At 35.3% G+C, this 57,671-nt stretch carries 55 protein-coding genes and 1 tRNA gene (2 of these 56 cut by a window edge); 33 read left to right on the top strand and 23 right to left on the bottom strand.

Features of this window, described 5'->3' with window-relative positions; genetic code table 11:
- The 5 genes from dusB to OA86_RS08415 all read right to left on the bottom strand — a co-directional run.
- On the bottom strand, positions 1-172 hold the 5' portion of the coding sequence (gene dusB / locus OA86_RS08435) for a tRNA dihydrouridine synthase DusB (protein WP_039351650.1). 824 nt of this gene lie to the left of the window's left edge; 172 of the gene's 996 nt are visible here — the first part of the coding sequence; its start codon is at positions 170-172; its stop codon lies off the left edge, out of view.
- A 115-nt stretch (positions 173-287) separates the two neighbouring features.
- Positions 288-491: a hypothetical protein gene (locus OA86_RS08430; protein ID WP_039351648.1), complete on the bottom strand. Its 204-nt coding sequence runs from the start codon at positions 489-491 to the stop codon at positions 288-290.
- Entirely contained in the window at positions 491-1,123 is a 633-nt protein-coding gene (locus tag OA86_RS08425) for a DUF3575 domain-containing protein (RefSeq protein ID WP_039351646.1), read from the bottom strand. The genes OA86_RS08430 and OA86_RS08425 overlap by 1 nt, the downstream gene beginning before the upstream one ends.
- A 10-nt stretch (positions 1,124-1,133) precedes the next feature.
- A complete protein-coding gene (locus OA86_RS08420) occupies positions 1,134-2,306 on the bottom strand; it encodes a thioredoxin family protein (RefSeq protein WP_039351644.1) in 1,173 nt (390 codons plus the stop codon).
- Positions 2,307-2,534: 228 nt separating this feature from the next.
- The gene (locus OA86_RS08415) at positions 2,535-4,208 is read right to left on the bottom strand and encodes a glutamine--tRNA ligase/YqeY domain fusion protein (RefSeq protein WP_039351642.1); all 1,674 of its coding nucleotides are present in this window, start codon (positions 4,206-4,208) and stop codon (positions 2,535-2,537) included.
- A 305-nt stretch (positions 4,209-4,513) separates the two neighbouring features.
- Between OA86_RS08415 and OA86_RS15320 the strand changes: the two genes are divergently transcribed.
- The 3 genes from OA86_RS15320 to OA86_RS08400 all read left to right on the top strand — a co-directional run bounded on the left by OA86_RS15320 (position 4,514) and on the right by OA86_RS08400 (position 10,494).
- Positions 4,514-5,116, top strand: a complete 603-nt coding sequence (locus OA86_RS15320) for a hypothetical protein (protein ID WP_052257455.1) — start codon at positions 4,514-4,516, stop codon at positions 5,114-5,116.
- Between the two features lie 6 nt (positions 5,117-5,122).
- Positions 5,123-5,950: a sensor histidine kinase gene (locus OA86_RS08405; protein ID WP_052257454.1), complete on the top strand. Its 828-nt coding sequence runs from the start codon at positions 5,123-5,125 to the stop codon at positions 5,948-5,950.
- A 383-nt stretch (positions 5,951-6,333) separates the two neighbouring features.
- Positions 6,334-10,494: an FIDD domain-containing protein gene (locus OA86_RS08400; protein ID WP_169743948.1), complete on the top strand. Its 4,161-nt coding sequence runs from the start codon at positions 6,334-6,336 to the stop codon at positions 10,492-10,494.
- 30 nt (positions 10,495-10,524) lie between these two features.
- On the opposite strand, the gene menC is transcribed toward OA86_RS08400, so the two are convergent.
- The 3 genes from menC to fbp form a co-directional block, all read right to left on the bottom strand.
- The gene (menC, locus tag OA86_RS08395) at positions 10,525-11,532 is read right to left on the bottom strand and encodes an o-succinylbenzoate synthase (RefSeq protein WP_039351639.1); all 1,008 of its coding nucleotides are present in this window, start codon (positions 11,530-11,532) and stop codon (positions 10,525-10,527) included.
- 21 nt (positions 11,533-11,553) lie between these two features.
- Entirely contained in the window at positions 11,554-12,015 is a 462-nt protein-coding gene (locus OA86_RS08390; RefSeq protein WP_039351820.1) for a GNAT family N-acetyltransferase, read from the bottom strand.
- Positions 12,016-12,151: 136 nt separating this feature from the next.
- Entirely contained in the window at positions 12,152-13,162 is a 1,011-nt protein-coding gene (gene fbp, locus OA86_RS08385; protein WP_039351818.1) for a class 1 fructose-bisphosphatase, read from the bottom strand.
- Positions 13,163-13,425: 263 nt separating this feature from the next.
- Here fbp and OA86_RS08380 point away from each other — a divergent pair, with 263 nt between their 5' ends.
- From OA86_RS08380 to OA86_RS08370, 3 genes are all read left to right on the top strand, one after another.
- A complete protein-coding gene (locus OA86_RS08380) occupies positions 13,426-14,664 on the top strand; it encodes an aspartate kinase (RefSeq protein WP_039351637.1) in 1,239 nt (412 codons plus the stop codon).
- Positions 14,665-14,670: 6 nt separating this feature from the next.
- Positions 14,671-16,509: a bifunctional lysophospholipid acyltransferase family protein/GNAT family N-acetyltransferase gene (locus tag OA86_RS08375; RefSeq protein ID WP_039351635.1), complete on the top strand. Its 1,839-nt coding sequence runs from the start codon at positions 14,671-14,673 to the stop codon at positions 16,507-16,509.
- Positions 16,510-16,595: 86 nt separating this feature from the next.
- Positions 16,596-16,668, top strand: a tRNA-Phe gene (locus tag OA86_RS08370).
- 113 nt (positions 16,669-16,781) lie between these two features.
- On the opposite strand, the gene OA86_RS08365 is transcribed toward OA86_RS08370, so the two are convergent.
- Complete coding sequence (locus OA86_RS08365) at positions 16,782-18,932, bottom strand: endonuclease MutS2 (protein WP_039351816.1); 2,151 nt, start codon at positions 18,930-18,932, stop codon at positions 16,782-16,784.
- 173 nt (positions 18,933-19,105) lie between these two features.
- Here OA86_RS08365 and OA86_RS08360 point away from each other — a divergent pair, with 173 nt between their 5' ends.
- Together OA86_RS08360 and OA86_RS08355 are read left to right on the top strand one after the other, a co-directional pair.
- Positions 19,106-19,612, top strand: coding sequence for a GNAT family N-acetyltransferase (locus OA86_RS08360; protein ID WP_039351633.1), 507 nt, complete (start codon positions 19,106-19,108; stop codon positions 19,610-19,612).
- Between the two features lie 43 nt (positions 19,613-19,655).
- Complete coding sequence (locus tag OA86_RS08355) at positions 19,656-20,297, top strand: uracil-DNA glycosylase (RefSeq protein ID WP_039351631.1); 642 nt, start codon at positions 19,656-19,658, stop codon at positions 20,295-20,297.
- On the opposite strand, the gene OA86_RS15315 is transcribed toward OA86_RS08355, so the two are convergent.
- Together OA86_RS15315 and OA86_RS08345 are read right to left on the bottom strand one after the other, a co-directional pair.
- Positions 20,284-20,916 carry a hypothetical protein gene (locus OA86_RS15315; RefSeq protein WP_052257452.1) on the bottom strand — a complete coding sequence of 211 codons (633 nt, stop codon included), beginning with the start codon at positions 20,914-20,916 and terminating at the stop codon, positions 20,284-20,286. The two genes, OA86_RS08355 and OA86_RS15315, sit on opposite strands and share 14 nt — an antisense overlap.
- Positions 20,917-20,919: 3 nt before the next feature.
- The gene (locus OA86_RS08345; RefSeq protein ID WP_039351630.1) at positions 20,920-21,411 is read right to left on the bottom strand and encodes a DUF456 domain-containing protein; all 492 of its coding nucleotides are present in this window, start codon (positions 21,409-21,411) and stop codon (positions 20,920-20,922) included.
- A 69-nt stretch (positions 21,412-21,480) separates the two neighbouring features.
- On the opposite strand from OA86_RS08345, the gene OA86_RS08340 reads away from it, so the two are divergent.
- The 7 genes from OA86_RS08340 (at position 21,481) to OA86_RS08310 (ending at position 28,773) form a co-directional block, all read left to right on the top strand.
- Entirely contained in the window at positions 21,481-22,740 is a 1,260-nt protein-coding gene (locus OA86_RS08340; RefSeq protein ID WP_039351629.1) for a mechanosensitive ion channel family protein, read from the top strand.
- A gap of 3 nt (positions 22,741-22,743) precedes the next feature.
- Positions 22,744-23,463: a pyridoxine 5'-phosphate synthase gene (locus OA86_RS08335; RefSeq protein WP_039351628.1), complete on the top strand. Its 720-nt coding sequence runs from the start codon at positions 22,744-22,746 to the stop codon at positions 23,461-23,463.
- Positions 23,464-23,536: 73 nt separating this feature from the next.
- The gene (locus OA86_RS08330; RefSeq protein ID WP_039351627.1) at positions 23,537-24,325 is read left to right on the top strand and encodes an alpha/beta fold hydrolase; all 789 of its coding nucleotides are present in this window, start codon (positions 23,537-23,539) and stop codon (positions 24,323-24,325) included.
- A gap of 68 nt (positions 24,326-24,393) precedes the next feature.
- Positions 24,394-25,410, top strand: coding sequence for an NAD-dependent epimerase/dehydratase family protein (locus tag OA86_RS08325; protein WP_039351626.1), 1,017 nt, complete (start codon positions 24,394-24,396; stop codon positions 25,408-25,410).
- A gap of 1 nt (position 25,411) precedes the next feature.
- A complete protein-coding gene (locus OA86_RS08320; protein WP_039351624.1) occupies positions 25,412-27,175 on the top strand; it encodes an AMP-dependent synthetase/ligase in 1,764 nt (587 codons plus the stop codon).
- 67 nt (positions 27,176-27,242) lie between these two features.
- Positions 27,243-28,295, top strand: a complete 1,053-nt coding sequence (locus tag OA86_RS08315; RefSeq protein ID WP_039351812.1) for a diphosphomevalonate decarboxylase — start codon at positions 27,243-27,245, stop codon at positions 28,293-28,295.
- A 1-nt stretch (position 28,296) separates the two neighbouring features.
- Entirely contained in the window at positions 28,297-28,773 is a 477-nt protein-coding gene (locus tag OA86_RS08310; RefSeq protein WP_039351622.1) for a hypothetical protein, read from the top strand.
- 80 nt (positions 28,774-28,853) lie between these two features.
- On the opposite strand, the gene OA86_RS08305 is transcribed toward OA86_RS08310, so the two are convergent.
- The 9 genes from OA86_RS08305 to OA86_RS08265 all read right to left on the bottom strand — a co-directional run bounded on the left by OA86_RS08305 (position 28,854) and on the right by OA86_RS08265 (position 37,403).
- On the bottom strand, positions 28,854-29,051 hold the full coding sequence (locus OA86_RS08305) for a hypothetical protein (protein WP_039351619.1): 198 nt from the start codon (positions 29,049-29,051) through the stop codon (positions 28,854-28,856).
- A gap of 11 nt (positions 29,052-29,062) precedes the next feature.
- The gene (locus OA86_RS08300) at positions 29,063-29,659 is read right to left on the bottom strand and encodes a MarC family protein (RefSeq protein WP_039351617.1); all 597 of its coding nucleotides are present in this window, start codon (positions 29,657-29,659) and stop codon (positions 29,063-29,065) included.
- Positions 29,660-29,702: 43 nt separating this feature from the next.
- On the bottom strand, positions 29,703-31,442 hold the full coding sequence (locus OA86_RS08295) for a BatD family protein (RefSeq protein ID WP_039351615.1): 1,740 nt from the start codon (positions 31,440-31,442) through the stop codon (positions 29,703-29,705).
- Positions 31,442-32,185, bottom strand: a complete 744-nt coding sequence (locus tag OA86_RS08290) for a tetratricopeptide repeat protein (protein ID WP_082017308.1) — start codon at positions 32,183-32,185, stop codon at positions 31,442-31,444. Before OA86_RS08290 ends, OA86_RS08295 begins: the two co-directional genes overlap by 1 nt.
- A gap of 88 nt (positions 32,186-32,273) precedes the next feature.
- Positions 32,274-33,281 (bottom strand): vWA domain-containing protein, encoded by a 1,008-nt coding sequence (locus OA86_RS08285; RefSeq protein WP_039351613.1) that lies wholly within the window; start codon positions 33,279-33,281, stop codon positions 32,274-32,276.
- A gap of 194 nt (positions 33,282-33,475) precedes the next feature.
- Positions 33,476-34,483 carry a vWA domain-containing protein gene (locus OA86_RS08280; RefSeq protein WP_039351611.1) on the bottom strand — a complete coding sequence of 336 codons (1,008 nt, stop codon included), beginning with the start codon at positions 34,481-34,483 and terminating at the stop codon, positions 33,476-33,478.
- A gap of 6 nt (positions 34,484-34,489) precedes the next feature.
- Positions 34,490-35,386 (bottom strand): BatD family protein, encoded by an 897-nt coding sequence (locus OA86_RS08275; protein ID WP_246008041.1) that lies wholly within the window; start codon positions 35,384-35,386, stop codon positions 34,490-34,492.
- Between the two features lie 60 nt (positions 35,387-35,446).
- Positions 35,447-36,310: a DUF58 domain-containing protein gene (locus OA86_RS08270; RefSeq protein WP_039351607.1), complete on the bottom strand. Its 864-nt coding sequence runs from the start codon at positions 36,308-36,310 to the stop codon at positions 35,447-35,449.
- A gap of 88 nt (positions 36,311-36,398) precedes the next feature.
- Positions 36,399-37,403 (bottom strand): AAA family ATPase, encoded by a 1,005-nt coding sequence (locus tag OA86_RS08265; RefSeq protein ID WP_039351605.1) that lies wholly within the window; start codon positions 37,401-37,403, stop codon positions 36,399-36,401.
- Between the two features lie 389 nt (positions 37,404-37,792).
- On the opposite strand from OA86_RS08265, the gene OA86_RS08260 reads away from it, so the two are divergent.
- The 6 genes from OA86_RS08260 to OA86_RS08235 all read left to right on the top strand — a co-directional run bounded on the left by OA86_RS08260 (position 37,793) and on the right by OA86_RS08235 (position 41,247).
- A complete protein-coding gene (locus OA86_RS08260; RefSeq protein ID WP_039351603.1) occupies positions 37,793-38,263 on the top strand; it encodes a DinB family protein in 471 nt (156 codons plus the stop codon).
- A 94-nt stretch (positions 38,264-38,357) separates the two neighbouring features.
- Positions 38,358-39,107, top strand: a complete 750-nt coding sequence (gene rlmB / locus OA86_RS08255; RefSeq protein ID WP_246008042.1) for a 23S rRNA (guanosine(2251)-2'-O)-methyltransferase RlmB — start codon at positions 38,358-38,360, stop codon at positions 39,105-39,107.
- A gap of 83 nt (positions 39,108-39,190) precedes the next feature.
- Positions 39,191-39,640 (top strand): hypothetical protein, encoded by a 450-nt coding sequence (locus tag OA86_RS08250; RefSeq protein WP_177187114.1) that lies wholly within the window; start codon positions 39,191-39,193, stop codon positions 39,638-39,640.
- Between the two features lie 60 nt (positions 39,641-39,700).
- The gene (locus tag OA86_RS08245) at positions 39,701-40,327 is read left to right on the top strand and encodes a hypothetical protein (protein WP_039351599.1); all 627 of its coding nucleotides are present in this window, start codon (positions 39,701-39,703) and stop codon (positions 40,325-40,327) included.
- 52 nt (positions 40,328-40,379) lie between these two features.
- The gene (locus OA86_RS08240; RefSeq protein WP_039351597.1) at positions 40,380-40,898 is read left to right on the top strand and encodes a nitroreductase family protein; all 519 of its coding nucleotides are present in this window, start codon (positions 40,380-40,382) and stop codon (positions 40,896-40,898) included.
- A gap of 55 nt (positions 40,899-40,953) precedes the next feature.
- On the top strand, positions 40,954-41,247 hold the full coding sequence (locus OA86_RS08235) for a TM2 domain-containing protein (protein WP_039351595.1): 294 nt from the start codon (positions 40,954-40,956) through the stop codon (positions 41,245-41,247).
- Between the two features lie 52 nt (positions 41,248-41,299).
- Here the strand turns inward: OA86_RS08235 and hemB are convergent, their stop codons facing one another.
- Positions 41,300-42,292, bottom strand: a complete 993-nt coding sequence (gene hemB / locus OA86_RS08230) for a porphobilinogen synthase (RefSeq protein WP_039351593.1) — start codon at positions 42,290-42,292, stop codon at positions 41,300-41,302.
- 122 nt (positions 42,293-42,414) lie between these two features.
- On the opposite strand from hemB, the gene OA86_RS15835 reads away from it, so the two are divergent.
- From OA86_RS15835 to OA86_RS08185, 9 genes are all read left to right on the top strand, one after another.
- Positions 42,415-42,771: a T9SS type A sorting domain-containing protein gene (locus OA86_RS15835; protein WP_039351591.1), complete on the top strand. Its 357-nt coding sequence runs from the start codon at positions 42,415-42,417 to the stop codon at positions 42,769-42,771.
- An 82-nt stretch (positions 42,772-42,853) separates the two neighbouring features.
- Complete coding sequence (locus tag OA86_RS15860) at positions 42,854-43,288, top strand: transposase (protein WP_039351588.1); 435 nt, start codon at positions 42,854-42,856, stop codon at positions 43,286-43,288.
- 14 nt (positions 43,289-43,302) lie between these two features.
- Positions 43,303-44,157 carry an IS3 family transposase gene (locus OA86_RS08215; protein ID WP_039351586.1) on the top strand — a complete coding sequence of 285 codons (855 nt, stop codon included), beginning with the start codon at positions 43,303-43,305 and terminating at the stop codon, positions 44,155-44,157.
- 96 nt (positions 44,158-44,253) lie between these two features.
- Entirely contained in the window at positions 44,254-45,516 is a 1,263-nt protein-coding gene (locus OA86_RS08210) for an NAD(P)/FAD-dependent oxidoreductase (protein WP_039351584.1), read from the top strand.
- Positions 45,513-46,187 carry a tRNA (guanosine(37)-N1)-methyltransferase TrmD gene (gene trmD / locus OA86_RS08205; protein WP_039351582.1) on the top strand — a complete coding sequence of 225 codons (675 nt, stop codon included), beginning with the start codon at positions 45,513-45,515 and terminating at the stop codon, positions 46,185-46,187. The genes OA86_RS08210 and trmD overlap by 4 nt, the downstream gene beginning before the upstream one ends.
- Before the next feature lie 54 nt (positions 46,188-46,241).
- Entirely contained in the window at positions 46,242-47,189 is a 948-nt protein-coding gene (locus tag OA86_RS08200; RefSeq protein WP_039351580.1) for an endonuclease/exonuclease/phosphatase family protein, read from the top strand.
- 23 nt (positions 47,190-47,212) lie between these two features.
- Positions 47,213-47,683, top strand: coding sequence for an Lrp/AsnC ligand binding domain-containing protein (locus OA86_RS08195; RefSeq protein ID WP_039351578.1), 471 nt, complete (start codon positions 47,213-47,215; stop codon positions 47,681-47,683).
- Positions 47,684-47,835: 152 nt separating this feature from the next.
- Positions 47,836-48,834: a deoxyribose-phosphate aldolase gene (gene deoC, locus OA86_RS08190; RefSeq protein ID WP_052257451.1), complete on the top strand. Its 999-nt coding sequence runs from the start codon at positions 47,836-47,838 to the stop codon at positions 48,832-48,834.
- A gap of 249 nt (positions 48,835-49,083) precedes the next feature.
- A complete protein-coding gene (locus OA86_RS08185; RefSeq protein ID WP_039351804.1) occupies positions 49,084-51,477 on the top strand; it encodes an aldehyde dehydrogenase family protein in 2,394 nt (797 codons plus the stop codon).
- 70 nt (positions 51,478-51,547) lie between these two features.
- On the opposite strand, the gene OA86_RS08180 is transcribed toward OA86_RS08185, so the two are convergent.
- Complete coding sequence (locus OA86_RS08180; RefSeq protein WP_039351576.1) at positions 51,548-51,877, bottom strand: hypothetical protein; 330 nt, start codon at positions 51,875-51,877, stop codon at positions 51,548-51,550.
- 120 nt (positions 51,878-51,997) lie between these two features.
- On the opposite strand from OA86_RS08180, the gene OA86_RS08175 reads away from it, so the two are divergent.
- Positions 51,998-52,861, top strand: a complete 864-nt coding sequence (locus OA86_RS08175) for a glycoside hydrolase family 25 protein (RefSeq protein WP_039351574.1) — start codon at positions 51,998-52,000, stop codon at positions 52,859-52,861.
- A 52-nt stretch (positions 52,862-52,913) separates the two neighbouring features.
- Here the strand turns inward: OA86_RS08175 and OA86_RS08170 are convergent, their stop codons facing one another.
- On the bottom strand, positions 52,914-54,092 hold the full coding sequence (locus OA86_RS08170; protein ID WP_039351572.1) for a thioredoxin fold domain-containing protein: 1,179 nt from the start codon (positions 54,090-54,092) through the stop codon (positions 52,914-52,916).
- A gap of 288 nt (positions 54,093-54,380) precedes the next feature.
- Here OA86_RS08170 and OA86_RS08160 point away from each other — a divergent pair, with 288 nt between their 5' ends.
- Both OA86_RS08160 and OA86_RS08155 read left to right on the top strand, forming a co-directional pair.
- A complete protein-coding gene (locus OA86_RS08160; RefSeq protein WP_039351568.1) occupies positions 54,381-56,261 on the top strand; it encodes an ABC-F family ATP-binding cassette domain-containing protein in 1,881 nt (626 codons plus the stop codon).
- A 182-nt stretch (positions 56,262-56,443) separates the two neighbouring features.
- Positions 56,444-57,671, top strand: the 5' portion of a protein-coding gene (locus OA86_RS08155; RefSeq protein WP_039351567.1) for an APC family permease. 149 nt of this gene lie beyond the right edge of the window; 1,228 of the gene's 1,377 nt are visible here — the first part of the coding sequence; its start codon is at positions 56,444-56,446; its stop codon lies beyond the right edge, outside the window.

Raw genomic sequence — 57,671 nt, 5'->3', positions numbered from 1 at the left:
TCATGCTTTTCATCGCATCCCGAATAAGACCTTCTGAAGAAATAAACTCAGAATACATCATGTCTGCACCATGCATTTTGCACAATCTGCGAAATGGCGGATCTGAAACATCTTCCATGGGAGCGAGCAACAAAGGAAATTCTGGCAGTTCGATATTACCGATTTTTATCATGGTGCAAAGGTAATTTTTTTGTGCGAAATGACGAAAAGTGAATTTCAGATAAAATTTTCTATCAAAAAAACAGACTTCAATGAAATCTGTTTTAATATATTTTTAGAAAGAAAATTTAATCAAAATCGTGATGGGTATCATCTTTTGAATTCCGGTGAACAAACCACATTCCGATCGTTAAACCAACAACACCTGCAACAGCTGTCATCAAAGCAGTTTCTATTTTATCGGCATTATTGTTACCGATGTAATTCATTAAAAATAAAATGATGAAAGTGATCATTGCGATCACCAGAAATTTAGTGCTTTTAATATCCATTATCTTAATTTATAAGAAATCATGATTCCTCCTTTGTACGGAAGAAATTCTCCGCTTTTATTCCAGTCGCGTCCGTCGTCATCGTACCGAACATCCAGACCGTGAACATGACCTTTGTAAAAACTTTGTATTGTCCCCGCTCCAAAAAACAGATCCATATTCCATTTTTCGCTAAGTTGAAACTGATATCCGACAATTGCACCAAGCATTATTGCATATCCGTCCTGATAAACATCCGCTCTGTTGTAAATAGGAGATGTCGGTGTATACTGATAAATACCATCTCCCCAATAATTATATTTTTGAATTATAAATCGCGCTGCAGAAAGATTTGCGCCTACATACCAATGTTTGAATGCTTCCTTAAAATAATATCTGCCATCAACACCAATCATGTAAACCTGTGCATCTTTTCCAGCAAATGATTTCCAGGGAGAAATAAAAATTTCACCTTGAATCGTCATTTTTTTATTGAGTTGGTATTCAAGTCCGGCATTCAAAATTCCGACCGGAAGAAAAAGTGCGTTTGCTTTGATGTATAATTTTTTTGGAGCGACAGTAACAGTATCCTGAATTTGACCACTCACGAAAGATGCAAGGGAAATGGATAAGGCCAGAATTAATTTTTTCAAAATAGAATTGTTATTTTAAAGTTTCTAATAGTTTAGTGGCCAAAGTCGCATCTTTTCCCTGTGTTACAGCAAGATTTTTCGCAATTTCGGCATACATTTTTGCATTGTCTTTATTCCCGGTTTCGGCATATAATTTTGCAAGGATGTAGGTGTTTTCAGCAGTTTCACTTTTCATGACCGCTTTTTCTGCCCATTCTTCTGCTTTTTTAAGAGAAATGCGGTTCGAAACATGCTCACTGAAGATCCAGGCTGCTTTGATCAATTCTTCCGTATCAAAACTGTCGGAATTTTTGTAATACTCCAAAGCTGCTTTTTCGTAGCCGGTGTAATTTGAAACAGTGGGGTAGAATAATACTTTCATTCTGTTCAACGCAGTTTCCGCGTCGTCTTTGCCAATTAATGGGATTGCATTTTTGTAGAAATATGCATCATTAATGACACCTGTTTTCTGGTCTAAAGAAGTTTCCAGAATTTTAGAAATTTTAATATTCGCATCAAACTGTTTGTAAATATCTTCTGACATTAACGTAATGATCTCTGCTTTTTTACTTACAAAAACTTTATAATTAGGATCATTCGGAGATTTTAGAAAATAAAGCAACATGCCTAAATCATCTTTGGTTAGCGGATCATTTTTTTTAACTTCGAAATATCTCTCGGACACTTTTTTAGCCAGATCATAATCATTGTCAGCATATAAGCGCATCATGTTCAATAAAAACTCAGGATCCTTTTCTCCTTTTTCGAAAAGTTCTTTGTTAGAGGAAGTCGCATATTTAGGATTGTTGGCTTCTTTAGCAATGGTCAAAAAATCATCTTCGCCCATGTAACCCATATTTTTTAAGACCACTTCACCATCACCATTCAGAAAAAGAAAACTTGGATAGGATCGAATTCCATATTTCATGGCTAATTGTGGACCTTCGCCTTTTTCCATGTCAAATCTTGCATTGATAAAATTGGTATTGTAATAATCTGAAACTGATTTTAGAGGAAAAACATTTTTTTCCATCAGTTTACAAGGACCACACCACGACGCATAAGCATCTATGAAAACAATTTTTTTCTCTGCTTTTGCTTTGGCGAGAATTTCTTTGAAACTTGTTTGCTGAAAGTTGATCCCTTCCTGCGAAAAAATCAAAATAGAAATACATAATATAAGGAGTGAAAATATTTTTTTCATTTTGATTAAAAATTTGATGCGAAGATAAATATAAAAAAATAACAGAACTATTTTTTTGAAGTGGTTGTTTAAATCTTGTTTGAAGTTTAATGAAGTTTCAATACACTTTCGAAGATTAATATTTTCTCAAAACAGAATTTTAAAACTATTGTGATCATTTATTCCTTGCCTTTTAGAAAAGAAAAACTCCGGAAATAATCCGAAGTTTTCAATTATTAGTAAAGGTTTCTAATCAATTTTAAAAGAATCTTTCAATGTAACCGTTCTGTTAAAAACCAGATTTTCCGTGGTAGAATCTCTGTCTTTCGTAAAATAACCAATTCTTTGAAACTGATAAGGATGTCCTATTTCTGCGTTTTTAAGACTCGGTTCTGCAAATCCTTTTACGGTTTTTAAACTCTCTGGATTAATGAATTGCATGAAATCGTTTTCTTTTTCAGCATCTGGTTGTGGCGTGGTAAAAAGTCGGTCGTAAATTCTAATATCCACAGGAATCGCGTGTTTTGCAGAAACCCAGTGCAACGTTCCTTTTACTTTTCGCAAACTTTCTTCTGTTCCGCTTCCTGATTTGCTTTTCTCATCGTAAGTTGCGTAAATGGTTGTGATCTCCCCATTTTCGTCTTTGTCTACGCTTTCTGCTTTGATGATATAGGCTGATTTCAAACGAACTTCCCCACCTAGTTTTAAGCGGAAAAATTTTTTATTGGCTTCTTCCTGAAAGTCTTCTCTTTCGATATAAAGTTCTCTTGAAAAAGGAATTTCCCGAGTTCCGGCATTTTCCTCTTCCGGATTATTTTCGGTTTCTAACCATTCCTCTTCACTTTCCGGATAGTTCGTGATCACCAGTTTTACAGGATCTACAACCGTCATCACTCTTGTTGCAATTTTATTTAGATCTTCGCGCACGAAAAATTCAAGCAACTGAATATCTATTAAATTTTCTCTTTTCGCAACACCCACTCTTTCGATAAAGTTTTTAATTGAAGTTGGCGTAAAACCTAATCTTCGCATTCCGGAAATCGTCGGCATTCTCGGATCATCCCAACCTGTCACTGCATTTTCTGCAACCAGACGCTGTAATTTTCTTTTGGAAGTGATCATGTAAGAAACATTCATTCTTGCGAATTCGCGCTGTTTATTTCTTACCGAATTTTCTTTATAAACCTGATCTAAATACCAATCATAAAGTGGACGGTGATTTTCGAATTCCAGGGAACATAATGAGTGCGAAATTTGTTCAATGTAATCTGATTCTCCGTGTGCCCAATCGTACATTGGATAAATTTTCCACTGATCGCCGGTTCTGTGATGAGGTCTTTTCAAAATTCTGTACATCACCGGATCGCGCATATTCATATTCGGTGATTTCATATCGATTTTTGCACGAAGCGACATCGAACCTTCTTCAAACTCGCCGTTTTTCATTTTCTCAAAAAGTGCTAAACTTTCTACTACAGGGCGGTTTCTAAAAGGCGAATCAACACCTTCTTCGAACGGATTTTTTCTTTGTTCTGAAATTATTTCTGAAGATTGCTCATCTACGTAAGCTTTTCCATCATTGATCATTTGAACTGCCCAATCATATAATTGGTCGAAATAATCAGACGCATACAATTCTTGATCGTATTTGAAACCTAACCAGTCGATATCTGCTTTGATAGAATCTACAAATTCCTGTTCTTCTTTTTCAGGATTCGTATCATCAAAACGAAGATTTACGGGTGCTCCGTATTTTTCGCCCAACCCAAAATTAATGCAGATCGCTTTGGTGTGACCAATATGCAAATAACCATTCGGTTCTGGCGGAAAACGAAAACGCAATTTCTCTTTTGGGAAACCTGCCGAAATATCTTCTTCTATTATATGCTCAATAAAATTGAGGGATTTTTTGTCTTCTTCCATTGTTTTTCTTGTAGTGGGCAAATTTACAGATTATTGAGGAAATGAAAAACTTGCAATCCTAATTTTTTCAAAACGTGGAGATTCAATTACGTATAATTGATGAATTATGGATAATTTCGACTAATTCTTTTCAATTTTAAATGTGATTACTAAAAAATAGTATTAATTTTATCCGATAAGTAAAAATAGACTGGCCTTACTGAAAATATTTTTTTAAACAAATGACATTATTGGAAGTATAGAAACGCCTAATTGTAGTTAAAAATGTAATCTTTAAAAAAAAGAATTTATGAAATTGTAAATTTATGTTTGTTGCTGCCATACCAATTATTTATATTGTCCTTCTTTATCTGTGTTTACTGATTTCTTTTTTTCGCAGAAAAAGAGATGAGTCTTATATTTTTGTATATTTTGTCATTGTAGCAGTTATTGAAACGGTGACCCATTTTTTCACAGTAGAAATAAATCATATTTATACGGCCGGTTCTTTTTTCTACATTGGGTACTTTACTTATTATTATGCAAAACAAATTGAGCAGCGAAGGAAATTGATCTATAGTTTGGGAGTATTGGCTGCTGTTATTAGTGTCATATTTATACTTTTTTCTAAATATTCTTTTTCTGTTGCCCTTGGAGTAACTGTTGCAGTATTTTATATTACACTCGCGCTTTTTTGGCTTTTCGATCAAATACAGAATGTGCAGAAAGTTTACATTTTAAAGAAGCAGGCTTTTTGGGTAAGTACAGCACTGATTTTCTGGAGCATTATCTTTTTATTTAGAATTACGCTCATGCATTGGCTTGAAGCAAATGACTACGCTTTTTTAGTTGTTCTGGATCATATTTTTAAAGTATCAGTCGTCTTAACCTATGTTTTTTTTCTTATTGCAGTTACCCGTAAATATTAAAATCAAATGAGAGCTTTGCCGGTCGAAATTAAATTTTCCATAATTATTGCTATTCTTTTGATGGTAATAATAGTGGTGTTTTTAATTTTTATCATCGTTCTGTATTACCGCCGACAAATGATCTTCAGCAAAGAAGAAAGGTTGAAAGAAATGGAATATCGAACTCAGCTTTTACAGCAGGAAATAGATTACCGAAAAAAAATGCAAAGTGAGCATGACCGCGTTTCCCATGATTTACATGATGATCTTGGATCAGGAATCACAGCTCTAAAACTTCAAACCCAATTTATTAAACAGAAAACGACCGATTCAAAAATAGGCGAAAATATCGATGAGTTGCTACAAACTTGCGATGAATTAAATGTTTCTATGCGCCAGATTCTGTGGAATTTGAAAGTTGGAGATGATAATTTGGAAAATTTCACCCAGCGAATAAGCCATTACGCCCAAAACTTTTTTGCAAAAACAGATATTAAAGTACATATTTTTAAAGAGGAAGTCGGATATGACCAGATATCCGCAGATACGCGGAGAAACTTATATCTGTGCATAAAAGAAGCGCTCAATAATGTTTATAAGCATAGCAATTCCCAGAATGTAGAAGTTCATTTCACTAAAGATGGAAAGACTTTCACGGTTGATATAAAGGATGATGGAGTAGGAATTCTGCCAGATGTAGCTTACGGCGATGGCATTGAAAATATGAAATCCAGATTGGATGCGTTGTGTGGTGATTTCATTTTTGTTCCTTCAGAAAAAGGCCTACATGTAAGATTAAAATTAAATCTGCTACATAATCAAGATAATATCAAAATGACGAAGAGTTTTGATTAAAATATGAAGTTAAGCTCTTCGTACTCCTTCTTAAAATATTGCCATAAATACAGGTTTTTTTATTTGAAAATTTGATCTCTAAATCTTTAATCATAAAATCACCAGGATTATTTTATATTGTGAAAAATAATACTACTTTTGACTCGAATTAATATTATGTTAAATCGACGTTTCTATTTATAGAAATTATTGTACTGTTAAAAAGCTCAAATAGAATCTGATACTTTTATAAAGTAACTGGTTTTCTAAGAGTAATTTAGTTCATTATCTTCATTGATATCCCGCCCAAACACAAATTTTGAAAGGTAACAACAAAAAATAACTGTAATATGCAGACAAAACTATTTTTTTTTATTTGTACCTTTTTATTAAACTGCTGTCCTTTGCTAAGTCAGCAATTTTGTGCAGGTGCGAACATTACAGATGCTTTGGGAAATGAAAATCCTGTCATTAACTGTAGCTATCCTCTCAATGGAAAATGTTTACAATTGAAAACCGAGATCCCGGTATTTAATAAAACTGATTCTTACACCGTTTCCTCAGAAACCTTTACGCCTTACGGTGATTTTAACGCTGGAACGTCACTTCATGCTGAAGGAGATGATTTATTTTTTAGTAAAATAGAGATACCTTTTAATTTTTGTTTTTTTGGAAATAACTACAATTCAGTCATAATAGGAACCAATGGCGTTATATCATTTGACGTTTCTCAACTTGGAAACATTAATTATCCCAATGTACAGGATTCAAACCCGAATACCTCTCTCCATAAGAGCAGTATTTTTGGTGCTTTCAGTGATCTGGTGTTTTCTCCTAATGATGATTCCGAGATTTATTACAGTATTACTGGTATGGCGCCATGTCGTAAACTTATCATAAATTTTTATAAAGGTAGAATTGTTGGCTGCAATGAGACTTCTACCTCTCAAATTGTCTTATCTGAAGGATCTAATAGTATTGAAGTTTTTGTGAAAAGCAAACCGCTTCCATGTCCTTCTGCAAAATTTAAAAATTCTTTACTAGGAATTATCAGTGAAGACAGAACGGTTGGATATTCTCCGGCGGGAAGAAATACAGGTATTTGGAAAGCTGAGAATGAAGCATGGAAATTTACACCTTCAGGTTCTGCGATCACGCCGCAAATTTTGTGGTTTAATTCAAAAAATGAATCAATTGGTGCAGGTAATATGGTTAATGTATGTCCCGAAAAAAATGAAGTTTATACGGTAAAAGTCAAATATCCGATGTGCGGAGATTTTGATTATACTTTAGAAGCCAGCACAAATGTCACTTTCGCGCCAGATTACCCATTGACGAAGGATTTTACAGCTGTTCTGTGTGGTACTAATTCATTAAACATCAATTTAGAAGAATATAAGAGCGATCTCACTCCTCAAAATGCAAACAATTTTATTTTTACGTATCATAATTCTTTAGGAGAGGCGCAAAATGGAGATAATCCGCAACCTACAACTTTCGTGCTTTCCGGTAACAAAACTTTTTTTGTACGTGTTCAAAATCTTTCTGATCCTTCCTGTTTCCGGATTGCGGTCTTAAATTTAAAATTACTTTCAAACAGTTTGCTTACCAATACATTAGCGATTTGTGATATTAATAATGATGGCGTAGAGAACAGTTACCAGCTTTCGTCGCTAAATTCGAAATTATTTTCTGCTCCTATCACTGGTACGATCCATTATTTTTTATCTGCACAAGACGCTGCCAATAATGTTGATGAAGTAACAACGGCGAATATTGTGAATGATATCGAATTATATGTAAAATATGAAACGGCGACTTGTAGCCAGGTTTTCGGTCCTGTAAAAATCACTTTTATAGCCAGTCCGGTGGTAAATACTCCAATAACTTTTACTTATACTACTTGTGATTTTAAGTATGATTCTGTTGAACTTTTTGATTACCTGGATATCATAGGACCATTAGTTACCTCAGAACAAAATGTAATTTTAAGTTTTTACAGGTCGTATCAGGAAGCTTATTCCGGGACTGGTAGCAGTATAAAAGATATTATCAAAGGGAAATATTCCGTTTTTGTAAGAGTACAGTTTACCGGCGGATGTTTCAGTATTGCCACTGTAAATATGGATGTTACTTTTACCTATGTCGAGGCAAAAGACGATTCTGTTTACAGGTGTTTTGATGGTACTCAGGATATTACGGTTGATTTAAAGGATTATTCGCCCGAAATGCTTTTGCAATCACCGGTTGGTATAAGTGTTTCTTACTTCAAAACGTCTTTAGATGCAGAAAATGATCAGAATCCTATATCTAATTTACAGACTATAACTACAGACGGAAGTTTAGTGAGAACCAGTTTCTACGTGAGATTCGAAGATTCAACTGGCTGTTATGCGGTTAAGGAAATTGAGATTAATTTAGTTCATGTTATTATTCATCAAACCCAATTTGAAATATGTGATTTTGAAAATGATGGACAAGAAAATACTAGGCTCTCCAGTTTTAATAAAATGATTGTCGGATCGCAAAATGCTACCGTTTCTTATTTTATTAGTCAGACTGATGCGGACAATAACAACAATCCTTTAACGACCTATAATATTCAAAACGGAACCAAATTATTTGTAAAAATAGTATCTTACGTTTGCTCCAATGTTTTTGAAATTAATTTAATGTTGGTTCCAACACCGACTGTAAAAACGGTAGTTGAGGTGGTTAAAAATTCGGTTTGCGATAATAATAATGATGGTCAGGAACCTTTTGATCTCACGGGTTTGCAAAGTGAAATTTACGCAGATACTGCGCCGGTTTCGTTTCAATATTATCAAACTTACGATGCTGCGAGCAATTCTTTATCCGGATTAATAGCAAATCCCACCACATTCAGCTCCCAGCATAAAAGTACCGTTTACGCGAAAGTTTCTAATGGAAATGGCGGTTGTTATTCTGTCAGTACCATCAATATTACTTTAAATTTTTTGCCGGTCATTGTCATCAAACCTGCAGTGCTTCAGAAATGTGATTTTGATTTTAATCTGAATGAATCATTTACGCTCAGCGACGCGATCCCGGACTTGTTTTCTCAAGCTCAAAATTCAATCCTGCTTGGAAATATAAATATTACGTATTATAAAACGGAGCTGGAAGCAAACAATGGCATTCCTTCTACGCAGATCACTTCGCCCGTTATTACGGCTCATTCAAGATTTAAAGTTTGGGTAAGATTTACGTCAAAAACTACATTTTGTTTTTCTGTTACTTCGATCGAATTGCAAACTTATATTCCTCCCAAAGCTTTAAACTCTAAAATATCAGGGATTTGTGATGATAATTTAGATGGTTTATACGATGTTGATCTGACTAAATTTACATCAGGTATGATCTACACGCAAAGTGCTGATAATCATTTTACATTTTTTTATACTAAAGCAGAAGCTGATCAAAATGTTAATCCTATTTTAAATCCTGACAAATTTACTTTTAATGCTTCAGTGACGAGGATTTGGGTGCGTGTGCAAAATATTCCGGGGTGTTTTGATACTGCTTCGGTAGATTTAAATTTAGGCCAGAAAGTAAAATTGATTAATAATGGACCTTTCACTATTACCAATACTTGTGATGTAGGAAATGATGGGACAGAAAATATTGATTTAACACAATTTGAAAGTTCTTTGTATAGTCCTGCAACTTTCGAATATTACCCCAGTTTACTCGATCTCAATAATAATACTCATATAATAAACTCGCCTAAAGCTTTTCTTTACAATGAGAATTCTGGAACACAAAAGGTATTTGTTAAAATTAAGTCTCCCGGATTTTGTCCTGAGAAAGCCGAAATAAATTTAAGCTTGAAAAAGACGCCCATGTTCACTTTACCTGACTATAATTACTGTCCGGAAAGCTTCGTAGATATTAAACCCGATTTTTCAAATTTGAATATTGTGACGTTTGAATGGCTGGATCCTACCGGAAAAGTTATTTCTAAAACCAAAGAACTTTTAGGCGTAAAAACGGCGGGGCTTTATAAAATAAATGTGACCGCTGCAAATGGATGTACATTTTCGACCACGTTTAATGTTAAGGTATTTGAAATTCCTGTAATCACAGATTTGATCGCAAATGGAAACACAATTACCGTTATTGCAACTGGAAGTCGTAAAATTCTGTACTCAAAAGATGGGATCAATTTTGTGGAAAATAATGTTTTCACCAATCTTCCTTTTGGCATCACCACATTTTACGTGAAATTTGAGGGATCAGACTGTCTTCCAAATTCCAAGGAAGGCGTTATTTTGAATATCAGAAATGCTTTTACTCCAAATGCAGATGGTTACAATGATACCTGGATCATCGATGATTTAAATGTTTTTAACGGAAAATCTGCAAATTTGAAAGTGTTTAACCGATTCCTGGTCAAAGTTTTTGAACAGGACAGTTCAAGTCGTTTTGTGTGGAACGGAACATTTAATTCACGATTGGTGAATACCGGATCATATTGGTATCAGATCACTTTACCTGATGGCAGAACGTACACCGGCTGGGTTTTAGTGAAAAACAGGAACTAGAATTTTGTAGATTAAATGATAATAATTGTCTCAAACCTTTATTGAAAGTTGATCGCCATTCAAATATAGACGTGTTTCCAAATTATTCGTAAATAATCCACCGGTTCCTAAACCTTGCGGCATTGCAGGGTTTTTGGTAAAAGTATATTGTGCAATGGCATTTAAACCCATATTACTTTCCAGAGCGGAGGTGATCCACCAACCGATTCCCAGATTTTCTGCCAAAGAGATCCACTCATCACTGCCGGAGAATCCGCCAATGAGAGAAGGTTTGAGAATAGTATATTGAGGTCTGATCTCTTCTAACAACTTTTTCTTTTTTTCTAAATCAACAATTCCAATTAATTCTTCATCCAAGGCAATCGGTGTTGAAGTTTCTTTGCAGAGGATCTTCATCTCCATGAGATTTCCTGCTTTTATGGGTTGTTCGATGGAATGAATTCCTAAGTCTGAAAGTTCCTGTAAGACGATTTTAGCTTCTTCAAAACTAAATCCACCATTTGCGTCAACTCTTAATTCCAGTTGTTCTTTTGGAAATTTTTGTCGCAATTGTTTTATGATCTCTTTTTCAGAATTCCAGTTGACACCGATCTTTAATTTGATGCAGTCAAAGCCTTGGTCTAATTTTTCTTCGATCTGTTGCTGCATGAAATCTGCATTTCCCATCCAGATCAAACCGTTGATTTTTATGGAAGAATTTCCGGCTGTAAAATCACTCGGGAAATATAAATCGTCCCCATTTTCTAAATTTAAGATCGCCTGTTCGTAACCGAACCAAATGGAGGGAAAATGAAGCAATTCTTTTTGAAGAACTTCTTTATTTTCATTAATATTTTCACAAAGCCATTGTAATTTTTCCTCGTATTCAGGAACATCATCGCAACTTAAACCTCGGAAAAGTCCGCATTCGCCGATGCCTTTTTTACCATTTTCTGAAATTTCCAGAAAGAACGTTTCTTTGGTATTGAGAACTCCGCGGGAAGTTCCGCTGGGATTTTTGAAATTGAGAATGTAATTTTTAAAAGTTGCTTTTTTCATGGAGAAATATTTGAAAAAAATTCAGGTAAGATCTAATTTCATTTTCGGTAGAAAACGGCCTTTGATTACAGATTCGCGATGATCATAAGTGGAAAAGCCAAATTTCTTGTAGAAATTTTCTGCGTTGGGTTCAGCTTCCAGAATAATATTAGAAATATTTAAACTTTTCGCTCGTTTCAAAAAATTCTGCATTAATAATTTGCCGAAACCTTTTCCAATAACCTTTTGAAATAAAAATAAATTATCCAGCAGAAGCGTGTTTTCGTCTATTTTAAGAAAGGAATAATAACCAACTATTGACGAATCTAAGACTAAATTGTAGGTTTCGTTTTCTGCAATATATTCGGGCGTAATTGTTAATTCATTTTTCCATTTAGATAATTCTTCTTTTGAAAAACCCCAAAATGCTTTGCCGTCAACGGTTATTTCTGTCAACGTTAAATGATCTTTTTCGGTCGCTTTTTCAATCTTAAAATTTGGCACCAAGATTTGTTAATAAAATTTGCATTCTAAAGTAGCCCCGACTGCAACGGCATCCTTTTTCTTTTTTTTAGGAAAAAAGGAAAAGATATAGTGGAAAGCGGGTTAAAGCTCCTGAAAAAATGATTTAAAGAAAGAATTATTTATATTTCTGCATGAATTCCTCAACTTTTTCTACCATTTCTGTTGTTCCGCAGAAAAATGGAACTCTTTGGTGTAATTCTGTTGGTTCTATTTCGAGAATTCTTCTAAATCCGTCGGTACATTTTCCGCCGGCTTGTTCTGCCAGTAAAGCCATTGGATTACATTCGTACAATAATCTCAGTTTTCCGTTCGGTGACTGCGAAGTTGAAGGGTAAATATAAATTCCGCCTTTGATCATATTTCGGTGGAAATCGGAAACCAAACTACCGATGTAGCGGGACGTGTAAGGACGGTCGTTTTCTTCTTCCTGACAATATTTGATATAATCTTTTACGCCTTGTGGGAATTTGGCGTAGTTTCCCTCGTTAATAGAGTAAATTTTTCCTATTTCCGGGAATTTCATGGCTGGATGAGAAAGATAATAGGTGCCCAAACTTGGATCGAGGGTAAAACCATTCACGCCATTTCCAGTCGTATAAACGATCATTGTGGATGAACCATAAACCACGTAACCTGCAGCGGCCTGATTGACTCCTTTTTGTAAGAAATCTTCGATTCCAACGGGAGTTCCCGGTTCTGTAACTCTTCTGTAAATAGAGAAAATTGTTCCTACAGAAACGTTTACATCGATGTTTGAAGAACCATCTAAAGGATCGATCAAGACTACATATTTGCTTAAATGTGCGTTCGGACCGGTTTTAACTTCTATATAATCATCATTTTCTTCCGACGCGATCCCGCACACAACTTCTCTTTGTGACAAAGCTTCTATAAAAATTTCGTTTGCCAGAACATCTAATTTTTGCTGTTCTTCTCCTTGAATATTTTCACTGCCCACTTTTCCGATGATATTGGCGATTCCGGCTTTATTTACCTGGCGGTTAACCATTTTCGAAGCGAGTCGAATTGCACTTAAGAGGCGGGAAAGTTCACCTGTGGAATACAGAAAATCTTCCTGCTTATCAATAATAAATTCACCGAGCGTCTGAAAATTTTGTTCTGACATTTTTTTGCTTTTTGGATAATTACAAATTTCGGAAATATCTTTGAATCTTTCGGCTTTTCTTTTCAGAAAAATCAAGGAAAACAGGTTTATTTGGAGTCAATGCTTAAATAATTGTGCGTTTCTGGCGAACTTATTTGCAACCTTACTTTTTTTATTAATAATGTTCATTTTTTTATTTCGCCTTAAAATGATATTTTTGAATTTTATTACCATTCTTAAAAAGGAGGTTTTGGAATTGTAAACTATTAATAATTAAATGTTTAATGAAAGTTTTTAAGTTTGGTGGCGCATCGGTGAAAGATGCGGAAGGGGTGAAAAATGTATCCCTTGTTTTAGAATCGGAAGGTTTTGAAAATTGTGTCCTTGTTGTTTCGGCGATGGGAAAAACAACAAATGCTTTAGAAAAGGCGGTTCAAAATTATTTTGATAAAATCGACTATCAAACTGAAATTGAAAAAGTGAAGCAAAACCATCTAGAAATTTCGAAAGGTTTGTTTCAGGAACATCACCCGGTTTTCTCGGAGATTTCTTTATTTTTTGATGATATTGAATCTTTTTTGCGACGGAACAAATCACCCAACTATAATTTTGTTTACGATCAGGTCGTAAGTTGTGGGGAAATGATCTCCTCTAAAATCTTGAGTGAATATTTAAACGATATCCAGTTCAAAAATCACTGGCTCGATGCGCGTGATTACATTAAAACTGACAGCAATTACCGCGAAGGAAATATCAACTGGGAAGAAACGCAACGAAAAATTTCGGAATTAGATTGCGATTCGTGTTTTGTTACGCAGGGATTTATAGGTTCAGAAGCGAATAATTTCACAGTGACTTTGGGGCGGGAAGGTTCTGATTATTCGGCGGCGATTTTTGCCTATTGTTTAAATGCTGAAGCGATGACGATCTGGAAAGATGTTCCCGGCGTAATGACAGGCGATCCCAGAAAATTCGAAAATGTAAATCTTTTATCCAATATTTCTTACGAAGAAGCGATAGAAATGGCATATTACGGCGCGTCGGTAATTCATCCAAAAACTTTGCAACCTTTAAAACAGAAAAATATTCCTTTTTATGTGAAGTCTTTTCTGGAGCCCAAAAAACCTGGAACTAAGGTAGGATCTTCGGAGCAAACCGAAAATCAGGAAACCTATATTTTAAAAGAAAATCAAAATTTGATGCGTATTTCTACGCGGGATTTTGCTTTTATTGCAGAGGAACATTTGAGTCAGATCTTCGCACTTTTGGCAAAACATAAAATCACGATTTCCCTTATGCAGACGTCGGCGATCTCCTTCGTTTTGTGTGTGGAAGATAAATACGATCATATCGATGATCTCAATCAGGAGCTTCAGATCAACTTTAATTCAGAGGTCGTGAAAAACGTGTCGCTCTTTACCGTAAGAAATGCTAAATTAGAGGACTTAAATAAGTTCTATGAAAACAAAAATATTTTATTAGAGCAGATTTCCAAAAAAACAATACAAGTTGTAACTAACTAATAACCAATGAGTCTTATTTCTAAAAGTGATTTAATAAAAGCGTCTGGTCTGGATAAAATAGGATTCTTAAAAAATCCTGTCGCGTCGGCGATGATGAGTTTAACCAAGATCAATGAAGTCAACAGACTTTACGATTCCCTGAAGGATAAAGTTGGAAAAGACTTTTTTGATTCTTTCGTACGACAACGGAATTTAAAATATATTGTCTTTACGGAGGATCTGGCTAAAATACCGAAAACAGGTCCTTTTATTTTGGTTTCCAATCATCCTCTGGGTGGAATTGATGGAATCTTGATGACGAAAATCCTTACCGAAATTCGGCCTGATTTTAAAATTATGGGAAATTTTCTTTTAGAGAAGATCGAGCCTATGAAACCTTTCGTCATTCCTGTAAACCCATTTGAAAATCGAAAAGAGGTCAGAAACAGTTCGGTCGGAATGCGGGAAACTTTAAAACATCTGGAAACTGGGGGTTGCGTCGGGATTTTTCCGGCAGGAGAAGTTTCAAACCGAAATAATAAATTCAACGAAATTCAAGATAAACCCTGGGAAAAAGCCGCTTTGAAATTAATTAAAATGGCAAAAGTACCGGTTGTTCCCATGTATTTTCATGCAAAAAACAGCCATATTTTTTATCAGCTTGCCAAAATTCATCCCGATTTGCAGACTTTGATGTTGCCGACCGAAATGATGCGCGACCGGGAAAAGCCAATTCGAATCAGAATCGGAAAGCCGGTATCCTTAAAAGTGCTGGAAGACTATGATACCATTGAAGAAATGGGCGATTTTCTGCAGAAGAAAATTTATATGCTCAAATCCTACTATGAAAAAAGAAGGTCGATTGCTGATCAATTGAAACTGCCTAATTTAAAACTCAATTTTCCGTTGACGAAAGAGGAAAATGTGGTGCACAATATTATCGATGAAACGCCACAGGCAGATTTAATTAAGGATATTGAGGATTTATACAAGAAAGAAAAAATGCTTTTCAGAAATGGAAATTATGAAGTCTTTTTCGCCTCTTATTCTGAAATTCCTTCCATTATGCGCGAGATCGGTCGACAGCGGGAACTCACCTTCAGAAAGATCGGAGAAGGCAGTAATCTTCCTTTCGATTTAGATAAATACGACGAATATTATCATCATCTTTTTCTTTGGGACAATAAAGCCCAGAAATTAGCCGGCGCATATCGAATGGCATTAGGAAGCGAAGTGATGAAAAATCACGGGATTGATGGGTTTTACACGAGTTCACTTTTTGAATTTGATCCGGAACTGCAACCTTTTTTTCGCAAGGTCATCGAAATGGGAAGAGCTTATATTTCTACCGAATATCAACAAAAACCTTTGCCGCTTTTTCTTTTGTGGCGCGGAATTGTACATGTTTGTTTGCGAAATCCGGAACATAAATTTTTGATGGGCGGAGTAAGTATTTCTGATAAATTCTCGGAGTTTTCAAAATCTTTGATGATTGAATTTATGCGTTCCAATTACTATGATTCGGCAGTTGCACAATATATTCATCCGAAAAAGGAATTCAAAGTAATGCTGAAAGAGCGTGACAAACATTTGTTTTTTGACGGCGTAGAATCTGATCTCAACAAACTTGATAAAATAATTGATGATCTGGAACCTCAAATGCGATTACCGGTTTTGATCAAAAAATATATCAAACAAAATGCAAAAGTAATCTCATTTAACGTAGATCCTAATTTCAATGATGCAATTGATGGGTTGATGTACATTAGAATTAGTGAACTTCCGGAGAGTACAATCAAGCCAGTTTTGGAAGAAATGAGTGAGCAAATTCAAAAAGAAGAAAATAATGACGTTGATAATCAATAATATTAGGGTTTTCCGAAGAAAACTTTAACAAATGATTTGTGAGATAAGGATAAAGTTCCTATTTTTGCACCACTCAATTAACGAAAGGTCTCTTAGCTCAGTTGGTAGAGCAATGGATTGAAAATCCATGTGTCCCTGGTTCGATTCCTGGAGAGACCACTTTTTTAAATCGATAAAGCGTTTAGTTTCACAACTAGACGCTTTTTTTTGTTCTGTTTTTTAAATTTTTATGAATTTAAAATCGTGTGAAAAACTCGTTATCTGACATCAATTTAAATCCGTTCGAGTTCATCGCCAGAAATCTGCGTTTTAAAAGTACCGTAATTCACAGAGACTTTGCCGTTCTTTTCAATTTTTTCAATCGTACCAACACTTGTGGAACCCGGAATTCGTACTCGCTGACCGATCTTCATCCAGACAGCGCGTTCTTTTTGGCGCTTGTCTTCTAATTTCTCGTGGGTTTCTACGATTTTTTCCTGTACATCTACTTTTCTGAGTTGCTGTGTAATTTTGCGCTTTACGATAAGCAGTTTTTTATTTTCATCTTTATCAGCACCGACTCTTCTGAATTTTTCCTGCTCCAGTATTTTTACAAAATCTCCAACTACTAATTTGCGGGATTTCCCTTTGACATAGGCCTCGATGAAGGTTTCTACTTTATTTCCAAATTGCAATTTGCGGTGCTCGTCTTCGTAAAGCTTCTGAAAGTTAAAGAGTTTCTGCTGCAATTGTTCATTCAACTTCTCCAGATTTTCTTTTCTCTCTTGCGTAGAATCTCGTTTTTCTGCTAAATCGGTTTTTATTTTTTCGACCTCAAATTTTTCCTGCTGCAGTTTTACAATGGTTTTATCCAGGTTTAGAATATCGTGTTCCACTTTCTTTTTAGCACTTCTAATAATAAAAGCGGGGATTTTATTTTTCTCCGCAACTTCAAATGTAAAAGAACTTCCAGCTTGTCCGACCTCTAATTTGTAGAGTGGTTCAAGTGAATTTTCATCAAAAAGCATCGCTGCATTTTGCGCATTCGGAAGTTGTTCGATAACGAGTTTAATGTTCGTATAATGCGTTGTAATGATCGCAAAACTTTTTTTATCGTAGAAAAATTCCAGAAAAGCTTCTGCCAAAGCGCCACCCAATTCCGGATCAGAACCTGTTCCAAATTCATCAATCAATAAAAGCGTGTTTGCATCGGCTTCTTTAATGATTTTCGACATTTTCTTCAAACGGGAAGAATAAGTAGAAAGCTGATTTTCAATGGATTGATTATCTCCAATATCGGTCATTAAATGATCAAAGAAAAACATCTCAGATTTTGGATGAACGGGAACCAAAATTCCAGATTGAATCATCAGTTGCAGTAATCCAACCGTTTTTAAAGTGATGGATTTTCCACCCGCATTCGGTCCAGAAATACAAATAATTCTGTTATGTTCTGTAAATGTCAAACTCTGAGAGAAAATTTTCTTTTTCTCTGCCTGATTTCTCAACCAAAGCAAAGGATGGAAAGCCTGAACCAAACGCATTGTTTTGTGGCGATTGATTTTCGGCAGAACACCATTGATTCTTTGTGCAAATTTTGCTTTGGCTCTGGTTAAATCTAAATCGAAAATATAAGTTTGATACTCTGAAAGTTGAGGTTGAAATTCTGCGATTTCTGTAGTCAATTTTCGTAAAATTTTATCGACTTCCTTTTTTTCCTCTTCAATATCTTCTCTAAATTTAAACTGATGTTTTACTACCGATTCCGGCTGGATGTAGGTGATTGAACCTGTTTTTGAAAGTCCTAAAACTCGCCCCGGAACTCGTTTTTTATAGGCTGATTTTACGGCTAAAACCCTTTGATCATCGATAATACTTTCCCTAATATCATCCAGATAATCCGTGTTTATAAGTCCGGTTAAACTTCGGTTGAAATTTTCCTGAATGGCTTTTCTGGCATGCGAAATGTCGCTTCGTAAAGTTCTCAAAATCGGCGACGCTTCACTTTTAACTTCACCAAATCGGTTCAGAACTTTATCAATCCGGTCGATAATTTCCTTTCGATATTCTAAATCTTTAACGTCACTATTCAGATTCAGAAATAGATCCTCATAAACTGGGTAAAACTTTTGAAGTTTAGAAATTTGCTCTGTTAAACTTTTTATTTTGAGAAAAGAACTGTTATCCAAACGGAAATTTTCAATCACCATCAATTTCAATTCCTCTTCAATATCCTCATATTCATTGAAAGGAATGGCGTTATCACTTTCAAAACTTGAAAGGTATTCGGCTACTTTTTTTAAGGAAAGTTCGGCTTCTTCAATCGGAACAGGACGAAGCTGTGAAATTTTTTCTACGGTTTTTTTGGAGAAAGCAAAAGGGGAAATTTCCGCGAGTAATTCCGGAAATTCGAGTTCGTCTAAATCATCTTTTTGTATATGCACACGCAAATTTAATTATTTTAAACCAACACTTACAAAAGTTTTAATCTATTGCAATGATGAACTTTGCAAGCTTGACTTAATTTCTGAAGTTTGTTTGAAGTTTTTACAGATATCAAATATGTTTATTGGGAAATAAAAACGTTTATGAAATTTGAAAATTCTATCTTTGAGGCATGAGATTTTCGACCGAGCGCTTAATTTTAAGACCAATAAATGAAAACGATGCTGTTGAGATTTTAGGCATCAGAAGCAATGAACACATCAATAAATTTCTTCACAGAGTACCTCCGCAAAATTCCTTTGAAGCATTAGAATTTATTCTCAATATTAAAAGGAAATCGGCAAATAACGACATTGTTTTTCTGGCAATATCTGTTCAGAATAATCCCAAATTACTAGGAACGATCTGTCTCTGGAAATTTTCTGAAGATCGAAAAACTGCAGAATTGGGTTATGAATTATTACCCGAATATCACGGAAAAGGAATCATGTCAGAAGCGGTCAACTTTATTTTAAATTATGGGTTCAATGATTTAAATTTAAATAAAATCGAAGCTTTTACCAATAAAAATAATTTGAATTCAATAAAATTACTTCAAAAATCAAAATTTGTTTTAAATGAAAATCGGAGAGACAAAAAGTTTCCTGAAAATCTTATTTTTGAACTCACTTCAATTTAATTAATCATCGCATTAACACATTCACAAATCATCACATCAACAAATGACCTGGACTGAAATTCTTGCCCCAATAAAAGAAACCGAATATTTTCAAAATCTTTGGCAAAAGGTGAAAGAAGAATATGCTTCTGGAAAATGTTTCCCACCAAAAAAGCAGATTTTTCGTGCTTTAGAATTAACGCCTTTTGATCAAATAAAAGTTGTGATTATCGGTCAGGATCCTTATCATAATGATTTTCAGGCAAATGGGTTATGTTTCTCTGTTTCTGAAAATGTTGCAACTCCGCCTTCACTTAAAAATATTTTTAAAGAATTGCAAGACGATTTAGGCATTGACAGAACCAAAAAAGAATTGGATGATTGGGCTGAACAAGGCATTCTGCTTTTAAATGCGACGTTAACCGTAAAAGCTCATTCTCCAAATTCTCACAAAGATCTGGGTTGGGAGAAATTTACCGATTTCATCATCAAAGAAATTTCCGACAAAAAAGAAGATGTTGTTTTTGTTTTATGGGGCGCATTTGCACAAAAAAAAGAGGAACTAATTAGTTCCTCTACACATTTTATTGTAAAATCTGCCCATCCATCACCTTTTTCTGTATATCGTGGATTTTATGATAGCAAACCTTTTTCGCAGATCAATGACTATTTAAAATCTAAAAATATAGAACCTATTTCGTGGTAGGACTATTCGGGGAAGTTTGTCCTGGTGCGAGTTTTTTAATTTTAATACCTATTTTGTATTTTCCCTGCAATGCTTTGAAACCTCGGTCAGAAGTAGTGTTTGGAGAAACGTCGGATAAAGTAATTTGATAACCGTTAAAATCCTGTGAATCTGCATAACCTCTGCTTGAATCATCCATCGTACTTATTTTTATAATCGTTGGTCGCGTCGCCAAACCCATTACTTCCACTTCTGCGGTCGCAACTCCGGCCCAAATACAATTTACGCCTTCTGGACAACGGCTGTCTTCCAACATCTTTTTGAAAGTAACATTCATTTCATATTCTTTCAAAAATTTATTTTCGCCTTCTTTCAAATAAATTACGCCGCTTTGGGAAACTTTCGCACTGGCTTCCTTTTCAGCTTGTTTTACCGCAGCTTTATCTGGTGGCATTCCGGTAGACATTTCTGGTTCACTGTTATTTGTAGTTTTCACAGGAGTGGATTTGGGAGTTGATACAGTAGTTTTTGTTGCGATCTCAGTTTTTTCTGAGGTATTTGAATTTTGGGAAAAAGTTTGGTTTTTACAAGTTGCCAAAGCTAAAAATCCAAAAGTGGAAATAATTATTCGATGTATCATAATTTAATTATTAAAGATATCTATTAAAACAACCAAAAACATTGCCAAACCAACAATGAAGTTAAAGCCTGTTCCATAAAGAAAGCCAATAAAAGCACCTTTTGTTGAATTCCATGCTTTTTTCTTGTCATTTGCGTCATGCAATAATTCGCCAACAAAAACACCCAAAAACATTCCTATCAAAAAACCAAAAGGAATAGGAATAAAAAACATTCCTACCAGAGTTCCAACTACAGAACCAACACTTCCCCAACGTGTTCCGCCGTATTTTCGGGTTGTTCGTGCAGGAATTACATAATTAAGAACCACTGAAATGGCGGTGAGAAAAACAAAGATCCAAATATAAACCATTGATAATGGCGTGTCTGTTCCGAATTTATAAATCAACAAACCGCACAAACTAAGCAACAATCCTGGAAGAACGGGAAGAAAAGTCCCCACAATTCCCAGAACGAGTAAAATAATACTTACTAAAGCAATCAAGGTATGATCCATTCGTGATAAATTTTGTTAAAAGTAGGTATAAATCGGGGAAAGACAAACAGAATTCTTATTTTTGCGTAGATGAACAACGAACTGAAAGATACCAAAGATTTTCTGCAGACCATAAGTGATTATATTCACTTTTTTGTGCGGGATAATATTCCTGATAACTGGGTTTTACTATTGCAGATTCTCCTTAAGTTTGCTTTTTTCGTGGGGATTATTTATTTAATCGATTTTCTTTTTAAATTGTTGATTAATACCATCTTCAAACTCTTTTATTCTAAGGATAAATATCCGGTTCTGAAATCGATTTACCAATCACGAATTACGAATTCTTTTTCGCATTTAATGGCTTTGTTATTCGGAAGTTATGCGTTATTTTCTATTTTTTACCGACATCCTAAAAGTTTTATTTTTCTGGAAAGAATGATTTATTTGGCGATTGTTTTTATCGTTGCCGGAATGCTTTATCGAGGTTTAAGTGCTTTCCGAAATTATTTTATCATCAAACAGGACTACTATAAAATCATTGCTTTAAATGCAGTATCGCAAACGGTGAAAATTTTTGGAATTTTTGTTGCTGGAGTAATTGCAATTTGTGTGATTTTCGGAATCAGCGGTTCTGCGATTGTTGGAAGTTTGGGAGCAATTACTGCGGTAATGGTTTTGGTTTTTCGGGATACCATTCTCGGTTTTGTAACTGGAATTCATGTAGCAACTTCAAAAAATTTAAAAGTAGGTGACTGGATCGGAATTCCGAAGTATAATCTGGAAGGAACAATTGAAGATCTAAATCTTCTGACCACGAAAATTCAAAATTTTGATAAAACGATTTCTACAATTCCGACTTATGATTTATTGACTACAGAAATCAAAAATCTGCAAGTCATGTCAGAAAGCAATACGCGACGAATCAAACGATCTATTATTTTTAATATCAATTCCTTTAAATTTTTAAATCTTGAAGAAGTGAATCGTTTGTCGAAGATTAATTTGATCAAAGATTATCTGGACAAAAAGAAAGAAGAAATTATTAAAGAAAGAGAATCGATAGAAAATTCAGAGCTCCTGATCAACGGACGCCAATTAACAAACATTGGAGTTTTCAGGGAATATGTCTTTAATTATTTGAAAAATAGCGAACATATTGACCAAAAAGAAACGTTGATGGTTCGACAATTAGAAAATACACCACAAGGAATGCCATTGGAAATATATTGTTTTACCAATGATTCGGAGTGGGGTAAATTTGAAGTAATTCTTGCCGATATTTTTGATCATCTTTTGGTCGCTTCCAAAGAGTTTGATTTAGAAATAATGCAGTTTAATAAAATGTAAAAAATGACAAAACTGAGCGTAAATATTAATAAAATTGCAACCATTAGAAATGCAAGAGGTGGTGAACTTCCCAGTGTTACAGAAGCCGCAATTAAATTGCAGGAATTTGGTGCACAAGGAATTACCATTCATCCAAGACCTGATGAAAGACATATTACAAGAAAAGATGTTTACAATTTGAAACCTTTGGTTTATACCGAATTTAATATTGAAGGAAATCCGCACCGTCCGTTTATCGACATGGTTTTAGAAGTAAAACCAGAGCAGGTGACTTTGGTTCCGGATGGTGAAGATGCCATTACTTCGAATGCTGGTTGGGATTGCGAGAAAAATTTAGGATTTTTAAAAAATGTAATCTCTGAATTTAAAGATGCCGGAATTCGAACTTCAATTTTCTTGGATCCAAATCCTGAAATGGTAAAATTTGCGAAAGAAACTGGTGCTGACCGAATTGAATTATATACTGAAGCTTACGCAACCAATTATTCTAAAAATAAAGAAGAAGCCATCAAACCTTACATAGAAACCGCTTTAGAAGCTCAGAAATATGGTCTTGGAATTAATGCTGGTCACGATTTAAGTTTAGAAAATTTAAAATATTTCGCAGATAATATTCCGAATTTATTGGAGGTTTCGATCGGTCATGCTTTGATTTCTGAAGCGTTGTATATGGGTATGGAAAATACCGTGCAAGCTTATTTGAAGCGGTTGGCAAAGTGGTAAAATAAATTAGACAATCTAATATTAATAGGCTTTCGCCGAAAATTACATTAATTTTGAACTTTAATTTTTATTGATGCAAATTCTACACTCAAAAATATTCGGAGAAAATCGATCAGGAACACCACTTTTAGTATTTCACGGCTTGTTCGGAATGCTCGATAACTGGGGAAGTTTTGGTAAAGAAATGGGTGAATTTTTTCCCGTGCATTTGATCGATTTAAGGAATCATGGCAAAAGTTTTCATTCCGAAGAAATGAGTCATGATGACATAGCCCACGATATTTTGCATTATATGGAATTTCATGAAATTGATCAATGCAATTTGTTAGGACATTCTCTCGGTGGAAAAGCAGTGATGCAATTTGCTATTAAGTATCCTTTGAAAGTTGAGAAATTAATTATCGTTGATATTTCCCCAAAAGCTTACCCTCCGCATCACCAGGGAATTTTAAAAGCTTTAGAAAGTGTTGATTTTACTAAAGTAACGACGAGACAGGAAGCAGAAGAGGTTTTGCACCAGTATATTCCCGAGAAATCGGTGATACAATTTCTTACCAAAAATCTTTATTGGACGGAAGATAAAAAACTCGCGTGGCGATTTAATTTGAAAACCCTTTCTGAAAAGTATGCTGAATTTGTTTCAAATGCTATAAAATATGGTGTATTTACGGGAAAAACTTTATTCATTTCTGGTGCGAAGTCTAATTATATTTTACCTCAGGATGAATTTCAGATTAAGCAGCAATTTCCCAATTCATCCATCGTGACTATAAAAAATGCCGGACATTGGGTTCAGGCAGAAAATCCGAAAGATTTCAATGAACTTGTAAAAGATTTTCTTTCTCAAACAGATATTGACTAAAAATAATTTTATAAAATTAAGGTGAAAAATTCACCGTTCATCGTTCACTTTTCACCACTCAGAAAATTATGATTTTAGTTACGGGCGCAACAGGAATTCTCGGAAGAGTCATTGTTTTAGAATTACTGAAACAAGGTAAAAAAGTGCGCGCAACAAAAAGAAAATCGAGTGATATTGAGGATGTCAAACATTCCTTTCAATTTTACACCGAAAATCCTGAAGAGTTTTTTAATCAAATAGAATGGATCGACGTCGATTTTGATGATATCGATTCTTTGAAAATCGCTTTAATTAATGTTGAAGAAGTTTACCACTGTGCAGCAAAAGTAAGTTTTCATCCGGATGACCGTAAAGAAATGTACCGTTCGAATATCGTTGGAACACGAAATCTTCTTTACGCGTGTGAAAATTCCAATGTTAAAAAGTTCTGTTTTGTAAGTTCGGTTGCTGTTTTAGATGGAACTGATGAAAACGGGAAAGTGACGGAGGATTCGAATTTTAATCCGAAACTTCATCATTCAAAATACTCAAAATCCAAACATTTTTCCGAAATGGAAGTTTGGCGTGCTTCAGCTGAAGGTTTAAAAACGGTTATCGTCAATCCCGGAGTTATTATCGGCAGCGGAAACTGGAAATCGAGTAGTGGAGAGATTTTCGGCACCTTCGAGAAGTTTCCTTACGCCATGAGCGGAAGTTCAAATTACGTGGATGTTCGAGATGTTGCCAATATTGCGCTTACTTTAATGAATAAAGAAATATTTGACGAAAGATTTATACTCATTTCAGAAAATAAAAAATTAGTAGATGTTGCCAATCTGATTCGCGATAAATTTGGTAAGAGCAAAGCGAAAGTAATTCCAAAATTTATTTTAAATTTTGGTCACGTTTTGAATCTATTATTAGGCTGGCTTATTCCGCCTTTAAGATTGCTCAATAGAATTAATATTCAAGCGGTAACTTCGCATCATATTCTTTCCAATCAAAAAATTAAGGAAAAATTGAATTATCACTTTATTCCAGTTTCAGAAAGCATCGACTTTCATTTAAAAAATTATATTTCAGACCACCAGAATTCCCCAAAATAATATGAATACTGCAGAATTTTTAAATACAAATGCCGAAAAATTTCCACGGAAAGCCGCGATAGGTTTTAAGAAGAGAGACAGCTGGAAAGAAATTCATTGGGGAGATTTCCAGAGAATGGTTTTCAAAACCGCCAATGCTTTAAGAAAGGCCGGGATTTTAGAAAATGATAAAGTCGCGATTTATGCCGATAATTCTGCAGAATGGATCGTTTTTGATCTGGCTATTTTGTCGTTAGGCGCTGTAACAGTACCAATTTATTCTACCAATAATCAGGAGCAAGCTGCCTATATTTTAAATGAATCTGAATGTAAAATAATTCTCGTTGGTAATCAGGAACAGTATGATGCTTCTTACCGGATTTTAGAAAATAGTCTTTATCTAACTGAAATTATTGCTGCAAAAAGATTGATCAGAATTCAGAAAGATCACAGTCAGCATTACCAGAATTTCATTAAATCTGCCGCCGAAAATTTCGATATTGTACCTAAAGAAGATGATGATTTGGCAACCATTATTTATACTTCAGGAACAACGGGTGTTCCAAAAGGAGTCATGTTAACGCACGGAAATTTCCATAAATCAGTGGAGGCACATTTTGAATTTTTTAAATTTAAAAACTTTGAGAATGAAACTTCCCTCGCTTTTTTACCTTTAACGCATGTTTTCGAACGCAGCTGGACTTTGCTCGCTTTACACGGTGGTGCGAAAGTTTATTTCTTAGAGAATACCAAATTGATCGCAAATGCTTTGGTAGAGATCAAACCAACGATCATGTGTGCGGTTCCGAGGTTTTACCAGAAAATTTATGCGGGCGTTCATGAGATGGCGCAGAACAGTTCAGATAGTAAAAAGAAAATTTTCAATTGGGCGATCGAGATAGGAAGTCAAGTTGCAGACCTGCGACGTTTAGATAAAAATATACCCATTTCATTAGAGCTAAAAAATACCATTGCAAATGCTTTGGTATTTAATAAAATTAAGAAAAAAATGGGTGGAAGACTTTGGTTCATGCCATGTGGAGGCGCTTCTGTTTCCGCTGAAGTGACAAGGTTTTTTGAGGCTTTGGGAATTCATATCACGGTTGGTTATGGTTTGACAGAAACAACTGCAACCTTAACTTGTTTCCCGTTTCATCAGTTCGAACATGGTTCTGCCGGAATTCCAATTGGAGATACAGAGATTAAGATTGGGGAAAACGACGAAATTTTGGCCAAAGGAAGCGGAATTATGAAAGGTTATTATAAAAAGACCACTGAAACCGCTGAAGTTTTTACAGAAGATGGTTGGTTCAAAACTGGCGATGCCGGAAAATTTGATGAGAAAGGAAATCTTTTTATCACAGACAGGATCAAAGATTTAATGAAAACGTCGAACGGAAAATACGTTGCGCCGCAACCGATCGAAAATATGCTTTCCGATAATAATTTTATCAATCAGGTGATGATCATTGCAGAAGGAAAACCTTACGTTACTGCGGTTATTATTCCTAATTTTGAAGCTTTGACGGATCAGTTAACGAAGATGAATATTCCTTTCACAACCTGGGAAGAAATTGTAAATTTAGATAAAGTAAAAGAATTTTACAGGGAAAAAATCGAGGAAATTCAGAAAGGACTTTCGGGATTCGAAAAGGTGAAGAAATTTATTTTGATGCCTTCAGAATTTGAAGTTAACAGCGGAGAAATTACACCAACTTTGAAAGTGAAAAGAAATGTAGTTTTAAATAAATATGCAGATTTAATTGATAAAATGTATTCTCATTAAATCTAAATTGGTAAGTATAAAACAGGCGATTAAGTCGCAAAATATTGGCAACAAAGAAATATTATTTATGGAAGAATTTTTTGGATCAGATCATTATAAAATTATAAACGCGAAGGTTTCAGAATCTTGTCCTTCAAATATTGCCTTAATTAAATATTGGGGTAAATATGAAAATCAAATTCCTGCAAATCCCAGCATTAGTTATACTTTGAGTCAATGTAAAACCAATACAGAAATAGAATTTTTTGCTGAAAAGAAATTTTCTGTTCAAACTTTTTTAGCTGGAAAAGAAGAAGTAAAATTTGGTGAGAAAATTGAAAAATATTTTAAAAATATCGAACAATATTTACCCTGGATTTTAAAAGGAAAATACATCATTAAAACTGAAAATACTTTTCCTCACAGTTCTGGTATTGCAAGTTCAGCTTCCGGATTTGGTGCGATTGCAAAATGTTTAATGGATTTTGATGATTTTTTTAGTGGAAAGTCTGACGATGATTCTAAATTGAAGAAAGCTAGTTTTCTTGCAAGGCTAGGAAGTGGAAGTGCGTGCCGAAGTTTGTACGACGGTTTGGTTGTCTGGGGCGAAACTAAAGAAGTTGCGGATAGTTCTGATCTTTTTGCAGTTCCATATTCAACAAAAGAAATTCACTCAATATTCAAAAATTTCAACGATTGGGTTTTGCTTATTCACGAAGGTGAAAAGTCAGTGAGTTCTACGGTTGGTCATGGTTTGATGAATACAAATCCGTATGCTGAAAGAAGATTTCGGGAAGCGCACGAAAATTTTTCTTTGTTGAAAGATATTCTGAAATCGGGCGATATGAAAAGTTTCATTCAATTGGTAGAACACGAAGCTTTGACTTTGCATGCAATGATGATGATGAGCGAACCTGCGTTTATTTTGATGAAAACAGGAACTTTAGCCGTGATCAACAAAATTTGGGAATTCCGGAAAGAAACCAATCTGCCGCTATTCTTTACTTTAGATGCCGGTGCAAATGTTCACTTGCTTTTTCCGAGCAATAAGGATGAAGATAAAATTAAATCATTCATCATCAAAGAACTGGTGCAACATACCCAAAATAATGACTTTGTAAAAGATGTGATGAGATTTTAGAATGAAAATTCAAAATTTAGCGTTAAAGAAAAGTTTTCTACATCATCATAGACTTTTATTCTCTGTCTGTGAAATACCGATCGAAAAGAGATATATTGAATCTAAAACTAATTCATTTATAATTTTGATCGCAACATCAGTTTTGGTTGGAATTATTCTTTACGCTACAGATTACAGTGAAAATATAGTAAAAATTGGAATTTTCGCCTTGCTATTTAATCTCTATAAAATTTACCAAGTTTATTTTTTGCCACTTTTAATATTAAATGAAAAAGGTGTTGAACTTAGAGCAGTTAGAGTTACTTGGAAGAATATTAAAAGAATAGAAATAAGTTGGAAACAGGGCACTTTACATTTACAAATTAATTTACTGAATGGTAAAGTTGTAAATGAAAAGGTAGAAAAGTTTCGACTTATGGATTATATTTATCTCCATCCTACCTTACGAGCTTTCAAAAGAAAGTATAGAAATACATAAACTATCAAAAATAAAGTAGAATTAGTACTTTAAATTTTTGAAATCAAAGATGTTGAAATAAATGTAATATTTAGAAAAGTTTATTTCTTAACCACCGCAAGTCTGCTCATCGTGTTCAATACTAAAACCACGATTATTCCTAAAACAGCAGCAGAACCGGAAAAGATAAATTTAGCATTTTCTTCATTCCAAAATCCTAAATCCCATTCAATTACATAGAGATTAAATCCGATGAAAATCACAAAAAGAGCTAAGAATATTTTATAAAACAATTGCATTTTTTTTAATTTTAAAATTTAACATATGTTGAGAAAAGTTGCGCAAAATTAGCGGTAAACAGTTTAATAGAAATCGCCAATAAGATAATTCCGAAAACTTTTTGCAAAACCTGCAGTGTTCCGTCGCCTAATTTACGCTCCAACCAGTTTGAAGATCGAAGCACCAAATATACGAAAATAGTATTGAGAATAATGCCACAAATGATATTGATATCATGATATTCCGCACGTAATGAAAGCGTGGTCGTCAATGTTCCAGCTCCTGCAATAAGCGGAAAAGCAATGGGAACGATGGATGCTGATTTCGATTCTGTATTTTTCTGTATTTCTATTCCCAGAATCATTTCCAAGGCGATAATGAAGATTACAAAAGCTCCTGCAATGGCAAATGAGTAAGCATCAACACCAATTAATTTCAGGATTTTATTTCCAATGAAAAGAAATGAAATCATCAAAACCCCAGCAACAATCGAGGCACGTTCGGCTTCAATTTTCCCGAACTTTTTCTTTAATCCAACAATGATAGGTATCGATCCTACAATGTCGATTACAGCGAACAAAACCATTGTCGCAGTCAGGGTTTCTTTTAAAGAGAAAGCTTCAAACATAAGATGAAATTATTAATTTCGCAAAAATATAAAAAATATTTGGTTATTTTACAATATCGCTGTATAAAGAAATAATTGCTTCCAAAATCGAATCAATATGTTCTTCAGTATGAAAAGGAGCAAATTTTTCGATCTGAATTTTTTCCGAAAGTGCTCTGTACTGCTCAGCAATTTGAGCACCTTTGTTTTGTTCCAGATATTTTCTGAACTCAGATTCATTTCCGACAGAAAAGAAATTCTTGGTTTCGATATTTAATTCCTGATAAGCTGCAAAAAAAGTTTCGAAATCTTTATTTTCTTTTAATTTTTTTAGGTATTCAATATTTTCATCAAATTGGTGACTCAATTTTTTTCTTATGATCTCTTCAGTTTCTGCGATGGATGCTGAGCTTCTGATAATTGGTTCGGTTTTTATTTTTCTCTTGTCTGTTTTCTTTTTCAATACTAAAAAGAGGGAAAAAACGGCAACCATTAAACCTAAATTACCAAAAACAATTTTCCAGTTGATTTTGTCTATATTTTTTACTTTTAAATTATGCGTTTGCAATACTGGAGTATTTACCGTCTCCAAAACAATGTTAGTATAATCATTTACTCTTTCGATGGTGCTTTTTGCATCTGCGATTTCTGCAGGAGTTTTTACATTTAAAACAATCGATTTCGGGCCTAAATCAACATATTGTTTCTCTTCAGGATTAAAAAAGCTGAAATTTTCAAAATTGATAGAAATAGGACCAGATTTTTTTGGAATCACCACATAATCTGCGACCATATCTCCACTAAGGCCGTCTCGTTGTGGAACGGTTTTAATGGAAATTTGCGGGGTAAAGAAAATGTAGTCAGGAGAATTAATTATTTGAGGAAGATGAAAAGTTCCAAAATTTCCTGAACCTGAAACTCTAATAGTAATATTCACAGGTTTCTCAACTTCCGGTATTTCATTTGAATTAGTATGATTAATTGCTACATCGAATTTACCAACCGCATTTTGGAAATTTGGAGGCATTCCTGCAGGAAGTTTTTTTACACTGAGCCTAACTCTATTAGAAGAAATTTTATTGGGTTTGGAAGCATTTGAAACTAAGGCAGAAACCGAATTAATTTCGATATCACCGCTTTCATTAGGAAAGATCATAAATGTTCCAATCACCTGAGAAGCCATTCCAGAGTTGGTCTCAATCTCAGATTTTGTAAAGTTAATGGGTTTTATACTCGCGTTTTTTTGTTGTGAAAAATTGATATTATTAACCTTTCGGAAATTACTGTAATCCTTACTGTATGCGCGAAGAACAGCAACAGCTGGCTCATTTTTGTAAACAACTTTATCCTTAAGCTCCAAGTTTAGAAAAACATCATTATTCGTACTTAGATTTTCAGCTACCGATGATTTTTTTTCGTTGTCTTTTACGTTAATTTCAAAAGGTTCAGTTTTATAGATTTTACCATTTACTGTTACCAAAACTGACCCAAATTTAATTTTCCCTGATTCTTTTGGCGTCAAAACCCATTGATAGACCATTTGATTTAGGACGTCTCCTTTTTTTGCGTCTAAAACAATCGTGTTTTGATCTGATGCAGAACCTACGATCTCAAATTTCGATAAATCTGGCATTCTTAGCGGTGTTTCCTGTTCCATATTTTCCCCGCTGATCTCCAGGATCACTGTCAAATTAAAACGCTGATTAACTCTTGGGTTTTTCACTTCAGAAACCGCTAAAGTAACCTGACCATAACTAAATATGGCAGAGAAAAGAAATAATATGTATGCAATTTTCTGTTTCATTACCAATCCTTCTCGTTGCTTTGCGGCGTAGAGTAGGAGTTTTTATTGAGGATTCGTTTTGCGGTCTCCCGTTCTTTATTTTCTACCCGGTTAAGAATGGAGTTTTCTAAATCTTTCGGCATTTTGCCCTCATCGTCACCCTTGTTTTTATTGGGATCATCACCCTCACCTTCACCTTTGTTTTTTTGTCCACTACCAGCTTGTTCTTGTGGGGTATTTCCTTTTTCCTGGCCTTTATTCTGATCCTTTTCCTGACCGTCTCCACCACCACCACCAGATTTTCCTTTCTGCTTTTTCTGGTTTTCCTTTTCCTTTTCTTTCAGCATTGCAATCTCGTAATTTTTTCGAATGGCTTCGTTGTAAGGATCCTGCTTCAAAGCCTGCTTGTAAAGTTCTGCTGCTTTTTTAGTATCATCTTTTTCAAAATTGCTGTTTCCCAGATTATAAAGCGCTGCAGCTTTGTCGGGAAGAGACGTTGCATATAATTCGGCTTTTTCGTACTCTGCTTTTGCTTCGTCGTACATTTTTCTTTTGTAAAAAGAATTGCCTAAATTATAGTGAGCCGTAAAATCATTTTCCTTCACTTTCACAGCTTCCAAGTATTTTGAGGAAGATGATTCGTAATTTTTTTTATTAAATTCTTGATTACCTTTATATAAAAGTGTATTGTAATTTTCCTGGGCCGAAAAAAAAGTAGTGCAAAAAATTGCTGATAAAATAGAAAAAAGTACTCTTAGATTCATTACTGCAAAATTATCCCTTTAAATGTTAAGATTCTTATGCGAAATTGTTAAATTTCGGTTAAAGTCTTTAGAAATCATTGATTATGAACTAAATATTGAATTCTTTTTTGGGATTGAAGAGAAAAATTATTAAAAATAGAAGCAACGAAACCGCTAAGAAATATTGATAATAATGAATTGCATTTTGAGATTTTACGACACTTTCAGAAGTAGTTGAAGTTTTACTGAGACCATCGATAATTTGTGAAGTGGCATTTTCCAGATTATTTCCATCTACATAAGTTCCACCAGTATCAGAAGCAATATTTTTCAACGCGTTATCCTGTCTTTTTGAAATGACGGTTTGACCGTTCTGATCTGTTTTATAGCCCATCAATTGACCAAAAACATATTCTGGAATTGGAGCGCCTTCTTCAGAACCAATACCGACCGTAATTGCGGTGATGCCTTCTTTGTTTGCCAGTTTAATGGCCGGTTTCTCATTGCCTTCATTATCTTCTCCGTCGCTCAAAATAACAACTTTTCGGGAACCTTTTGGGATGTCCTTGAATTTTTCTGCGACAGTATTTATTCCGGTCAGAAAATCAGTTCCCTGCTTTTTTACAATATTGGGTTCAACACCGCCAATGTAAGTTTCAACTGCAGAAAAATCGGTGGTTAAAGGCATAATTGAACTCGCTTCACCCGCAAAAACTACGATCCCAACTTTATCATTCCGCATTTTGCTCATGGTGTTGATGATGATGTTTTTTGCTTCATCGAGGCGGTTTGGTTCCACATCCTGTGCATTCATCGAGTTGGAAACATCGAGCAGGAAAATGACGTTGTTCATTTTCTGTTTTGTTTTTACTTCTTCACTTCCACTTAAGATATCGACGATGGAAAGGATAAGAAATAAAGTTGCCAACAAATAAAGCAGCGGTAAAATCTTTGAAAATCCAGATTTTTTCTCAAAAAGATCAGGTTGAAACCGGGCTTCAGCAAATGCATTTTTTTTGCGGTTTTTCCACTTGAGATATGCGACCATAATAATCCCAAGCAACGGCAAAAGCAGCAGCAAAAGTAAATACCAGTAATTTCCTAAATACCAATTCATTTTTATGATTTTGCGGGTTTAAATTATTCCCGCTTTTTTATTTTTTCTAAAGACAAAATCTCCAAGATTCTAGCCCCGATCGCAGTGGTATCCTTTTTCTTCCCGATTTTGATCGGGAGGAAAAGATATAACGGAGAGCGGGTATTAACTTGTAAGAAGCTAAAATGGTTTTGCTCCTAAAAGTTATCATTTCGTTAACTCAAAAACTTATATAAAACCCAGCGCAAGAGCGCATCGAACAACAAAGTGCCTAAAGCGATCCAAAGAAAAATGCGGAAATATTCCTGGTAATTATACAATTTGGTCGTCTTAAGCTCGGACTTTTCGAGTTGATTTATTTCGTCGTAGACCTGTTCTAAACTTTCGTTGGATGTGGCTCTAAAATATTTTCCACCCGTAGTTTGCGCAATTTCCCGCAATATGGGTTCGTCAATTTTCACTTCCGCTTCTGAGAAGACCAGATCGCCAAAAATATCTGTTGAAGTGGGCATCAACGCATAACCGTTGGTCCCGATTCCTATGGAATACACTTTGATCCCGTTGGTTTTTGCAAGTTGTGCGCCAACTTGAGTCGGCATCGCGTTTTCGATCGTATTAACGCCGTCGGTCATTAAAATAATGATCTTTGATTTTGCTTTGCTGTGTCGCAAATGACTTACAGCAACGGAAAGTCCTTCGCCGATCGCTGTTCCGGGTTGTAATTCGAGCGGGTTCAAATGATCCAGTTCATCAATGACAACGGCGTGATCGGATGTGACGGGAACTTTGGTAAAAGCTTCGCCGGAATAGGTGACCAAACCAATGCGATCTCCGGGTCTTTTTTCCACAAATCTTTTTGCAATATTTTTCAGCGCAGTGAGGCGGTCGGGCTCCAGATCTTTTGCTAACATGCTTAGGGAAACATCCACGGAGAGCATGATGTCGATTCCTTTGCTGTCATCCTGATCCTGAGAAATGGTGAAAGTTCTCGGTCGCGCCATTGCAATAATTAAGCACGTGAGTAGGATATATTTTGAAATTTTCAACAGAAAAAGAACGAATAAAATGCCTTTATTTTCCTGCATGTTTTTCGTCGTGGGAACTTTTATTCCGGCGCGTTTTTTCTTTCGAAGATCGAGAATAAAGAGCGGAATAAATGCCAGAAAAAGCAGTAAAAACCACGGACTGTAAAATTCAAAATTGAAAAAATTAAATGCCTTCATTTTCTGTTAAACTCCTGTTCGTAATTGTTCCATTTCCAGATCCTTTGAAGACCGTTTCACAAAGGTTTTCATATCTTCAAAATCTTTTTCCATCATTGTCTGATCGGGAAATGTTTTTGCAAATTTCACCAGATCTCCTCGCAGGAAAATGTCTTCTACAATGGTTTCATTTTGCGGGGAAATAGCGTTGTTAAGCTTCATCACATCGATCAGATCATCCGTTAATAAAACATCTGCCGGTATTTGATATTGTTTCGTAATAAAGTTTCGGGAAATGTCGATCAGTTCTACATAAAAAGAACGGTAATCTCCATTTTCGATAAATTTTTTCTTTCTTAAAATTTCCAGATCTTTTAGTGTTTGGTTCGTCATAACTACTGGCGAACTTTTTCTGCGTTTTCCGTATTTTACGATCTGATAAATGGCGAAGATCAAAGCCAGCAAGATCAGAACTCCTAAAATATAAAATTTATATAGCTGCCAATAGTCTTTTACATCAAGAGTGACCTCTTTGTTTTTCATGATGTCGTTGATCTGATCACCTTTCTGCGCAGTATTTACGACTTCAATTTCATACGGAATAGTGTGGAAAATTTTTCCGCCAATTGTGAAATCTAAAGCCGGGATGGTATATTTTCCTTCTTCGAAAACGGCAAATTCAATGATCCGGTCGTACCGATCTGCCTGCTTGTTAATGCTGTCTTTTATTTCTTCAAAATGAAAAGGAAGCAATTCGTTTTTTGGTGCAGAAACTACATCTTTCCCCTGAAGATTAGAAATGTTTATGCGGAAAACTCCGGCTTCACCTAGAGCCAGGGTCTTTTTGTCGAGTGTAGATCCCAAAGTTTGCGAAAACGCGAAGACATTGAGAACGGAAAAAATGATAAAAAATATTTTTTTCAAAACTAGATTTCTTTTTTTGAATGCTGATTGCATTTATAATAAGGAAGGGTTTTTTAAATTTTACCGCTTCCGAAAATATTGATAGAGGAATTTCGAATAATCTTCTCCGGTATTGATGTTCATCAACTTCGCGGAGGAGTTTTCGAAATCTTCTTCTAAATTCTTTACTTTTTGTTTTTGTTTTTCTGCAAATTCGTATCGCCATCTTGCGCTCGAAGTGTTTGCCCAGATTTGTTTGCCGGTTTCTGCATCCTGGAAAAGTGTGTAACCTACGTCCGGAATTTCGACATCTTTATCATCGAAGATCCGCATTCCTAATAACTGGTGTTTTCTGGATGCAACTCTCAACATTTTCACATCGTATTCATCTTCAAAATCGGAGAACATAAAAAGCATCGATCTTTTTTTGAAAACGCTCATCATATATTCCAGAGCCATGTCTATTTTCGATTCTGCAGGAACATAATCTGCGGTGAGAATGGTGCTTATGATTGCCAGAATGTGCTTCCTTCCTTTTTTTGGCGGAATGACCTTGTAAACTTTATCAGCAAATAAGATCAATCCCACTTTATCGTTATTTCCGGCGGCGGAAAATCCTAAACTTGCAGCGATCTCAGCAACGAATTCTCTTTTCAATTGAGTTTTCGTTCCATAATCCATCGAAGCAGAAATGTCTACCAAAAGCATCATCGTCAATTCGCGTTCTTCTTCCATTACTTTGACGAAAGGTTCGCGAAAACGTGCGGTTTTATTCCAGTCAATTCTGCGGATCTCATCGCCAAATTGGTAAGGGCGAACTTCAGAAAAAGTCATTCCCTGACCTTTGAAAGCACTGTGATATTGACCCATCAAAGTAGCTTCGGACTTTTTCTTCGTCCGAATTTCGATCTGTTTTACTTTTTTGATGATGTCTTTTATTTCCACTGCGAATTCTTTATTTTAGATTTTGAATTATAGATTTTAAATGAATTTTGCTAGTCATTTAAAATTTATAATCTTCAATTTATAATTTTTAAGGAGCCTGAACTTTTCCTAAAATTTTGTCCACAATATCGTCTGCTGTAATTTCCTCCGCTTCTGCTTCGAAACTCAAGCCAATTCTGTGACGCAAAATATCTTTCGCGATTTCTTTTATATCTTCCGGAATGACAAAGGCTCTGTTTTTCAAGAATGCCATTGCTCGTCCGGCGATTGCTAAATTGATTGAAGCTCTTGGTGAGGCTCCAAAACTGATCAGACTTTTTAATTCTGACAATCCGTATTTTTCCGGGGAACGGGTGGCGAAAACCATATCCAGAATATATTTTTCTATTTTTTCGTCCAGATAGATTTGATTGATGAGCTCTTTCGCTTCGACAATATTTCGGAGGGAAATAACGGGTTTAATTTCCGGTTGATGCGAAGTTGCCACCATTTTCATGATCTTTCTTTCATCCTCAAAATCCGGATACGTGATCGTACATTTCATCATAAAACGGTCACTTTGCGCTTCCGGTAAAAGATAAGTTCCTTCCTGATCAATTGGATTCTGCGTTGCCAAAACTAAAAACGGTTTCGGTAATGGCATTGTTTCATCACCGATCGTTACTTGCTTTTCCTGCATGGCTTCCAAAAGAGCCGACTGTACTTTCGAGGGCGCTCTATTGATCTCATCTGCCAAAACAAAATTTGCGAAGATCGGACCTCTTTTAATGGAGAAATCATTGTCTTTAATATTATAGATCATCGTTCCAACAACATCTGCAGGCAATAAATCGGGCGTAAACTGTATTCTCGAAAACTGACCTTCAACAGCATCAGCTAAAGTTTTGATCGCCAAAGTTTTGGCTAATCCCGGAACCCCTTCCAACAAAACGTGACCATTTCCCAGAAGACCGATGAGTAATCGATCTACCATGTATTCCTGTCCGATAATTGCTTTGTTGATTTCTTGTTTTAGGAGGGTGAAAAAATAATTTTGTTCTCTTACTTTTTCCGTGAGCTGTCTGATATCTTCCGCTTGATGTAGTTCTGACATAGTGTTTCTAAAATTTAAAGTGTAAATTTCTAATAAATACCCACACCAATCAACACAATTAATGCCAATGTAAAGTTAAAGTTTGTTAAAAGAAAAGCAGTAGTATAAAAGGTATTCAATATTTTCTGAAGTTTGGTGACTACGTTTTTCCGCTAAATTTTTAGAAGCTGATCCCGCTTTCCGCTATATCTTTTTCTTTGCCATCCCACTTCCCAGCCGCCAAAAAGAAAAAGGATGCCGCTGCAATCGGGGCTGGTTACGATTTAGTCTTTTGTTGACAGTTCAATTTTAATCAAGTAAAAATTCTTGAGTATTATTATAAATGCGCATCCTGCAATTTTGTCTTTTTCAGTTAATTAACCTATTTTTGGGGCATTAAAAATAGTAAAATGAATTATCATTTTCAGGCACACCGCCAGGTTCGAAGAAATCTACTGGAAATTCTGCAAAATACTTCTCAAAAAGATTTAATGCTGATTCCCGATGGTTTCAACAACAATCTCTACTGGAATATTGCACATACCGTTGCGACACAGCAACTTTTGTGTTATTATTTGAGTGGAAATCCTTTTAGAATTGATAAATACTGGATCGAGACTTACAAAAAAGGAACGCTTCCAAATCTCAATGTGCAGCAATCTGAAGTCGACGATCTTGCATTTTTGCTGACCGAAACTTCAAAAATTTTGATGAAAGATTATGATGCAGACTTTTTTGCAGATTACACGCCTTATACCACCAGTTTTGGTTTGGATCTTAAAAATATTCAGGATGCGATCATTTTTAATAACATGCACGAAAGTCTGCATTTAGGATATGCAATGGCTCAGAAGCGCGCGATTTTAGGAGAAGGCTTTTAAAAGAGGAAAGTAAAAAGAGCTAGGTAAAAAGAACAAGGAATAAGAACTTAGGAAGCGACAAATTTGACTTGCTAAAAAAATAAAAATTAAGACATTGAAAGAGAAAGACGACTTTATATTTGGTTTAAGACCCGTGATAGAAGCTTTGGAAGCTGGGAAAACCATCGACAAGATATTTGTGCAAAATGCCCTTCAAGGTGATATTTACCAGGATCTGAAAAACCTTTTGGCGAAACATAAGATCCGTCCGAACTTTGTTCCTGTGGAGAAGTTGAACCGTTTCACCAGAAAAAATCATCAGGGAGTTGTGGCTTTTATTTCCGATGTTCCCTTTGAAAGAATTGAAGATGTTTTGCCGCAACTTTTTGAAGCTGGAAAAACGCCTTTTCTTTTAATTCTAGACCGATTGACTGATGTTAGAAATTTCGGAGCAATCTGTCGTACTGCAGAATGTGTAGGAATTCACGCCGTTATTCTTCCGGAAAAAGGAGCAGCCCCAATTAATTCAGATGCAATAAAAACTTCAGCCGGCGCTATTTATAACTTGAAGATCTGTAAAGAAAAAAATCTGGCACATGCTGTAGATTTCCTTCAGCAATCCGGAGTTCAGGTTTTTTCAGCCACAGAAAAAGCGCAGAAATTATACTACGATGTTGATTACACACAACCTTGTGCGATCGTTATGGGTAACGAAGAAACCGGAATTTCAAAAGAAGTATTGCATCATTCAGATGAGAAGATAAAACTTCCCATCGAAGGTAAAACCGAATCTTTAAATGTATCTGTTGCGTGCGGTGCAATTCTGTACGAAGCGATGCGTCAGAAAATCAAAGAGGTTTTATAATCCTGATTTCAAATCACCACCATTTAAAAACTAGATAACGCAATTCAAAAATATTTTTTACATTTATTAAAAAATTGACGTTTATGCTGAATAAGACAGTTTCAAAATCTGATGTACGGGATTACGTAAAGGAAACCATACTTGCAAAGATCGAGAAACTCAAAAATTTCTTAGAATTCACACTTGAAGCCAGTCGTGAAATTAAGAAAGCACCTAAATATGATTCGATGCGCGAAGAAATGCAGGAGGAAATTTACCAAATGCAAAAACAATTGGCTTCTCTCCACGATCTGCGACAAAAATTAAATAAGGTTTTAAATAACCCTTCGGAACGGGTAAATATTGGGTCGCTTGTTTTTACGAATAAAGCCAGATTTTATATTTCAGTTTCTTTGGGGGAATTCTTTTTTGAAGGCGATCGTTTTTATGCGATCTCTGAGGAAAGTCCGATGGCTAAAATCATGTTTGGTAAAAAACCGGGCGATTCTTTTATCCTGAACAATATTCATCAGGAGATTATGGAGATCATGTAGATTCTTTTGAAAACTATAAATTAAACTTCCAATTTTTTTTTCATATTAAATGTCGACGTTATGAAATTTGACCAGTTGCGGAGAAGTAAATTGAATAACTGGACCATTGTTCATCTGCGATATTTGGTGGGACTCGCTTTTTTTCCGTCGGGAATGACGAAATTAATTGGTCACCGTTTCACCAGCATTTCAACCGACAATCCAATCGGATATTTTTTCGAAGCTTTATACCAATCGGGATTTTACTGGAATTTTCTGGGTGTGGCGCAAATTACTGCGGGAATTTTATTGATGACGCAGCGATTCGCGCTTCTTGGAACGTTGATTTTTTTCGCAATTATTACCAATATCTGGATCATAACGCTCAGTTTATCTTTCACCGGAACTTGGGTAATTACTTCACTGATGATGATCGCTGTTATCATCATATTAATTTGGGATCATCATAAATTGATTCCGCTCGTAAGTAATAAAAAAGATCTTGTTATTAAACATTTTCCACCCGTCGATAAAATCTGGATCATTGCAGGAATTAGCTATACCATCTGTTTTACTTTTCTTTCCTTATTTAATCCGATGATGGAAGAAACATCAGGTTTACTAACTGCTATTTTATTGGGATTAATTTTCCTGACTTTTATGGTGAGCAATTATATCTACTTTAAGAATCGAAAAAAAATTCTTTAAACCCGACATTAAACTAGCTTTAAAATTTATTTACAATTTGTAATTTTGCCGGATGAACGAAGCATCAGTTTTAAAAGCAATTATAGAAAAGAGAAGAAGTGTTTTCCCGAAAAATTATTCCGATTTACCAATTAAAGAAGAGATTTTAGCCGAAATTTTAAACTCCGCCAACTTTGCGCCAAATCATAAAAAGACAAAACCTTGGCGATTGAAAGTTTTCCGCAATGAAGAGAAAAATCAGTTAGGTCAAAAATTAGCTGAGATCTACAAAGCTACCGTTGCTCCTCAAAATTTCTTAGAAAAAAAATACCTGGATATTTCTAATAAAATTTCAATGTCAGATACGATTGTTACGATTTCTGTGAACTTCAGTGGTTTGCTTCCGGAATGGGAAGAGATCGCTGCGACTGCAATGGCTGTTCAAAATATGTATTTGACTTCCACCGCGAATGAAATCGGCTGTTACTGGAGTTCACCCGGAATGATTCAACATCTGAATGAATTTCTTGAATTAGAAGAAAATCAACGGTGTTATGGTTTATTCTACCTAGGAAACGTGGCAACGATGTAACTTTTTAAATTTCCTGCCGACTACTTTTATAACTAATAATTTAAAAAAGTAAAACATGGAAACTTACGGTTATAACAAAGGACCTTCGCAAAATCAAAATTTTAGCAACACGAATTATCGTTCGGAAAAAAAATTGGCGGCAGGACTTTTAGGAATTCTTGCAGGACTTTTCGGTGCGAATAAATTTTATCTCGGCTATATCAATCAGGGAATTATTCAGATTGTTTTGAATATTTGTACGTGTGGAATGGCAACTGTAATTCCTTTTATTGAAGGAATTGTTTATCTGACGATGAGCGATGAGCAATTCGATCAAACTTATATTCAGAATAAAAAAGCCTGGTTTTAAAAATGAAAAGAGCGTCTAATTATAGAAGCTCTTTTTTTGTCTTTAATTTTACTTAGTTGTTTAAAAGAATCGCAGCTTCCTTCGCAGCATACGTGAAGATCATATCTGCGCCGGCTCTTTTAATGCACGTTAAACTTTCTATAATGGCTTTGTCGTTGTCTAACCAACCGTTTTGCGCCGCGGCTTTTAACATCGCATATTCGCCGCTGACATTATAAACTGCAATTGGAAGATCGATAATGTCGCGAACTTTTGCCACAATATCCAGATAAGGCATTCCTGGTTTGATCATAATAATGTCGGCACCTTCCGCAACATCTTTCAAAACTTCGTCGATCGCTTCTCTTGAATTATGAAAATCCATTTGATAGGTTTTTTTATCTTTTGGAATATCCTGATTATCGACGGGAGCAGAATCTAAAGCACTTCGGAAAGGTCCATAAAAAGAACTTGCATATTTTGCGGAATAACTTAAAATTCCAACATCGGTAAAACCACTTTCTTCTAAACCTGTTCTAATTGCGGCAACTCGGCCATCCATCATATCACTTGGCGCGACAATATCAGCACCTGCTTCGGCGTGTGAAACAGACATTTTGACCAATGCGTCATTTGTTGCATCATTGTCGATTTTTCCGTTCGTGATAATTCCGTCGTGACCATAGATCGAGTAGGGATCTAAAGCAACATCGGGCATGATGATCATTTCTGGAACGGCATCTTTTATCGCTTTAATGGTATTTTGCATCAAACCATTCTTATTCCAGGATTCGGTTCCGCGATTATCTTTCAAATCCTCAGAAACTTTCATATAAAGATTAACGGCTTTTACACCCAGAGAAAATAATTCCTGACATTCCTTTACCGTAAGATCTAATGTCCGCCTAAAAATTCCCGGCATTGAGGCAATTGCTTCCTGCTTATTTTCGCCTTCCATTACAAATATGGGCATCACAAAATCATTGGTTGTAAGAACTGTTTCCTGTACTAAAGCCCGCATGGAAGCACTTGTACGTAATCTTCGGTTTCTAGAATAGATAATCATTATTGGAATAGTATTTGATTTAACTGGTGCAAATTTAATTATAGTTTTATTAAAAAACTATTGTGTACTTAGACTTAATTCTTACATTTGTAAGGATATTACAAAATTTAAAGCGTTATAAGGTGAAAAAATTATTATTTTCTTTGATATTTATTGGCAGTTTAACAGTTTTATCGGGGTCGATCTCCGCGCAATCTGTTAGTAGAGAGTCAATTACATCAGCACAAAAATCCGATGATGGAGTTCTGATGGCTTTTCCAAATCCTGCGAAAGATTTTATAATAGTAAAATCAAAAGACAGCAATTTAAAAGTTAAATCGGTTACCTTTTATTCTATATTAGGAATGCAGGTTGCAGAATATGTCGTTAATATGAATTCTGGTGAAATTCGATTGGATAAATTGAGACCAGGAAAATATCTCATGAAATATACCTTGAGCGACAATACGCAGAAAGTCACGCAGATCATTAAACAATAAAAAATCAAATCCTTTTCACGAAGGATTTTTTTATTTAAACTTTGTCCCGTCCTGAAATAGCGATACACAAAAAAGAATCGTTATGAAAGAATTATCACAAAGCGCATATGTAAAGCGCACCCAAAAAGATTACAGTTTGAGTTTTAAACTCCAGATTGTAAAAGAAATTGAAGCAGGCAGATTAGAGATTAAAGAATGTACCAAGAAATATGGTATTCAATCTCACTCAACGGTTTTAATTTGGCTCAGAAAATATGGTAGCTTTGATTGGGATAATCAAATACCTAATTCTATGCAAAAAACTCCTGAACAACGAATTATGGAACTGGAGGCCGAAGTAAAGTTGCTTGAAAAACAAAAAGCATTACTTGAAAGAGAAGCTTACATTGCCGATAAGAAGGTTATTTTCTTCGATATGATGATTAATATCGCAGAGAGTGAATACCAGATTGATATACGAAAAAACTCCGCAGCCGTACAATCAATAACTTCCGCAGAACAGAAAAAGAAACTTTAGTTTTTATCTGTGGATTGTTCGGTATCGATAGACAAGTCTATTATCGAAGTGAGAAACGTAGCATAGGGCGCACCAATAAAGCAGAACAAGTGGTTAAACTCGTAGAAGATTTACGGTTAATTCAACCTCATTTGGGCGGCAGAAAATTGCATTTTATGTTAAAAGTGCCCTTGAAATCACTGAAAGTAGGAAGAGATAAGTTCTTTGATATTCTGCGTGCAAATCATTTATTAATTATTCCAACGAGAAGTTACCATATCACAACCAACTCTCATCATCGATTTAGAAAACATAAAAATCTAATACTGGATTATCAAATTAGTAAACCTAATCAAGTCTGGGTTGCAGACATTACTTACATCGGAAACAGAGCAAATCCGAGTTATTTAAGTCTAGTAACAGATGCTTATTCCAAGAAAATAGTCGGTCACCACGTTGCTGATAATCTAAATACGGAAAGTAGTTTAATGGCTTTAAAGAATGCTTTGAAAAACAAAAAAGTCAATTTAGAATCATTAATACACCACTCAGATCGTGGTCTTCAGTATTGTTCGAATGAATATCAAAAACTCCTCGAAAATAATAACATCAAATGCAGCATGACTCAAAACTCAGATCCCTATGAAAACGCTGTCGCAGAAAGAATTAACGGAATTTTAAAACAGGAATTTGATATCGATAAATATGATATAGAAACTAAATTGAGAAGAAAGATCGTAGATGAATCAATTGAAATTTATAATGAAATACGTCCTCATTTTTCTAATCATTATCTAACACCTAATCAAATGCACGGCCAGGAAATATTGAAAATGAAAACCTATAAAAACAAAAACCAAAGCAAAAACGTTTTTGCTTTGGTTAATTAATTATTTTTGTCCTATAATCTGTATCATTTTTTCAGGACTAGTCACTACATATCGATCCACGCTTTTGAACTGTAAAAAATTCCCTAATTTTGTATTATGGAAACAAGGGAGAAAATTGTGATTATTGGTGGAGGCTTTGCTGGACTTCAATTAGCAAAAGCTCTAAATAAAAAACGGAAAAAAGTATTTGTTATTGATAAGGTGAATCACCACATGTTTCAGCCATTGTTTTATCAGGTTGCATGCGGAAGGATTGAACCCAGTAATATTTCTTTCCCTTTCCGGAAAATTTTTCAGCGCTCCCGAAACATACAGTACCGTATGATCGAAGTTCAGAAAATCGTTCCTGAACAGAATAAGATTATTACTTCTGAAGCAGAATTCACTTACGATAAACTCGTCATCGCAACTGGATGTAGAACCAATTTCTTTGGTAATGAAAAAATGGCTCATCTCACTTATGGGATGAAGAATACGCAGGAAGCCATTTCCATTAGAAATAATATTCTCTTAACCTTCGAGAAATTAATTATTGAGAAAAGCAGATCAGATGACGGAAACTGGAATATCGTCATTGTTGGAAGCGGACCCACCGGTGTTGAATTAGCCGGAGCATTTGCCGAGATGAAAAAAGATATTCTACCACGAGATTATCCGCACATGAATTTTGATGATCTGAAAATTATATTGATTAGTTCTACAGAAATGCCTTTGAGTGTAATGAGTAAAGAAGCTCAGGATAAATCAGAACAATATTTAAAAGAACTCGGTGTACAATTTATGAGTGATGAGTTTGTAACCGACTATGACGGAGACAGAGTAACAATGAAAAGCGGGAAAAGTATTCCCTCTAATAATGTAATCTGGGCCGCAGGAGTTACCGGCAATGTAATCGAAGGTCTAAATCCCGAAATCGTCATCAGAAACCGCTACAAAACCGATCGTTTCAATCGCGTTAATGGTTATGAAAATATTTTTGCAATTGGTGATATTGCGCATATGGAAACTCCAAAATATCCAGACGCTCATCCACAAGTGGCAAATGTGGCAATTCATCAGGGAACTAATTTAGCTTCAAATCTCCTTAAAAATTCTGTAAAAGATTGGGTGGAGTACGAATATAAAGATATGGGAAGCATGGCAACGATCGGAAAACACCGGGCAGTTGTTGATTTGCCTGGATTTAAATTTCAAGGTTTTCTTGCCTGGTATTTTTGGATGTTCCTCCATTTAATGCTCATTCTGTCCGTAAGAAACAAGCTTGCCATTTTCTTTAACTGGATGTGGAGTTATATCAATAGAGATTCCTCATTGCGTCTAATCATTATTCCGACAAGAAAAAACAATACTGAACAATGAGAATTGACATCATAAGTGTTTTGCCGGAACTAATGGAGAGTCCTTTCAAAGCATCAATTTTGAAAAGAGCCGTGGATAAAGGAGTAGTAGAAGTTTATTTTCACCAGTTGCGAGATTTTGGCTTAGGAAAACACCGGCAAGTCGACGATGAACCTTACGGTGGTTCAGCCGGAATGGTCATGATGATTGAACCTTTGGATAATTGTATTTCTGAATTGAAAGCGCAACGTGATTACGATGAGGTCATCTATTTAACACCCGACGGAGAAACTTTAAATCAAAAGATTGCAAATACACTTTCCCTAAAAAATAATTTAATTTTTCTTTGCGGACATTATAAAGGAATCGATCAAAGAGTTCGGGAGATGCATATTACCAAAGAAATTTCTATCGGTGACTATGTTTTAACGGGCGGTGAATTGGCTGCCTGCGTTTTGGCTGATTCCATTATTCGTCTAGTTCCCGGAGTTTTAAACGATGAGCAAAGTGCCTTAACCGATAGTTTTCAAGATAATCTCCTTTCTCCACCTATTTATACAAGACCTTTCGAATACAAAGGATTGAAAGTTCCTGAAATTTTATTGAGCGGAAATTCCCGGAAAATTGAAGACTGGCTTCATGAACAAGCCGTGAAAATAACGGAAGAAAAGAGACCCGATATTTTAAGATAATTCAGTCATAATGAATTATTTTTTTTATATTTGACAAATACGTGTTTAATTTTAATGGAAAATAATGAAAGGAAAGAGCTAATTGCTTTTTATAATGTAGAAAATTTATTTTCTCCGGATCCCATACCAGTTCATAGATTAGACCCTACAATTTCTGGACTAAGAAATTGGGACGAAAGAAAATATAAAAACAAACTTTTTAAAATTGCACATGTTTTTGAGCTCATTCGGGAAACTGAAGAAGTTCTTCCAATGCTGATCGGTTTGTCAGAAATTCAGGGACAAGCACCTCTGGATGAATTGATTACGATGCCGCCCTTTAATTCTGAGTATGGTGTCATTCATTACGATTCTATGGATGAAAGAGGAGTTGATGTCGCTTTGCTCTACGAAAAAAAAAAGATTGAAATTCTTTCTTCCGAACCTATCACCTATTTTTTCGAAATCGAAGATAATAATCCTGCGAATTACGATACGACAAGAGATATTTTACATTGTAAAATCAAATATGCAGAAGAAATCATCAATGTTTTCGTTTTACATCTTCCTTCAAAGCGGGAAAAAGATATCAATAAACCTAAGCGTCAGTTTATCTTAAACGATGTGCGCGGAAAAGTAATCAACATCATTTCAAAAACACAAGAAGCTGTTCTTATTTGTGGAGATTTCAATGAAAACCCCGATGATGAAAATATAAAAAATCTACTTTATGATGGTGATTTAAATAAAATACTCACCAATCCGTCGCTCGAATTGTTCGAAAATAAAAATTTTTCCACATTTTACTATAAAGATGGCTTGCTTTTTGACCAAATTCTGCTGTCAAATAATTTTTTTGATAGAAACTCCGCTTTACAATTTAAAGAAGCAAAAGTTTTCAATCATCCAAAATTAGCGAACTGGGAAGGTAATTTTAAAGGAAAACCTTTTCGAACTTTTGCAGGCACTAGATACCTTGGTGGTTACAGTGACCATTTTCCTGTATTAGTAGAATTTTTGTAAACAAGTTAAAATATTTAAAATAAGTGAAAAACGCAACAAACACCGGTTATCATTTAGATACAGTCGATAAACAAATCATTTATATGTTGATGGATAATGCCAAAACCTCTTTGGCTCATATTTCCAAAAACGTTGGGATTTCTACAACTGCAGTTCATCAAAGAATTAAAAAACTAGAACAGGCCGGAGTAATTGAAAACTCTATCTCTTTTCTTAATCCACGAAAAATTGGTTTTAAAGTAGTCTCATTCATAGGAATGTTTTTGGAGGAACCAAGCCATTATCAAGATACGATCAAAGCATTAAATGATGTAAACGAAGTGGTAGAAGCTCATTACACCACAGGCAATTACACCATTTTCTTGAAAGTTCTTTGTCGGGATAATGATCATTTGATGGAAATTTTGAACAAACTTCAGAAAATGAAAGGAGTAACCAGAACGGAAACTTTTATTTCTCTGGAACAAAGTATAAACCGTCAGTTAAAAGTTTGATGTCATTAAACTTCTCATAAATAATAAAATACATTCTTTAGGAGTGTATTTTTTTGGATGAGGTGGAAGCAACAATTTTCAAAACCAATTGCAGTAAATTGCTCAGAATTGGTTAAATTTACCATCCTAATTTTTATTAAAATTTTTGATTGATGACTAAAGTAATGGAAAAAAATCATACGCAACCAGTTCAAATGCATACTGAAGAAAGAAACCCCGGTTTACCTTTCAATACCAAATATTTCGACGCGATCAATATTAACCGAAGTGCGATCGAAAGACGGGTTTCAACTTTAGGTGGAAGACGAAGTGTTAAAAAAGAATTTCAGGCAGCTTGGTTATTGAAAGCAATTTCCATGATCGATTTGACCACTCTTGCAGGAGACGATACCCGCGGAAACGTAATGCGTTTGTGCGAAAAAGCCAAAAATCCCGTACGTGCAGATATTATACTAAGTTTAGGAATGCAGGATGCAAATCTGACAACAGGCGCAGTTTGTGTGTATCACAATTTGATTCCGTTTGCGAAAGATGCTTTGAAAGGAACTTCTATACCAATTGCCGCAGTTTCTACAGGATTTCCTGCCGGAAAAATTTCCCTCGAAGATAAAATTACAGAAATAAAAAAATCAGTTGCAGCGGGAGCTAAAGAAATTGATATCGTGATTTCCCGTGATTTGGTTTTAGAATCAAAATGGAAAGAACTCTACGACGAAATCAAATTATGTCGCGCCGCTTGTGGCGATGCACACATGAAAACCATTCTTGCAACAGGTGAAATTCCGACTTATACCAAAGTAGCAAAAGCTTCTTGGGTCGCAATGATGGCAGGTTCAGATTTTATCAAAACTTCCACAGGAAAAGAATCAGTAAATGCAACTTTAGCAGTGAGCTTGGTCATGATTCGTTGCATCCGCGATTATTACGAATTAACCGGCGTGAAAGTCGGCTACAAACCAGCCGGCGGAATTCAAAAAGCCAAACAAGCCCTTGATTATTTAATTTTATTGAAAGAAGAATTAGGCAATGACTGGCTCACTCCAGAATTATTTAGATTTGGCGCAAGTTCTTTATTGGGCGACATTGAGCGACAATTAGAACATTTTGTAACCGGGCGATACAGTGCAGGATTCAGACATCCGATGGCATAATTATTTGGACGCCTATTTCCGTCTTCCACTCCCGCTTTTTTGTTTCACTTCGCTACACAAAAAGAGCTCCGTTCAAGCCGGGGCGCATCGGGAACTAAATATGAAGAAAGGTTATACTAATAAATACTAAGATTTTTAACAGCGAAAATTCGAAAAACTTTTTTGCTCTTTAGAAAAACTTAAAAAAATAAAAACTTTGTGACTTTTGTGGTTGAAATTTCCGCAACATCACATCAACACATCATCAAAATGGAAATTAAAGAAATATACGACACCATGGTTTACGGTCCCGCTCCAGAAAGTGCAGCTGCTGCTGTGGAATTTTTAGAAAATCATAACCGAAGTTTTGACTTGTTCATTGGCGGGGAATGGGTAAAACCGAACGCTAAGAAATACTTGGATTCTAACAATCCTTCCAACAAAGAATTTTTAGCAAAAATTGCAGAAGCCGACGAAACCGATGTTGACAAAGCCGTGAAAGCTGCCAACAAAGCATTGCCAGAATGGGTTACAATCGGTGGATTCGAGCGTGCAAAATATTTGTACGCGATCGCAAGACAAATTCAAAAAAACTCCAGACTTTTTGCAGTCCTTGAAACATTAGACAACGGAAAACCAATTCGCGAAACTCGTGATATTGATATTCCAATTGTTGCGAGACATTTCTACCACCACGCTGGTTGGGCAAAATTGATGGATACGGAATTCAGAGATTATCAGGAAGTTGGTGTTGTAGGGCAAATCATTCCCTGGAACTTTCCATTAATGATGCTTTCCTGGAAAGTGGCTCCAGCTTTAGCAATGGGAAACACCATCGTTTTGAAACCGGCCGAATACACTTCTTTAACAGCGTTACTTTTTGCAGAGATCTGTGAAAAAGTTGGACTTCCAAAAGGAGTTGTAAATATCGTAACCGGAAAAGGAACCGTTGCCGGAAATGCTTTGGTTAATCATAAAGACATTCAGAAAATCGCTTTCACTGGCTCAACTAAAGTTGGGAAGATCCTCAGAACAAATATTGCTGGAACCGGTAAAAAAATATCCTTAGAATTAGGCGGAAAATCACCATTCATCGTTTTTGAAGATGCAGATTTAGATTCAGCAGTAGAAGGAATTGTAGATGCGATCTGGTTCAATCAAGGACAGGTTTGTTGTGCAGGTTCTAGATTGTTAATTCAGGAATCTGTTTCTGAGGTTTTCTACAAAAAACTTCGCGCAAGAATGGAAACGCTTCGCATCGGCGATCCGATGGATAAGGCGGTCGATATGGGTTCTATCGTAGATCCGATTCAGTTGAAAACCATCAAAGATATGGTGCAAATTGGAATCGAGGAAGGTTGTACGATTTACCAACCCAAAAATGGCGTTCCAGAAAATGGCTGGTTTTATCCACCAACATTATTTACCGATGTTCCTACGAGTGCTGTAATTGCTCAGGAAGAAATCTTCGGACCAGTTTTAGTGGCGATGACTTTCCGTTCGCATTCAGAAGCGGTGGCTTTGGCGAATAATACGAGATACGGTTTGGCTTCAAGTGTCTGGACAGAAAATATTAATTTGGCGTTGGATATTGCACCGAAAATCAAAGCAGGAAGCGTTTGGATCAACTGTACGAATCAGTTTGATGCTGCTGCCGGATTTGGTGGTTACAGAGAATCAGGCTTTGGAAGAGAAGGTGGAAAAGAAGGTTTGTATGAATATATGAAACCGAAAGTGGAAGCTGAATTTACTTCAAAACCTATTTTGCCAAAAACTGAAAAACCCCACGATGCTAAAACAGCAAAAAATACTTTAGCAGAAATCGACCGTACAACGAAAATGTACGTTGGTGGAAAACAAGCTCGTCCAGATGGAGGTTACAGCACAGAAATTAAAAACGCGTTTGGTGAATATATCGGAGAAGTTTCAGAAGGAAATAGAAAGGATATCAGAAACGCCGTTGAAGCAGCACACGCAGAAAAATCCTGGGGTGGAATGACAGGTCATTCAAGAGCTCAAGTTTTGTATTATATTGCAGAAAACCTAGCAATTCGTTCAGAAGAATTTGCCGAAAGAATTGTTGAAATGACCAATCAATCTTTAGAATCTGCACAAGATGAGGTTGAAAAATCAATTGAAAGAATTTATACGTATGCCGCTTACGCCGATAAATATGATGGCGCAGCACATTCTACCGTTCAAAGAATGGTAACTTTAGCAATGCCTGAAGCAATTGGAGTAATAGCAATTATTTGCCCAGATGAAAATCCTTTACTAGGATTTATTTCTACGGTAATTCCAGCGATTGCGATGGGAAATAGAGTTGTGGTCATTCCATCTGAAAAACATCCTTTCTCAGCGACCGATTTCTATCAGATTTTAGAAACTTCAGATGTTCCTGCTGGAACCGTAAATATCGTTACTGGTCCAAAAGAAGAATTAGCCAGCGAACTCGCCAAACATTATAATGTAGAAGGAATTTGGTATTTCGGAACAGCAGAAGGAAGTAAAAGTATCGAGTTATTATCAACCGATTCTATGAAACGTTCTTGGGTGAATTTCGGTAAATATAGAAACTGGTTGAATCCAAAACATGGTGAAGGTCAGGAGTTTTTAAGACACGCTACTGAAATTAAAAATATCTGGATTCCGTACGGAGCTTAGTAATTTATTTTGAATAGTTAAAAAGCCACGAATATTTTCGTGGCTTTTTTTCCAGAATTTTAATCACAAATTATTTCGTTTCTTTTTTTACGTAATCTTTGGTGTCTTCATAACCTTCTTTTACTGCTTTTCCGCCTTTTTTAGCGGTTTTCCCGGTCCACTTTGCGGCTCTTTTTACTCCTTTCTTAGTTGCTTTCGCACCTTTTTTCGCAGTTTTTCCAGTCCATTTAACTCCGTCTTTTGCGGTTTCACCTGTCCATTCTGCACCATCTTTGACCGCTGTTCCGACTGCCTTTGAATCTTTTTTCACCTCTTGTTTTAAAGTAGGTTGCGATTCCTGTGCAGAAACAGTTACTGCAAATAAAAGTATGGTTGCAAATGATAATAATTTCGTTTTCATCTTGATCAATTTTATTGTTAATTACCAGCTTAGTTTCACATATCAAGCCAATCATCATCTAAAAACATTTTTAACTATAAATTAACGCTTTCATTTTTAAATTAATATTTTTGCAAACCGATGGCCAAGAGAACAGTTAAAAGAAAAACAACCCGAAAAATTCATAAAAAGCGTAAAAGACATTTTCTTCTGCGCCGCGAAATTCTATTACTGTTTTTGGCGATTGCTTTACTGGTAACTGGATTTTATTTAAAGCAGAGAATTACCTTTTATTACGCCATGTATTTCAATAAATTCGAACATAAGAAATTGTCGAATTCTGAAACTGAGGAAAACAGGATCAACCGAATTATCGGTGATTATGCCGATAAAACTTTCGGTATGGATGTCTCTCATTACCAAAAAAAAGAAGATATTACCTGGGACAGTTTAAGTATCGGAAATCGAACTATTCCTATAAAATTCGTGGTTCTTCGCGCCACAATGGGCAACAGATCTGCCGACAAACATTTCGATGAATTCTGGCAACTGTCAAAAAAACATGAACTCATTCGAGGTGCATATCATTTTTACAGAGCCGATGAAGATCCAGTAATGCAAGCTAATAATTTTCTAGCCAACGTAAAATTAGAAGCTGGAGATTTACCACCAATTTTAGATATTGAGAAAATACCAAGACGGAAATCTACCAAAAAACTCATTGAAGATCTTAAAATCTGGTGTCGAATTGTTGAGGAAACTTACGGCGTGAAACCCATCATTTATACTTATTATCATTATTACAAAGATTTTCTTCAAGGCGAATTCGATGATTATCCAATTTGGTTAGCCAATTATAACGATGTTCCACAACCTTCTCCCGACGCTGACTGGAAAATCTGGCAGTTCACAGAGAAGGGAATCGTCTATGGAATCAATACTAAAGTTGATCTGAATGTTTATAATGGAAATCTCTGGTCATTAAAAAGAATGACATTAGATTAACAAAAAAAGGATGCTTTTCAGCATCCTCTTCTATAATTAATGAATTGTTTTTTTATTTAACCTTGTCAAATAAAGCCTGAGTTTCTGCGTATTCCTCACCTTCTTTCTTCGCTAATTCAATTGCTTTGGCTGCCCACGTTTTTACGTTAGCTTTGTCGCCTATTTTGAAATAGAGATTTGCAACAGTGTCAGTATTGGCATAACTTTCAGACAGTTTTACTGATTGTTTTGCCCACAAAACGGCTTTTTCCAATGCAACTTTATCGGTGGTGTTTTCAAAAAAGTTCCACGCCACAGTATTCAATTCGTCTGAAGTGAAAGTTGGTGATGCTCCGTCTTTGTAATATTCTAAAGCCAGTTTTTCATAATCCGCGTTGTTTTTTGTACCCGCAGCAATCCGCATTTTTGTTTTCAGTACCAATGTTTTTACCTGTTCTTCCGACATGGTTTTTCTGGCTTCTGAAACGTATTTTTTCTCATCGAAAACTTTTGTCGTCTTATCGTAAGACGAATTAAATAAAGCGTTCAGTTTAAAGTTTTCAAGCGTTTTATTATAACTTTCTTCCGGCATCACTTTTATCAATTCTGCTTTACGGGAAATAAATTCCGGATAAAGTGGTGAAGTACTGTCTTTCGTTAATGAGAATAAATAAGAGAAATCTTCTTGTGTTAAAGGTTCTGCTTTTTTACCTGCAAAATATTTTGCTGCTGCCTTTGTCGCTAAATCGGCATCTGAAAAAGCAAAAACCTTAATGACACTTTTCAAAAATTCTGGGTCTTTATCTCCAGCTTCAAATTTCTTTTTTAGCGCTCCCATTTGTTTGGAAGGATCTACCGCATCTTTTCCTACATTGATAAATTCTTCAGGCGGGAAATAAGAAGTCACTCTATGAATTAATTCTCCGTCTCCATTAATAAAAAGATAAGTTGGATAAGCTCTCACATTATATCTTTTTGCCAGATCGATTCCTTCGCCTTTTTCCATATCAATTTTAGAATTGATGAAATTGGCATTGTAAAATTCACCGACAGTCGGTTGTGGGAAAACATTTTTTGCCATCAGTTTGCAAGGTCCACACCAAGTAGTAAATGCATCTACAAAAAGTAATTTATTTTCTTTTTTTGCTATTGCGAGAAGATCTTTGAAGGATTTGTTTTCCTCAAATTTCATTCCCTGACCGAAAGTGATGATACTGAAAAGGACAAGTAACAGTAATGATGTTTTCTTCATTTTTTTTAAATTTATTAGGATGCTAAAATAACGCATTCTTTATAAATGGTGATTAAAACTGATATTTATTTAAGAAACTTTACATCGATAATTTCTCTTAGCAACAAAAACTGTTTTGTTGGCGAAAATCTCCGCCCCGACCTGAATGGAGCTCATTTCTATTTTTTCTGGAAAAATAAAAATAGCGGGAATGGAGGGCGGAAATAGGCGCCCAAAAAATAGAAGAAAATAGAGCCATTTAATTTCCGTACTTTTGCACCTTTCAAAAATCATCCATTCCTATATATAATGAATTACATTTCAGCCGAAAATCTTACGAAATCTTACGGAGTAAAGACACTTTTCCGAGATATTACTTTCCATATTAACGAAGGTGATAAAATTGCGATCGTTGCCAAAAATGGTTCCGGTAAATCGACTTTGCTCAAAATTTTGATGGGTAAAGAAATTGCAGATTCGGGAACCGTTGTTATTAATAAAGATATTCAGGTCGTTTTGTTCGATCAGGAAATCGATTTTGAAGGCGAGTTGAATGTTGAAGAATTTATGATGACTTTAGATTCTGCACCGATCATGGCGTTGAAAAATTACCATCATGCGTTGGTTTCAGAAAATCCGGATGATATGGATAAAGCGCTGAATGAAATGGAAATTCACGAAGCCTGGGATTTGGAAAATGAGATGAGTCAGATTTTGAGTCAGTTGAAAATCACTGATTTGACGTCGAAAATGAAAACACTTTCGGGAGGTCAGATTAAAAGAGTTGCGTTGGCAAAACTTTTGGTAGAAACGCGTGCGCAACACCGTCATACTTTGATTATTATGGATGAACCGACCAATCACCTTGATGTTGATATGGTGGAATGGTTAGAAAATTATCTTCAGAAAGCGATGGTGACTTTGCTTTTGGTAACGCATGACAGGTATTTCCTGGATGCAGTTTGTGATATCATCTGGGAAATTGAAGATTTTAATATGTACGTTCATAACGGAAGTTATGGAACATATTTAGAAAATAAGATTATTCGTGAAGACAATATGAATTCCACGATTGACAAAGCGCAAAACCTTTATAGAAAAGAGTTAGAGTGGATGCGTCGTCAACCAAAAGCAAGAACGACAAAATCTAAATCACGTCAAAGCGATTTCTACGAAACTGAAAAAGTTGCAAAAACTGACACCAGAAAAGAAAAACTGGAGCTTGATTTTGAGATGAAACGTCTCGGAACTAAGATTTTAGAATTACAGGATATCAGCAAAAGTTTCGGCCAGAAATTATTGTTAAAAGATTTTTCTTATCAGTTTCAGCGTGGTGAAAAAGTCGGAATTGTTGGGAAAAATGGTGCTGGAAAATCAACGCTTCTCAATATTATTCAGGGTTTTGAACCTTATGATTCTGGTTCCATTGAAACTGGAGAAACTATTAAATTTGGTTACTTCGCGCAGAAAGGTTTAATCTATAAAGAAGATCAAAGAGTGATCGACTTTATCAAAGATATCTCAGAGAATTTCCCATTGGCAAACGGACGAACGATTTCTGCTTCTCAGTTTTTGCGTTTATTCTTATTTGATGATCAAACGCAATATGCGCCGATCTCGAAATTGTCGGGTGGTGAAAAACGTCGATTGCATTTGATGCATGTTTTGTATCAGAATCCAAATTTCTTGATTTTCGATGAGCCGACAAATGATCTGGATCTGCCAACTTTGACGGTTTTAGAAAATTTTCTACTTCAATTCCAGGGAAGTTTAATTATTGTTTCACACGATAGATATTTCATGGATCGTATCGTTGATCACGTTTTAGCGTTTGAAGGTGACGGAATTATTAAAGATTTCGTGGGTAATTTTACCGAGTATCGAGAAAAGAAATCGCAGGAGAAAACTGAAAAAGTTGCTGCTCCGATTATCGAAACTCCGAAGAAAGTTGAAGCCATTCAAACTGCAACACCAAATGTTTCTGCGAAAAAATTAACTTTCAAAGAGCAACAGGAATTAAAAGACATCGACAAAGAAATGCCGAAGTTGGAAAAAGAGAGAGCAGGAATTCTGGAAAAGTTGAACAATGAAAGTGATTACGGTAAGATCGCAGATTTTTCTAAAAACCTAGAAACCATTGCCGACAAACTTCAGGAACTGGAAATGCGCTGGTTAGAACTTCAGGATTAATTATTCAATTGAAATAAATTTAAAAATATAGGAACGGGTTTTTTGCCCGTTCTTTTTTATTTTTATTAAAAGCCACGAATTCACGATTTTCGTTTTTAATTAGTTGTTATTTTAATATCTAAAAAGCTTTCGCTTTCTTTGTATCAAACAATTCTTTTAAAATCCCATTACTTTATTTAACGATGAGCAACGACCAAAAACTAGAGGCCAAATACGGATTATTCACAGCCATTTCTATGGTTATCGGACAAGTAATTGGATCCGGGATTTTCTTCAAAGTTGATGATGTTTTACTGGCGACACAGGGAAATATTCTAGCAGGACTTTTAGGTTTTTTGATCGTTGGGATCAGTGTTGTTTTTGCGGGGATTTCTATGGCGAATTACGCTGAAATCTTACCAAAAGATGGCGGAATTTTAAGTTACGTTAATTACAGATTCGGCGAAACGGCAAGTTATTTTGTAGGCTGGATGTACATGAGTTTGTTTTATCCGGCGCTTACCGCCGTTCTTTTCACGGTTTCCGGGATTTATATTGCGCATCTGCTCGCAGAATTTATGAATTTCGAACCGACGTTTTTACATTTTGCTTTAATTGGTTTTGTTAATCTGATCATCTTCTTTTTTATTAATATTTTCCGCCCAAGAAGCAGTGGAATTTTTCAGCAGATGACAACGGTTTTGAAAGTTTTACCTTTAATATTGATCGCTTCTCTGGGAATATTAAGTTTATTTAAAGGAGATGTCAATCAGGTAAATACTTTATCTCAAGTTGGGAATGGGTTGCAAAATCAATCCTTTATTCTTTTGGTTGCGGCGAGTTTCATCCCGATTTCATTTGCATTTGATGGTTGGTATATTGCGACGCAGATTTCCGGAGAGATCAAAAATTCAAGTAAAAACCTGCCGAAAGCTTTAATTATAGGAACTATTTCGGTGATGGTGATTTATATCGCGTATTATTTAGGGATCGTTTTCCGAATGAGCGGTACTGAAATCATTCAACTGAAGGATACTTACATCACAGAGTTTGCAAGAAAGATCGCTTCGAATTCCGGCGCTTTAATTATGCAGCTTTTCATTATTATTTCTGTTTTGGGAACTTCAAATGGTTTGCTTTTGGCAACGATTCGGGTTCCTTATCAATTCGCCAATTTAGAAAAGTCGAAGAAATTTCTGAACTTAGATAAAGTCAATGAGAAAACGAAAATGCCTGTAAATAGTGCAGTTTTCGGAGCATTGATTATTGTTTTTTATATTCTTGTTTATTACTTTACCAGTACACATCCTTTTTTTACGGAGAGGAATTTTGATATTTCTGCGATTCCTATCGTTTTTATTTATTTGGTAAATGGCGCTTTGTTTTTAGGATTATTTCAACTTTTAAAGAAGAATATTTTTCCCGGAAACC

The organism is Kaistella jeonii (assembly GCF_000812865.1).
In the GTDB taxonomy this organism is placed as follows: Bacteria; Bacteroidota; Bacteroidia; order Flavobacteriales; family Weeksellaceae; genus Kaistella; species Kaistella jeonii.
This window is presented reverse-complemented; position numbering and strand designations above follow the sequence as displayed.

Bases quoted from the DNA above. Each gene is read 5' to 3' on its own strand.
- OA86_RS08175 (WP_039351574.1), top strand. From the start codon at position 51,998: ATGGCCAAGAGAACAGTTAAAAGAAAAACAACCCGAAAAATTCATAAA.
- OA86_RS08405 (WP_052257454.1), top strand. From the start codon at position 5,123: ATGAGAGCTTTGCCGGTCGAAATTAAATTTTCCATAATTATTGCTATT.
- OA86_RS08260 (WP_039351603.1), top strand. From the start codon at position 37,793: ATGAATTATCATTTTCAGGCACACCGCCAGGTTCGAAGAAATCTACTG.
- OA86_RS08300 (WP_039351617.1), bottom strand. From the start codon at position 29,659: ATGTTTGAAGCTTTCTCTTTAAAAGAAACCCTGACTGCGACAATGGTT.
- menC (WP_039351639.1), bottom strand. From the start codon at position 11,532: ATGAAAAAAGCAACTTTTAAAAATTACATTCTCAATTTCAAAAATCCC.
- OA86_RS08335 (WP_039351628.1), top strand. From the start codon at position 22,744: ATGACAAAACTGAGCGTAAATATTAATAAAATTGCAACCATTAGAAAT.
- hemB (WP_039351593.1), bottom strand. From the start codon at position 42,292: ATGATTATCTATTCTAGAAACCGAAGATTACGTACAAGTGCTTCCATG.
- OA86_RS15320 (WP_052257455.1), top strand. From the start codon at position 4,514: ATGTTTGTTGCTGCCATACCAATTATTTATATTGTCCTTCTTTATCTG.
- OA86_RS08185 (WP_039351804.1), top strand. From the start codon at position 49,084: ATGGAAATTAAAGAAATATACGACACCATGGTTTACGGTCCCGCTCCA.
- OA86_RS08360 (WP_039351633.1), top strand. From the start codon at position 19,106: ATGAGATTTTCGACCGAGCGCTTAATTTTAAGACCAATAAATGAAAAC.
- OA86_RS08305 (WP_039351619.1), bottom strand. From the start codon at position 29,051: ATGCAATTGTTTTATAAAATATTCTTAGCTCTTTTTGTGATTTTCATC.
- OA86_RS08265 (WP_039351605.1), bottom strand. From the start codon at position 37,403: ATGTCAGAACTACATCAAGCGGAAGATATCAGACAGCTCACGGAAAAA.
- OA86_RS08330 (WP_039351627.1), top strand. From the start codon at position 23,537: ATGCAAATTCTACACTCAAAAATATTCGGAGAAAATCGATCAGGAACA.
- OA86_RS08285 (WP_039351613.1), bottom strand. From the start codon at position 33,281: ATGAATTGGTATTTAGGAAATTACTGGTATTTACTTTTGCTGCTGCTT.
- OA86_RS08310 (WP_039351622.1), top strand. From the start codon at position 28,297: ATGAAAATTCAAAATTTAGCGTTAAAGAAAAGTTTTCTACATCATCAT.
- OA86_RS08250 (WP_177187114.1), top strand. From the start codon at position 39,191: ATGCTGAATAAGACAGTTTCAAAATCTGATGTACGGGATTACGTAAAG.
- OA86_RS08240 (WP_039351597.1), top strand. From the start codon at position 40,380: ATGAACGAAGCATCAGTTTTAAAAGCAATTATAGAAAAGAGAAGAAGT.
- trmD (WP_039351582.1), top strand. From the start codon at position 45,513: ATGAGAATTGACATCATAAGTGTTTTGCCGGAACTAATGGAGAGTCCT.
- OA86_RS15860 (WP_039351588.1), top strand. From the start codon at position 42,854: ATGAAAGAATTATCACAAAGCGCATATGTAAAGCGCACCCAAAAAGAT.
- fbp (WP_039351818.1), bottom strand. From the start codon at position 13,162: ATGTCAGAACAAAATTTTCAGACGCTCGGTGAATTTATTATTGATAAG.
- OA86_RS08245 (WP_039351599.1), top strand. From the start codon at position 39,701: ATGAAATTTGACCAGTTGCGGAGAAGTAAATTGAATAACTGGACCATT.
- OA86_RS08325 (WP_039351626.1), top strand. From the start codon at position 24,394: ATGATTTTAGTTACGGGCGCAACAGGAATTCTCGGAAGAGTCATTGTT.
- OA86_RS08290 (WP_082017308.1), bottom strand. From the start codon at position 32,185: ATGAATCTAAGAGTACTTTTTTCTATTTTATCAGCAATTTTTTGCACT.
- OA86_RS08160 (WP_039351568.1), top strand. From the start codon at position 54,381: ATGAATTACATTTCAGCCGAAAATCTTACGAAATCTTACGGAGTAAAG.
- OA86_RS08200 (WP_039351580.1), top strand. From the start codon at position 46,242: ATGGAAAATAATGAAAGGAAAGAGCTAATTGCTTTTTATAATGTAGAA.
- OA86_RS08415 (WP_039351642.1), bottom strand. From the start codon at position 4,208: ATGGAAGAAGACAAAAAATCCCTCAATTTTATTGAGCATATAATAGAA.
- OA86_RS08295 (WP_039351615.1), bottom strand. From the start codon at position 31,442: ATGAAACAGAAAATTGCATACATATTATTTCTTTTCTCTGCCATATTT.
- OA86_RS08315 (WP_039351812.1), top strand. From the start codon at position 27,243: ATGGAAGAATTTTTTGGATCAGATCATTATAAAATTATAAACGCGAAG.
- OA86_RS08170 (WP_039351572.1), bottom strand. From the start codon at position 54,092: ATGAAGAAAACATCATTACTGTTACTTGTCCTTTTCAGTATCATCACT.
- OA86_RS08235 (WP_039351595.1), top strand. From the start codon at position 40,954: ATGGAAACTTACGGTTATAACAAAGGACCTTCGCAAAATCAAAATTTT.
- OA86_RS08340 (WP_039351629.1), top strand. From the start codon at position 21,481: ATGAACAACGAACTGAAAGATACCAAAGATTTTCTGCAGACCATAAGT.
- OA86_RS08320 (WP_039351624.1), top strand. From the start codon at position 25,412: ATGAATACTGCAGAATTTTTAAATACAAATGCCGAAAAATTTCCACGG.
- OA86_RS08420 (WP_039351644.1), bottom strand. From the start codon at position 2,306: ATGAAAAAAATATTTTCACTCCTTATATTATGTATTTCTATTTTGATT.
- OA86_RS08180 (WP_039351576.1), bottom strand. From the start codon at position 51,877: ATGAAAACGAAATTATTATCATTTGCAACCATACTTTTATTTGCAGTA.
- deoC (WP_052257451.1), top strand. From the start codon at position 47,836: ATGACTAAAGTAATGGAAAAAAATCATACGCAACCAGTTCAAATGCAT.
- OA86_RS08430 (WP_039351648.1), bottom strand. From the start codon at position 491: ATGGATATTAAAAGCACTAAATTTCTGGTGATCGCAATGATCACTTTC.
- OA86_RS08280 (WP_039351611.1), bottom strand. From the start codon at position 34,483: ATGAAGGCATTTAATTTTTTCAATTTTGAATTTTACAGTCCGTGGTTT.
- OA86_RS08375 (WP_039351635.1), top strand. From the start codon at position 14,671: ATGAGTCTTATTTCTAAAAGTGATTTAATAAAAGCGTCTGGTCTGGAT.
- OA86_RS08355 (WP_039351631.1), top strand. From the start codon at position 19,656: ATGACCTGGACTGAAATTCTTGCCCCAATAAAAGAAACCGAATATTTT.
- OA86_RS15315 (WP_052257452.1), bottom strand. From the start codon at position 20,916: ATGATACATCGAATAATTATTTCCACTTTTGGATTTTTAGCTTTGGCA.
- OA86_RS08345 (WP_039351630.1), bottom strand. From the start codon at position 21,411: ATGGATCATACCTTGATTGCTTTAGTAAGTATTATTTTACTCGTTCTG.
- OA86_RS08380 (WP_039351637.1), top strand. From the start codon at position 13,426: ATGAAAGTTTTTAAGTTTGGTGGCGCATCGGTGAAAGATGCGGAAGGG.
- OA86_RS08210 (WP_039351584.1), top strand. From the start codon at position 44,254: ATGGAAACAAGGGAGAAAATTGTGATTATTGGTGGAGGCTTTGCTGGA.